The following is a 44,899-nucleotide window of genomic DNA, read 5'->3' as shown; positions in this document are numbered from 1 at the left end:
ATCGTTGTCAAAGACGCAGAATAAAAGCAGATAGAACATTTTCCTCCCATGGAGCACTTTACTATAGTGGTCAACATTGGTGGTCGCTGATAGATGGCTTAAAAGCGCCTCGGGAATGAAATCCAGAACCTGACTAAGGGAAACTTTGTGGTCATTGAATACTGACATAAATGTTTGATTATCAGTATAAATATACAAAATTTAAACGACAAAAACAAGTTAATTATTTGATTATCAGGTAATTGTAAAATTATTTTTTGCGCATATAAAAACAAAAAAGTCGGAAGAAAATCTTCCGACCATGACTAGCTCAAAGGCTGTCTTTTTTATTTTTTGATGAGTAATGAAACAATGTCTTGGATTACTTTCTGAGACACAAAATTCATAAAATCCAATCGTTCCAGATGTGGCATAAATAATTTTGAGGTTACTTCTTCATTCCCTATTCTGATCGTATAAAAAACCGTCCCCACATCTTTCCCGTCCTCTCCTTTTCCCGGACCGGCAACGCCCGTGGTAGAAACAGAAATATCAGTTTTGAATAACTTCTGACAGCCAATTGCCATTTCAGAAGCCACCTGTTCACTTACAACCGTAAAGTCTTCAATGATTTTTGGATTGACATTCAGAAGGTCGATTTTCTTCTGCGTGGCGTATGTCACGACACTTCCCATGAAATAACTGGAGCTCCCGGAAACCGACGTTATCAAATGAGCCAACTCACCTCCCGTACAACTTTCTGCAGTTGAGATTGTCAATTTTTTATCGGTCAATATCTCGCCGAGGATTTTCTCGATCTTATCTTCCTGGGTAGCAATGATATTTTCACCAATCAGAGGAAATAGTTTTGTGATTTCGTTTTCCAGTTCTGCATTCAGTGATTCTTGTGAGCTTCCGGTAGCAGTCAATCTTAATTTGACTCTTGTTCCGACCGGCAAATAGGACAAGCTTATGTGTTTCGGCAAAGCTAATTCCCATTCTTCAATGGTTTCTGACAAAATACTTTCCGGGATATCAACCACAGAAACTATTCTGGTAACGATATGGTCAAGTGATAATTTTTCCTTCAGGAAAGGAATAATCTGGTCTTTCACCAAAGGTTTTACCTCGTAAGGAACGCCCGGCAGACTAAAACAATAAGTTCCATTCTTTTCCAAAATCATGCAAGGAGCAGTTCCGAAATAGTTGAGGAAGATCTTCGCCTTGGACAAAACCATCGCCTGGTCTTTGTTATGTTCCAAAATCCAGAGCCGCTTTCTTTTTTCGAGATATGCTCTTAGATGCTCATAGATATTGTCTGAGAAAATCATTTCATCTTCAAAGAATCCTGCATATGCTTTTTTGGTAATATCATCTTTCGTTGGTCCCAATCCGCCGGTTGTGAAAACCACATCCGCCATTTCAAAAGCTTTTCCTAAAGTTGATATAATTGCACTTTCTTCATCCGGAATTGTAAAAATAGAAAGTACCTTTATCCCGATTTCCTTAAGCTGTGTTGCAATAAAATTGGAGTTGGTGTCGACGGTATTTCCCGAAAGGATCTCGTCACCGATAGTAATTAGAACCGCTGTTTTCATAGAGACAAATTTCGGGAATAATTCTATTACCTAAGCCAAAATAAAGAGTTTTTATTAAACCACAAAAGTCAAAAAGGTTTTGTCAACCTTCACTTCTTTTGTTTCTTTTGTGGTTAAGAATTAATTATCTTTGGTTAAAATTGGGGGAATGAAATCATCTTTCTGGAACAGCTACAGCAACATTATCCTGCTTCTCATCGGTATTTTCATTGGAAGTCTTGTCGGGATTTTCGCTCCTGCTTTTGTAACTTATCTGAAACCCATTGGTGACATTTTTCTTAATCTATTGTTTGTTACAGTAATTCCATTGGTATTTTTTGCAATTGTTTCCGCCATTTCCGGCATCGAACAGCAAAATCAACTAGGCAAGATTATCGGAACAATGGCTTTAACTTTCTTAAGTTTCATTCTGATCTCGGCCACGTTTTGCATCATAATGGTTTACCTTTTCCCTACCGAAACTCCGAACAACGTCAGCGAAACCATATCAGAAAATCTTCAGAATAATTCTAACGTTAATGATCAGATCGTAGGATTCTTCACTGTCAGCGAGTTCTATCATTTGTTCTCGAGACAGAATATGCTGGCACTTTTGGTTTTTTCGTTTTTAGTAGGGATATCCATTAGAAAGTCGGGAGAAAAAGGGAAACCTTTTCAAAACTTCGTCCTGTCCGGCAACGAAGTGATGAAACAGCTTTTGTTATTAATAATGAAAGTTGCTCCAATTGGATTAGGTGCTTATTTCGCTTACCAGGTCGGAACCATTGGGCCTCAACTTTTTGGATTTTACGCCAAACCTTTGGGGTTATATTACATAGCTGGAACTATTTATTTCATCGTATTTTTCAGCCTTTATGCTTTCATCTGGAAATCCGGAAATGGCGTAAAAGCTTTTTGGAAAGAAAGCCTTTTGCCCACTGCAACCGCAATCAGTACTTGCAGCAGTTTGGCGACAATGCCTGTGGCTATCGAATCTGCGAAACGAATGGGCGTTCCTGCATCTATCGCCAACGTCGTGATTCCGATTGGAACTACGATTCATAAGAACGGTTCCTCTATTTCATCGATTATCAAGATCTATGTCGCTTTTCAGTTACTTGGCTGGGATTTCTTTGAACCAATGAATCTCATAATGGCTTTGGGAATCACCATTTTCGTAAGCGCAGTCGCTGGTGGAATCCCAAATGGCGGCTATATTGGCGAGATGCTGATGATCTCGGTTTACAAAATTCCGCCCGATGTGGTTCCGGCAGTAATTATTATCGGAACTTTAGTAGACCCTTTGGCGACAGTCCTCAATTCTGTCGGGAATATTCTTGCAAGTATGATTGTCTCCAAATTTGTCAAAACAGAAGTTGTTTAAGCTTTCAGGAGCTATTTCCCGCTGTCCACTATATCTTTTTTGTTTTCACAACGTTTGTCGTATAATTGAAGCGGGAATCCAAAAAACAAAAAAGTATGCCGTTTCCATCGGGGCTAGTTGGTAATTCGCTGGCTACTCACTTCTCTTGACAGGTTCCAGATTTTCCAATTCCTCCGGCGTAAATAATCGATAGTGAACTTTGAAGGTTTTCCCCAATGGTGTTTCCAGGGAAAACCCTCCAGGTCCCCAACCATCCAAAACATCCAAAGTGAAGTGAGAATATTGCCAATATTCGAACAGGTCGCGGTCTATCCAGAACTCGTGTCCATTAATGGTACCAATCATAGCGTCATTCATTCTCGGAAAATAGCCTCCTTTCTCAAAACATTGCGGCTGTGTCCCTTCGCAGCAGCCACCAGCCTGGTAAAACATGAGCTCGCCGTGTTTCTTTTCCAGCTCCCAGATGACTTCCAAAGCTTTCTCGGTTACGGAAAGTCTTGAGATCTTATCTTTGGTTTCCATATACTATAATTTTTTAATTGATGATCTAAACACAAAGGCACAAAGATTAATTTATTTAAACTTGTTTCAAGGCACTAAAAAAATCAAAGATTTCTTAATATTGACGAAGCTAAAAACTTTGTGCCTTAAAAACTCGGTCATTACAATGAAAGCTTTGTGCCTTTGTGATAATTTTATTGATAGTCACGTTAACAAAAACCCGACAAATAAATCTGCCGGGCTTAAAAACTCAAAATAACAATAATTAATTTTGTCCGGCGATGTCCAGAACGATACGTCCGTCGATTTGTCCTTTCTTCATCTTGTCGAATACATCATTAATATCTTCCAGCTTAGCAGCGGTGACGGTAGCTTTTACCAAACCTTCATTGGCAAAATCAAGTGCTTCCTGCAAATCTTTTCTGGTTCCGACAATAGAACCTCTAACGGTAATTCTCTTAAGAACTGTTTCAAAAATCGGTAGTTCAAAAGAACCTGGCGGGAGACCATTGAGTGCAATTGTACCTTTTCTTCTCAGAACATCTATCCCTTGTTTGAAAGCAATTGGAGAAACAGCGGTGATCAATGCACCGTGCATTCCTCCAACTTCTTTGTGAAGATAAGTTCCCGGATCGGTTTCTTTGGCATTGACAACCAAATCCGCACCAAGTTTTTTTGCCAATTCCAATTTATCATCCGCCACATCTATCGCCGCAACGTGCATTCCCATAGCTTTTGCGTACTGAACTGCAACGTGTCCTAATCCACCGATTCCGGAAATGGCAACCCATTCGCCGGGTTTTGTTTCGGTTTCTTTAAGGCCTTTGTAAACGGTAACGCCCGCGCAAAGAATCGGAGCTATTTCCAGGAAGTTGACATTATCTTTCAAATGCCCAACATATCTGGAATCTGCGATCACATATTCTGCAAATCCGCCATCTACGCTGTAACCTCCGTTCTTCTGAGCTTCACACAAGGTTTCCCATCCCGTGATACAATAATCGCAGCATCCACAAGCCGAATACAACCAAGGAACACCAACTGCATCACCTTCCTTCACCATGGCTTCCGGTCCACAAGCCACTACAATTCCTACACCTTCGTGGCCCGGAATCAGAGGCATTTTTGGTTTTGCCGGCCAGTCGCCATCTACTGCGTGCAAGTCGGTATGACAAACACCACAAGCAATTACTTTTACTAATACTTCATAGCGTCCGGGTTCTCTTACCGGAACTTCTTCGATTTTCAATGGCTGTCCGTAACCTTGTACAACTGCCGCTTTCATTGTTTTTGGGATCATAGTTCAATTTTTTATTAATTTATTAACAGGTCGCTCCTACGGAGCTTAAATCTTTTTTGTCAATGACAAAGTACTTTTCGAAGACGAAACTGCGTGAGGGATTGGAAGGGTTGCGAGGAACGAGCAAGTGCGAAATGAAATGCAGCACCGGATCCGCCATAGGCGGAGCAGCCCTGGAAAGCCCGACCGTAGCCCTGGACCAAACCAAGGCGACGGACACGCTATTAAAACACAATACTTTATTTTTAGAAGAATCCTAGTTTGTTTTTGTTATAGGATATCAGCATATTCTTTGTCTGACGGTAATGGTCGAGCATCATTTTGTGATTTTCTCTACCCACTCCGGACTGTTTGTAACCTCCGAAAGGCGCGCCGGCAGGATAAGCGTGATACTGATTCACCCAAACTCTACCAGCCTGCACGTGGCGAGGAATCTGATACAGCTGATGCGCATCTCTTGTCCATACTCCTGCTCCCAATCCATAAATAGTATCGTTTGCTATTTCTAAAGCTTCTGCCTCATCTTTGAAAGTCGTGAATGCCACCACAGGTCCGAAAATCTCTTCCTGGAAAATTCTCATTCTGTTATTCCCTTTGAAAATGGTTGGCTTGATGTAGTAACCGTCTTCAAAGCCTTCGATGTGATTGGCTTCTCCACCAGTCAACACTTCTGCTCCTTCTTCTTTACCAAGTTTCAGGTAACCTTCGATCTTATCTTTCTGTATTTTAGAAGCCTGTGCTCCCATCATCACCGTTTTGTCTAATGGATTTCCTACTTTAATAGCTTCTGTTCTTTCGATCACTTTGGCAATGAAAGCATCTGCAATATCTTCCTGCACCAATAATCTTGATGGGCAGGTACAGATCTCTCCTTGATTCAGGGCGAAAAGAACTGCGCCTTCAATAGCTTTATCCAGGAACTCATCATCCGCATCCATGACTGAATTGAAGAAAATGTTAGGCGATTTACCTCCCAATTCCAAGGTTACCGGAATGATATTCTCTGTCGCATATTGCATTACCAGACGACCAGTTGCTGTAGAACCAGTGAAAGCGGCTTTGTTTACCTTTGGATTGGTTACTAAAGCTCTTCCTAATTCTGCGCCGAAACCATTAACAATGTTGACAACTCCTGCCGGAAGCAAATCTCCAATCAGTTCCATCAAGATCATAATTGAGATCGGTGTGCTTTCTGCCGGTTTCAAAACCACACAGTTACCTGCCGCCAAAGCCGGAGCGAGTTTCCAAACGGCCATCAGGATTGGAAAGTTCCAAGGTATGATCTGTGCGATGACACCAAGCGGTTCGTGAACGATCAATGAAACGGTGTCTTTATCCAGTTCGTTGTGAGAGCCTTCTTCTGCTCTAATTACTGAAGCAAAATACCTGAAATGGTCAATTGCCAAAGGAATATCCGCTGCCAAAGTTTCCCTTACTGCTTTTCCGTTATCAATTGTTTCTACAGTTGCGATGTATTCCAGGTTTTCCTCGATTCTGTCTGCAATCTTATTTAAAATAATGCTGCGCTCTGTCGGAGAAGTATCTTTCCAGGTTTTGAACGCTTCCGAAGCTGCATTCACAGCATTTTCCAGATCTTCTTTGTTAGAGTGTGCAGCCTGTGTGAATACTTTCCCGTTGATCGGAGAAACCACATCAAAATATTGTCCGCCAACCGATGGTACAAATTTTCCACCGATGTAATTATCATATTTAGCTTTGAATTCTGGCCAAGCTAAAGTAGTCGAGTTTTGTTGTGCTAGTGTTGTGCTCATAATAATATCTGCTTTTATTAATAATCAGTTAACATTTGATTAAAGCTAAGTTAACCAGACATTAAACAAACAGAATAGCACAATTGTCCAAAAAAATAGTAAAATCCTACTTTTAAGATTCTTTATCATTTCATTAAGAAAAAATTATGTTTGGCTATAATTTTAAATTTGTTATATTTGAGAGACAAGATGTTATAAAAATCTTGAGTAATGAATCCGAATCATTTTCAACTTAACAAACCTCATCTGACACAGGAAAATAACCTGAACACATTGGTGGAAAATCAGACCAAGTTCAGTTTAAATAATTGTGAATTCAGCATATATGAGACGCATCAGAGTGCTTATAATGTGAAATTGCACTTTGAACATCTGGCGTTCACCGGAATGTTGAGAGGAAAGAAATGGATGAAACTCCAGGATAAAAGCAATTATTTCGAATATCTCCCCGGAGAAAGTGTTTTGGTCGCGCCCGGGGAAACAATGGTCATTGATTTTCCTGATGCCGATAAAGATGCTTCGCAGTGTATTTCGTTGACTTTGAATCCGGAATTTGTGCAGGAATCACTTGACCTTCTGAACTTCAATGCAAAAAAAGTGGACGATTCTTCGCAATGGAATATTTCTCTGGAAGAATTTTATTTATTGAATAGCAAAGCTCTGGCTTCAGCAACTAACAATATTATGAGAATTGCAATGGATGATAATTCTTATAAGGATGTGATTGCTGATTTTGCATTGAAGGAACTTTTGATAAGATTGATGCAGACGCAGGCAAGAAATCTGGTTGAGAAAAACACCTTGAAAAATAAGTCCAGAATTGGTTTTGTTGCGGATTATATCAAGAAAAATCTTCATCAGAAGTTATCGATTGATTCGATTGCAAAAATGGCTTATGTGAGCAAATCGAATTTCTTTAAGATGTTCAAGGAAGAATTGGGACTTTCCCCGAATGAGTTTATCATTCAGGAGAGAATCAAAAAAGCAAAAGAATTATTGACCCATAATAGTTCGGTAAGTGAGACTGCTTTCAGCACAGGATTTTCGGATACGAATTATTTCATCCGTGTTTTCAAACAAATGGAAGGCGTAACGCCTAAAATCTTTCAGAACAAAAAATTAATTTGAGTTAAATAGTTAGTTATAGATATTTTCAAAAAGAACACGAGCCAATGTTTTATTGGCTCGTGTTCGATTTGTATTCAGAATTATTAGGTCGCTCCTACGGAGCTCTGATTCTATTATAATTATTTTGCTATTAACAGCTTACTCCTACGGAGTTCATAATTTTGTGCAAATTCTTCTAGTAGTAGTTTATTATTTCTGATAACTGTAATATCTTGCACCTTTCAGAACAGGACTTTCTTTTTCAACTCTCGTCAACCCAAATCCTTTATAATCCGAATTTACAGAAGAATTTAATTGTTTGCGGTGCAACTTCTCGTAAGTTTCGAAATCAATTGCCAATCTGTTTTTCAGACTCTCAAAAAGATTCCATTTTTCAACAACAGATTTCCATTCGGGAGAAATTTTCCCTACGAATACTTTAGCTTTAGAACCACTTCCATAAGCCAGGAATCCGATTTCTTTGTCCGCCAGATCTTCATTTTCATTAAACGAAGTTTGTAGTGCAGACAACAACGCCATAAAAATAGAAGCGGTGTACATATTTCCAATTTCGGAAGAGGCTCGTTGGGATCTTTCAATTTTTTCATTAATGAAATTGATATAATCTTCAGATTTTGCAATGGCTTTTTGTTTCTCGGCATCAGAAAAATCAAGATGATTTTCTAAACTATAAATTTCGGTAAAAACTCTTTTCCCATGAAATGCATAAGGCAAATGGAAAATCAAATACCTCCAATCTTCGTAAGGCCTAACGGTAAAAGTCTGTTCTTTGTAATGCTGATAAGCCTCACGGATTCTGTCCTGATAACAAACATTAGAATATTGTCCGTCAAAAACAGGTTCATCTGTAAACACTTCGATTTTATCCGGATAATTTTCCGGCGCAGAATTCAATTCAGATTTGGAATGATGACGTCTCGGTTTGAAGAAATCGAAAACACTTTCTGTTGCCACCCCCCAATTATTATCAATCTCAACCAATTTTGGATTCGCAGAAACCAATAACGCAACAGCTCCTCCACCTTGCGTATATTCTCCGGAAGAAGCCAATTCATATTTTGCATAATCACTGGCAATCACAACTGCTTTTTTAGTAGGATTTGCTCTTACAAAATCCAATGAATTATGAAGTGCATCAACCGCGCCAACACAGGCAAAAGTCATATCGACCACATCACAGTTTTTGAAACTTCTTTCCCCAAATGCTTCACTTAGAAATTCCTCCACCATTTGAACGGCGTAAGTCGCAGTTGGTTTTGCAGCGTCCAAAGCACTCTCTGTTCCGAGATAAACTCTTGATATTTCTTTCGGATTGATATTATAGTCTTGAATTAATTTCAGTAAAGCTTCTGCTGCAAAAGTCGCTGCATCCTCGTGAACATCGGGCAAAGCCATTTTGTGTAAGCCCAGACCTTTTTCCAATTTTGCTGGTTCTATTCCTCTTTTCTCAGCAAGGTCTTTGATCTCTAAATATAAAGAAGGCACATAAAAACTGGCCGCATCCACTCCGAATTTCGTCATTTTAAAAATTTTAAGACACGAATTTAGAGATTTTTTGGCGGATTTTGAGTGTGAATTGGGGAGAAAATTGGAGAATATGTTAAATGTTATATTTAAAATAACCATTCCCTTTTAAAACGTAGAATCTTACGCAGCCCGACTTGAGTGGAGCTCTTTTTCTTTTTTATAAAAAGAAAAAAGCGGGAACGGAAGGCGGATTAGCTGCCCAAACCTAACGAAGCGATTCGACGCGGTCAAATAAAAAAACCTCGCTGTCAAAAAACAAACGAGGTTCTCTTCATATCAAAACAAAATCAAATTTCTTATCAAATGCAGCTTTCATCGTGCTGTGACAAATCCAGACCAATACTTTCCGAATCTTCTGCAACTCTCAGTGGAATTATCATATCCGTTACTTTATATAAAACCAAAGACCCCAAAAATGTAAACGCCGAAACCAAGACCAAAGCCATCATATGATGTGCAAACACTTCAAACCCACCGTGAAGAAGACTTGCATTTTCGCCCTGAGCCAACACTGCCGTCAGAATCATTCCCATAATTCCGCCAACACCGTGACAAGCAAAAACATCCAAGGTATCATCTACTTTTTTCAGTCTTTTCCAATTGCACATCAGATTCGAAACAATCGCTGAAATAAATCCGATGAAAATAGCGTGAGGAATCGTTACAAAACCGGCGGCAGGCGTAATCGCAACCAACCCGACAACAGCACCAATACAAGCGCCTAAAGCAGAAACTTTGCGCCCGTTAACTCTATCAAAGAAGATCCAAGATAACATTGCGGTTGCAGAAGCTACCGTTGTTGTTCCAAAAGCCATTGCAGCGGTTGCATTAGCCGACAAAGCAGAACCGGCATTAAAACCAAACCAACCAAACCAAAGCATTCCTGTTCCTAAAATCACAAACGGAATATTAGAAGGTTCGTGGTGTGGATTTTTACGTTTTCCAATCATCATAGCTCCGGCCAAAGCAGCGAATCCCGCACTCATGTGAACCACAGTTCCTCCGGCAAAATCCTTCACTCCGAAATATTTGTTCAACAAACCATCCGGATGCCAGACCATATGACAAAGCGGTGTGTAAATTATCAAACTGAACAAAACCATGAACAACAAATAAGAAATAAATCTTACTCTTTCCGCAAATGAGCCTGTTATCAAAGCCGGTGTGATCACCGCAAACTTCATTTGAAACAAGGCAAACAAAACAAACGGAATCGTGGAAGCCATCTGACTGTGAGGCAAAACGCCAACATTGTTAAAAAATAAATATGATGTCGGGTTTCCTATGAGTCCATAATGTTCCCCATTAATAGTAATCCCAATAGAATCTCCAAAAGACAAACTGAAGCCTACAACAACCCAGACAATACTAATCACACCCAATGCAATAAAACTTTGCAACATTGTTGAAATCATATTCTTTTTCCCGACCATTCCGCCGTAAAAAAATGAAAGCCCAGGTGTCATCAACAAAACCAAACCGGAAGAAGCCAGAATCCACGCAACATCTGAACCTACGATGCTATCTTCTCCCAGAAAAGTTCCAGGTGTTGGTAAAGAGGTCTGTTCCGGCCAGAAAAGTGCGGCAATTGAAACGATACTAATTATCACGAATGATATAATCCAGCGTTTTTCAATTTTCATATGTAGATATTTATTTTTTTAATGGTCATATGAATCGTTTATTTCACTTGGTCATTTTCAGAAACCAAAAAACAAAACGATTTCACATTTTAAAATTTTAACCATGCAAATATAAAGGGTTAATTTGAATTAATTATAAAAATCAAAACATAAACCCCTAATTTTTCATTATTAAAAATAAATTTTACCAAATTAAATAACTCATAAAGACAAAACCAATAAGGCATCAGTTTTGATATATTATCAATAAAAATAAATTATGAGACAAGATATTCCAAAACCAGACAGCGAAACCAACAAAGGACCAATGATGGCCATTATCATTATTGTCGTTTTATTCCTCTTAGGGTATTTTGCCTATATGATGTTTATTCCGCAACAAGTGGAACAGATGAATCAAACTGATAAAGTACAACCAGTAGAACCAAAAGTAAAAGACTCCATTTAGGAGTCTTTTGCATTTTATAATTGATGTGAAAAATCTTAGTGAATATGTTTCTCTGCATGATAAGAGCTTCTCACCAATGGTGAACTTTCCACATGACGGAAACCTAATTTTTTTGCAAAATCTCCGTATTCATCAAACTCTTCAGGAGAAATAAATCTCTGAACCGGAAGATGTTTTTTGGTTGGCTGAAGATACTGCCCTAAAGTAATCACATCTACATTGGCATTTCTGATATCTTCAATTGTTTGGAAAACCTCATCTTTAGTTTCTCCTAAACCAAGCATCACACCCGTTTTTGTCCGATTTTGTCCAGCTTCTTTCAGATATCTCAGAACATCCAGACTACGTTCGTATTTTGCCTGTATCCTTACTTCCCTTGTCAAACGTTTTACAGTTTCCATATTATGGGAGATCACTTCCGGAGCCACTTCTACCAATCTGTCAAGATGTTTTGTCACACCCTGGAAATCCGGAATCAGAGTTTCCATAGTCGTTCCCGGAGAGATTCTACGAACCGCATTCACCGTTTCAGCCCAAAGAATCGAACCCATATCTTTCAAATCATCTCTGTCGACTGAAGTCAGAACAGCGTGTTTGATTTTCATTAATTTGATAGAACGCGCTACTTTTTCCGGCTCATCCCAATTCACATCCATCGGCTTTCCGGTTTTCACACCACAGAAACCACAACTTCTGGTACAGATATTTCCTAGAATCATAAAGGTTGCCGTCCCTTCTCCCCAACATTCACCCATATTGGGACAGCTTCCGCTTTGGCAAATTGTGTTCAGTTTATATTTATCAACCAAATTTCTCAGTTCCCGGTAATTCTTACCAGTTGGCAATTTTACACGGATCCATTTGGGTTTTTGAGTAACTGTTTCTTCCATTATTCAATTAAAGATTTAGAGATTCAGGAATTTAGAAATTCAAAAATCTTCATTATCATTTTTTAATAATTCGGCCAGGATTTTTTTGGCGCGCATTATTCTCACTTTTGTATTGGCTACGGAGAGATTGAGTTCCTCCGCTATTTCTTTGATGCTTTTTTCTTCAAAAAATCTCAATCTGATGATATCCTGATTTTTAGCATCCATTGTTTCTATGATTTTGATGATCTTTCGCTGGTCCTCCTCGGAGATCAGCAATTCTTCCGGTGACCTGGCAAACTCATTTTTTACATTCTCCAGTCCATCATTTGCATCTTCGTTTTCCCGGCTTTTTCTTCTCCAAAAATCGATGATCGTATTTTGAGCAATGGTCAGGATCCAGGTCTTGAATTGAAAATTGGGATCAAACAGGTCCAGCTTGTTTAGGACTTTTGAAAATACCGAAACTGTGATCTCATCTGCATCATTTTCATCCTTCACTCTATTCATCACAAAAGAAAAAACATCAACCCAAAACAGGTTAATCAATTGCGTCTGAGCTTTTTGATTCTTATCTCTGGCTTTTATGATGAGAGCGAGTAACTGGTCTTCTTTCATTTTTCAATGAACAAAGATAGCTATATATTATTAAAAAATATTAATATCAAGAGATTGAGAATTTCTATTATTGTGAATGGATATTGTTTGAGATTTAGAGTGAATTTAAATAACAAATATCAAGGCTGAATTATTTTAAAAGAAGTATTTTTACTGGCTTGATTTTGGAATAGAGAAATCACAATAAACAATTAAATATCAGACAAATAAATAATGAGATTTTATAAATATCAAGGTACAGGAAATGATTTTGTTATGATTGACAACCGTTTAGGAGAATGGAACGACTTATCAATCGAAAAAATACAAAAGCTTTGTGACCGCAGATTCGGGATTGGCGCAGATGGATTAATTAAGATCAATTCTGCAGAAGGCGTTGATTTTGAGGTGGATTATTACAATTCCGACGGTTCCAAAAGTTTTTGTGGGAACGGCGCTCGTTGTTCAGTCGCTTTTGCTCATTTCTTAGATATTATTGAAGATAAAACCACTTTCACCGCCATCGATGGAATCCACGAAGCCGAAATCAAAAACGGTATCATCAAGCTAAAAATGGGTGATGTAAAATCTATTGATACAGATGGAAATGATTTTGTTTTGAATACAGGTTCCCCACATTATGTCAAGTATGTCGAAATGTTAAATAATTATAATGTTTACAAAAACGGTAACGAAATCCGAAACTCTGAAACTTATAGGAAAGAAGGAATCAATGTGAACTTCGTAGAAAAACTGTCTGATAAGGAGCTTTTTGTAAGAACTTACGAACGTGGTGTTGAGGATGAAACTTATAGTTGCGGGACAGGAGTTACAGCTGCGGCTTTAACTTTTATGAAAAATAATAATCAAACGTTTGTTGGAGTCAAAGTAATGGGAGGACAGCTGAAAGTTTATGCAGAAAAAGATGGAGAAGGATTCAGAAACATTTGGTTAGAAGGCCCTGCTGTTCAGGTTTTCAAAGGAGATATTAACCTAGACAAAGCCTGATATTTTAAAATCATGAAAAAAACAATTCTTATCATATTTGTTATCATTATCGCAATCCTGGGATTTTTCGGGATTCGTTTTTATAGTAAATACCTTGGAAATAATGTAGAAAAAGAAGGCTTTGTTCTGATTCCGCATCATTCGGGTTATAAGCAGATCCTTGACTCTATTTCGCCTTTCATTAAAAACAAAGACAATTTTACAAGTATCGCTGATGAAAAAAATCTGAAAGAAAACTTCAAAGCCGGACGATATGAAATAAAATCGGGAATGAACAACCGCGAAATCGCCAATATGATCATCGCCGGAAATCAAACTCCGAATTCTTTTAGAATCAAAGACTTTGATGATGTATATCAAATGGTTGGAAGGGTTTCTAAAAAAACAGAAACCGACTCTGCGAAATTCATTAAAAAACTTGACGAAATCGCCATCAATAAAGGTTACAAAAGTGCTGAAGATCTAAAAAAATATTTCTTCAACAACACTTATGATTTTTTCTGGACTGTAACGCCGAGAGAATTCTTTGACAAATTCGAAAATGATTATAAAGATTTTTGGACCGCAGAAAGAATCGAAAAAGAAAAAAAATCCGGATTGACAAGAGACCAGATCTATGCATTAGCCTCTATAGTTTACAAAGAATCCGGCGGAAAACCAGATGAACAAAGAACAATTGCAGGACTTTATATCAATCGGTATAAAAAAGGAATGAAACTGCAAAGTGACCCGACAGTTATTTATGCCGTGAACAAAGCCAGCAATTTTACTCAGCAGATCAAGAGAGTTTATTACAAACATCTGAAAGAACCTTCGCCATACAATACTTATGCGAACAAGGGGATTCCTCCAGGGCCAATTTGTATTGTAGATAAGAATTCTCTAGATGCCGTTTTGGAAGCAGAAAACAACAATTACATTTTTATGTGCGCCGACCCAGCGAGATTCGGTTATCATAAATTCACAGATAATGATGCTGAACATGCCAAAAATGCAAAAGCCTATCAGGACTGGTTGAACAGCAAAGAAATAAAATAATAAATGAGCAACGGCTCAAAAAATAAACTAAGAATGGAACGAACGGAAATTGTAAGTGTATTTCAGAAAAAAATCTTTGGTCTTGCTTTGACCATCGGTGCGGCGAGTTTTATAATGGCCCAGCAAAAGGTAAATGTTTCTGGAAATGTAAAAGATGCAAATGGCGGAGTTGGATACGCATCTATCACTTTTAAAAATCAGCAAAACTCACAATTGAGTGATGCCGCCTTAGCGGATGTAGATGGAAATTATAAATTGGAATTGGCGCCTGGTAGTTATGATGTAAGCATAGAAGCTGTCGATTATAAAAAATTCACTCAAACAATCCGGGTTGAAAAAGCGGGAATTCTTGCACCTTTCGTGATCATTTCCAATGGAAAAGCCAATCTAACTAACACAACAGATATCCAAGGTGTAGTGATCACTGCAACTTCTACAAAACCCTATAAAGTGGAACTGGATAAGAAGACCTATGACCCTTCACAGGATATTGTGAGCAAAGGAGGCAATCTTCAGGATGTCCTTTCAAATGTCCCTTCGGTGTCTGTGGATACAGACGGAACTGTTTCTATGAGAGGCAATTCTAACATTCGATTTTTGATCAATGGTAAACCCTCTTCACTATTAGGTATCGATGATGGTGCTGATGCTTTGAAATCAATTCCGGCAGATCAAATTGAAAAAATCGAGGTAATTACCAATCCTTCATCCAAATATGAGGCAAGCGGAACTGCGGGTATTCTAAACATCATTCTTAAAAAATCGTCTAAAATGGGTTTCAACGGAAGCGTTGAGGGCACGCTTGGTTACCTTCCCAACACCCGACTAAACACGAGCCTTAGCTGGAAAAAAGGGTCATGGACCTACTATTTAAACGGTGGAGGAAGCTATAACAGGAACAAATCAACTAACAATTCCACTTACAACTATCTGTTAGACCCAGCCAGACTGAGCAACAATGCCAGTATCTTTACCGACCAAAGAGGGAAGAATAAAAGCGAAAATAAAAACTATAACGTCAATTCCGGATTTGTGGTTGATCTGTCAGAAAAATCTTCTTTGAACGCATCTGTTATGTTCCGCACCTTTGAAAATGAAGGAACTGAAACTATTAACACTTACGACAGGATAGTCCGCAAAGATATAGATGCTGATGATTATCCTGATGTTCCATATACGATATTGGACAAAAACTCACTCAGAGTTAATGAATCTATCAGAAACAATAATTCTTTCCAAGCCGATTTGGGATTTGACCAAAAAATTGGCGACAAAGGACAGCTTCTAAGTCTGGCCGCGAGTTATCAAACCAACAAAAGTGACAGTTCCGGACCTATAGATCAAACAAGTATTGTAAGTGATGGAACAAGCGAATCTGTGGTCAACAATATTCTCAACAATTCGAAAAATACGACATTTCTAGCCAAAGCAGACTATGAATTGCCAATCGGGGAGAATTCTAAATTGGAAGCCGGAGCAAGATTTGATTTGAATAATAATGATTATAGTTATTTTGTTAATCAAAGTACAAATGATAGCCCATTTGAAGTTTTGGAACGATTTACCAGTGACACCCGTTATGATGAAAAAATATCAGCTGTTTATTCCCAGTTCAGAAGCAAGATTGGAAACTTCGGTTACCAGTTAGGTCTAAGAATGGAGAACACCAATATCGACGTAAGTTTCAAAAGTATGGAAAATGCAGAGTTGGTAGAAGTTCCTAAAAATTACACAGGCTTCTTTCCTAGTGCGTTCTTCAGTTATAACCTGGATAAAAGCAATCAGATTTTATTGAACTATTCCAGAAGAATCAACAGGCCACGTTCCTGGTTTTTGATTCCTTTTATGTCTTTTGGTAATGACAGAAGCTTATTTTTAGGAAATCCTGACTTGAACCCAACCTACGAAAATTCATTTGAATTAGGCTACAGTTTGTCTAAAAGCAAAATCGTATTTAATCCTACTTTATATTTCAAAAAATCCCAAGATGAAGTTAATTTCTACCAATACGATGCCTTGGATACCAATGGCAATACTGTTCTATACAGAATGCCGGTTAATGCCGGTTCAGAAGCTAATTACGGTCTAGATCTTAATGCAACTTACGACCCTTTCAAATGGTTAAGAATAATGGGGAATGTTGATTTGTTTGGATATGATAATTCTGGTTCCTACAAAGATTTCAGTTATGAAGGAAACGGCTTCTCATCCAGATTAAGATTGACAACGACCTTCCGACCGGATAAAAAAACATCTTTACAAATACAAGGTTTTTACAGAGGTTCCGAAAAAACGGCCAGTGTTGACAGACATTCTATGTATTCTATCAATTTCGGAGCAACAAGAACTATTCTGGATGGTAATGGTACTCTTGCTTTTAACATTCAGGATATATTCAATACCAGAGCCAGAGAAAATACAACATATGCCCCAAGTTATTCTCAATATCAGTATATGCAATGGAATCCAAGACAGTTTTCAATATCATTTACTTATCGTTTCAAACAAGGAGAAAAGATAGAACAACCGAAAAAGAAGAAAGATATAAATGCCAATAGTAGTGGCGGAGATGATATGCCGCCGATGTAGCATCCTTACAGATTTATTAACCAACTCGAAGCTCCTGTAAATTACTTTGCAGGGCTTTTTCTTTTGAGTTTGGTTTTATTTTCATAGAAAAAAAATGAGAATAGATACACCCAAAGATTATCATCAAAAAATCCGTCTCGCTATAAAAACGAGACGGATTCTTTTAACAATTATAATTTAAAGGTCTATTTTTTCTTTTGTTCCTTCAACTCTTCTTTATCTTTATCAGAAGGATTCCACACTTTTACCTCAGCATTCTTATCGATTCCTGAAAGGATTTGAACATTGATCCCGTCACTAGAACCCAGCTTAACATATACTTTTTTGAAACCACCATTCGGTTGCTTCACTTCCACAAAGGCTTTATTATTACCCTTTTCATACTGAATCAGTGACTCATCCAAAAGTAATGCATTTTTCTGAGAACTCAACAATATCTCTCCATTCGCACTGAAACCAGCTCTGATATATTCTCCTGTTTTGTTGAAAACATCTCCTTCCACAGCAAATTTTATCGTTCCACTTTCTTCGGTTCCCTTTGGTGCAATCAAAGTTAGTTTTCCCGGGAAAGATTTGTTTTGCAAAGCACCGATTACGACGCTCATATCCATTCCTTGCTTCAATTTTCCAGCCTGGGCCTCATCTATATCACCTTTAAAAATCAATGAATTGAGGTCTGCAATAGAACAGATCGTTGTTCCGGCATTGAAAGAATTGGCCTCGATTACCTGGCTCCCCACTTTTACCGGGATTTCCAAAACCGTTCCTGCCGCTTTTGCACGAACTTGGGTGGTTGCCATACTTTGCAATTCCGGTGTTGCACCTGTTCTTACAATCTGTAATTGTTTTTGAGCAGCAGTCAATTGTTGGACCGCTATTTTTTGTTGCTGAATGGTTGTTTCCAATTGTTGTTGCGCCGTGATATATTCCTGCTTAGAAATCACACCTTGTTTGTACAATTTCGCCTGCATTTCGTATTGTTTCTGCTGATTATCAACATTCACTTTTGCATTTGCTAACTGAATTTGTGTGTTATTAACCTGCATTGTTGCGTTGTTAACCTCTGTAATATTTGGAACAATTCTAATCGTTGCAAGCAATTGCCCAGCTTCCACTTTATCTCCTTCATCTACGTTGATACTTTGGATGATCCCGGCAATATTAGGCTTGATCTCGATTTCTTCGCGAGGTTCGATCTTTCCTGTTGCCATTACTTTATCATCCAGATTCTTGATGCTTGGCTTTCTGGTCAGGAAAACTTCGTTCTCAGCCGAATTGGACTTGATAAGATAACCGATACCACCAACCAAAGCTACTACAAACAGTAATCCAAGAAATATGGATATTGCTTTCTTGAATGTAAATTTCTTTTTTTCTTTTTCCATTATATCGAAATATAGTTTAATTATTAATTATTAGTTTACTCCGTTCTCAATGCTTCAATCGGTTTGATCTTCACCGCTCGTTGTGCCGGGATCAATCCGATCACCAATCCAAGGAAAATCATAATTCCCATTGCCGAAAATACGTTGCCGTAATCTACGGTTGGATTGTAAAAAGGAAAAGCATCATTGTTCATTGTCAAAACGTTGAGGATGATGAGCAGGAAAATCCCGGATAGAAACCCCAACACTCCCGATGACAAGGTAATTACAACACTTTCCAGCAAAATCTGATTTCGAACTTCTGCCGGTTTTGCACCTAAAGCCCTTCTGATCCCTATTTCTTTTGTTCTCTCTTTTACTGTGATCAACAGGATATTCGAAATCGCTATAACTCCCGCCAAAATTGTCAAAGTTCCTACAACTATGGTCAGCAACTGCATTCCAGTTAAAAATCCTGTTACTTTTTTAAATTCTTTAGCGAGGTTGAAACTTCCAAAAGCATTGGTATCCTCAGGTGAAACGTGATTGATCCTCTTCAGTTCATCTTTCACCTTGGTTTCCACAAGTGCCGCTTCTGCATTGGGTTTTCCGACTATTGCAAAAAATCCGACCTTGTCACCTTCATTATACATCCCGGAATACGTCGAGAAAGGAATATAGGCCGATTGGTCATTCTCCATCCCACCGCCTCTCGGAACTCGGAAAACGCCTATGACATTGAAGAAAATACCTTTCAGATTGACTGATTTCCCAATTGGGTTTTCATTTTTCTTGGCATCGAAAAGATTTTTGTAAATTTCCTCTCCTATCACGATCACATTCTTCTTTCCTTGAATATCGGCATCATTGATATACCTCCCGAACAACAATTTTTTCTTGGATATCTGATTACCAACAGGAAAATCGCCTGTGATCATATAAGTATTTTTCTTTCCGTTCCTGGAGATCTGCTCGCCTGCCGTTCCAAAATTACCTCTTACGCTTTGAGGAGAGATATAATCTATTTCCGGAATTTTTTTCGTGATGTATTCTATATCCTTCAGATGAAGGTCCATTTTCCTACCTTTCGCGAAACCTTCGTAAGGAATATTGGTATTCTGTGGCCAAAGAAATATAGAGTTGGTTGCAAATCCTGAAAACAACTTATTGAAACCATTTTCCATTCCTTTTGCCGCACCCAACAAACTAACATACAAAAACATCCCCCAACCCACGCCTATCATCGTAAGAAACGTTCTGAGTTTATTATTCCGAAGGGAATAATAGATCTCCTGCCAGGTATCTCTTTTGAAAAGTATATTCACGTTTTTGTTTATAATTGATTAATGATAATGATTTCATTACTCTATTTCCAATTTCTCTCAAATTCTCACACTCTAAAACTCTATTTGCTTAATCTGTCCTAAGTGCCTCAATTGGTTTTATTTTCGAGGCTTTGTAAGCCGGAACAAAACCTGCAATTGCACCTGAAATAACCAAACAGAAAAATGCTGCGGCAATCAATCCCCAACCTACAGAAGGTTCGGTGATAAAATAATCCTCAAGATTATTTCCAATTAATTTCAAAGCCAGAACACCTAGTCCAACACCAACAAATCCGGAAATGACAGTGATCACAATACTTTCCTGTAAAATCAACGCAACAATTCCGGATGGTTTCGCACCAATTGCTTTTCTTACCCCAATCTCCTTGGTTCTTTCTTTGATGATGTAGACCATTATATTACTGATACCAATAATTCCTGCCAAAAGCGTCCCAAGCCCAATGAATCCTACAACTGCAGTAATTACGAACAAGAAAGCAAAAGAATCCTGCGTGTTTTTCGCATTATTATTAACCCGGATTCCCTGCTGGTCGTCTGGGGAGATCTGGTGTCTTGCTCTTATACTTTTCTCCAATTGGTCACCATATTTCACACCTTCGTCCGGTGTCATATTAGGATTATAGGAAAGCATCACTGTACTGATCGTATCGGAACTTTTCTTCATCTGCTGAAGTGTTGCCAATGGAATAGAAATATGTCGTTCATCCCAATCACCACCCGGATCGGAAAAGACACCAACAACTTTGAACATCGTTCCATTGATCTCCAGATCTTTTCCGATTGGATTCCCATCTCTTATCAGATCCCGCCAAACCATTCTTCCGATGGATGCAACGTTTTGTTTCTGCTCGTTATCCCGTTCATTGATGTATCGTCCGTCGATCATTGTTCTGTTTTCAAGAAATTTTTCATCTCCCAAAACACCATTAATTTGATAACTACCACTTTCTTTACCGTATTTTACGGTAAGATTGGTCTGATATCTTGGTGAAGCATATTCTAATTTCCCTTTGCTTTCTTTTACAATCGCATCGAAATCATCATTATTAAAAGTAATCTGTCTATCAGACTGAAGACCTGCGTATGGAATCGTGGTTTTGCCACCCCAAACCATGATCAGATTGGTTGCATCTCTTGTAAATGCCTTTGCAAATGAGTTATTAAGTCCATTTCCAATTCCAAACAAAACAATGAAAATGAAAAGCCCCAGCGCAACAGTAAACCCGGAAAGAACCGTCCGCAATACATTACTGCGAATAGAACTAAATATCTCTTGCCAGCGGTCTAAATCAAACATATTTTGGTTGTTGGTTAGTGGTTAATTTTTGTCAGGCTGAGGCTCTCGAAGCCACTTTATAATATGATTTGTTTGATGAACTCATCACTTTCTATTCTGCCGTCTTTCAGTACGACGTTTCTCTTGGTCTGTGCTGCAACATCGTTCTCATGAGTTACGACAACGATCGTTTTACCTTCGTTATTGATTTCCTGAAGCAGCTTCATAATATCATGTGTCGTTTTGGAATCCAAGGCTCCGGTCGGTTCATCGGCAAGGATCAGTTTCGGCTCAGAGATCAATGCCCTTGCAATGGCAACTCTTTGTTTTTGTCCTCCGGAAAGCTCACTTGGAAGATGTTCCGCCCATTCCTTCAATCCTACTTTTTCCAGGTATTCCAATGCTTTTTTTGTTCTTTCTTTTCTGGAAACATTCTGATAATACAACGGAAGCGCAACATTTTCCAACGCCGTTTTATAATTGATCAAATTAAATGACTGAAAAATGAATCCGATAAAACGACTTCTGTATTCTGCTGCTTTTACCTCTGTAAGATGTTTGATAGGAAATCCATCCAACTCATAAATCCCATTATCGGCCTCGTCCAAAATCCCGATAATATTAAGCAAGGTCGATTTTCCGGAACCGGAACTTCCCATGATAGAAACAAACTCACCCTGGTTGATACTAAGATCAATACCTTTCAGCACATGAAGTTTGCTCTTACCTGTATCGTAAGATTTGTTGACATCTTCTATTTTCAGAATCGGATGAGACATTGTCTGGATTTTACATATAAGTAAATCCGAATAAGGAATTGTTACAGTTTCGGAAAAATTATTTTTATGATTTTTTATTGAATCAGAATTTTAAAAAAAATTTAATTGCAGGCGTAACATTTTTACAATTCCAGAGTCTTATTGGGTATAATTTTTCTTTTATGCTTAAAAAAGTTTTTTGTATTTCGCTTTTGTCTATTGGAGTTTTGGGATTTTCCCAGAAGAAATGGACGATTCAGGAATGTGTGGATTATGCAATTAAAAACAACCTGCAGATCCAGGCACAGGCTTACAACAAAGATGTACAGGCAAAAAATCTGGAAATGGCTAAAAAGGAATATCTGCCTTCGGTTTCCGGAACGATTAATAACAATGTGAATTTTGGACAAACCTTGGTCGGAACAAGCAGTATCCGAAACGACAGTTATTATAACGGGGCTAATGTCGGGGCAAGTGTTTTGGTTTACAATAACGGAAGGCTTGAGAAAACAATCCGGAAAACAGGGTTTGATGTAGAAGCTAGCTTGCAGGACATCGAAACCATCAAAAATAATATTGCATTACAGATCGCACAACAATATCTGAATGTAATGCTGAACAGAGAAATCAAAAAAATCTCTGAAAGTGCGATGGATAATGCTCAGAAATTATATGAACGTGCCAAGATCACAACTGATGTCGGAACAACCGCCCAAACAGTTTTAGCGGAAGCAACAGCTTCCCTTGCAAGAGAAAAGCAGAATGTAAAAACAGCTCAGATCAATGTTGACAAAGCGCTTTTTGCAATGGCCCAACTTCTTCAATTACCCGATTACAGAACGTTTGATGTGGTTGACATTCCTGTTCCGGATGAATTGGTACCTCAAATAGAATCTGTGGAAGATGTGATCAATACTGCTTATCAAAACCAACCTGTTGTAAAAGCCGCAGAAACCAGAATAAAAGCCGCAGAAGCACAAACAGAAGTCGTGAAGACCAATTTCTATCCAACAATATCTGCAACTGCCGGCATCGGAAGTTTTTATAATAATCTTTTGAACAAAAACACCCTTGGCTACAGCGTAGATGCAGCTGGCAACCCTATTGCAATAACGGAAAGAAATTTTGCGCAACAATACAGTGATAATTTTGGGCAACAGTTAAGTTTGTCAGCTAACATTCCGATCTTCAATAAAGGAATTACAAAACTACAGGTTGAGCAGACGAAAATCAATGAAGTGATTGCCAAGAATAATCTGGAACAACAAAAATTCCAATTGAAGCAGGACATCCAACAAGCGCAGTTCAATGCAGATTCTAATTATGAAGTTTATATTGCTGCGGTTGAAGCGGAAAGAAGCACAAAATTAGCTTTGGATTTTGCTGAAAAAAGTTACGAAGCAGGACGTTCTACGATCTACGATATCAATATTGCCAGAAACAATTATGCTAATGCACAAGGGTCTGTTGCACAAGCCAAATATAATTATCTGTTCAGTATCAAAGTTCTCGATTTCTATGCCGGAAGAGGAATCAACCTATAATGACCTTTAATTATAGTCCATATTAGTTTTACATTTAGCAATTAGAATTTTAAAAAAATTTCAAATAAAAGAACGCTACAAGATCTGTAGCGTTTTTTTTACAAACTCTTCAAGTTACCATCCGTCGTATAATTTACGAAAATCTCACTATCCAGATTCACAGATTTGATTTAAGGGTTCGATATTACCTTATCCAGATCCAGCAGCAGATAATTAATGTTTTGATTGATGGTCCTCGTTGCAGACTGCATTTGATTCAGCATCGATGCACGGTTATGCAAATCAGCTGAACGGTAAAGTCCCCCGTTTCCAAAATTCACAGATTGATTTGCAGATTTCTCATCGCTGTCAAACTGATACTGGATCCATCTTTGCTTCATATTCTCTATGATAGAATGCTCACGATTTCCTGTAAACTTTTTCTCTGTGTACATATACCAGATGAAAGGCGGAAAATTCTTGGACAATAATTTTTGTTCCCAAATATCACGCAGGAGATTTCGCTCGTGGATAAACTCCACCTTCTTACCTTTCGGATTAAAAGTTGCCAAACCAAGGCCGGCTCCCAGCAAACCTCCGCCAATATTCACGGCATTTTCTACGCCATTATCTTTGATTACACCACCGGCCACAGAAGTCACTGCGCCCGTAATGATCGAGAAAAGGATCAGTCTGTTGTTCTGGTTGCTGTTCATATTGTCCACATAATTGGCCATCTGTGCCACTCTTTCGCCTTCACAGTCAAATTCCGCCGCCACAGCATCCAATTCTGTCAGCGCAATACTGATTTTACTATTGATTTTAGTTTTGAGCTGAACCACTCTCAATTGAGATTTTAAGGTCGAATCTTTTTTCAGGTCGATAATTTTCTCTGCTTCATCGATACTTTCCAAAGCATTAAGAATCAAAATGCTTTGGTCAGAAAAATAATTCTTGAGTTTCTGATTGGCATTAATGATAGAATCAGAATTGTATGAAGGTATTTTCTGAGAATAATTGTACTGAAGAGGAGCTTTGCAATAACTATCCTTCAGCGTCAGAATATTCTGCTGAATGTTTTTGTTCTTCTGCGTCACACAGGAAGCCAAAATCAGGAAAATCAATAAAAGACCAATATTTTTCATCCAAAATCACTTTTTTAAAACTAAAAAACTAAAGACTTTTGAAATTATCTTCCGGCGTATAATCCATAAAAATCCCACCATCGAGCTTGACAGATCTTACATTTTCTCCAACGTTCAATAAGATAGATGCATTCTTTGGCGTTTCTTTCCAAATTTCGGATGTAAAATGGAAATTCTCTGTTGAAGTATCTTGATATACTACTACCACATCAAAAGGAATTGCAAATCCGCCAACATTTTCAATATTTATGTTCAGACGTTTGTCGGATTGTGATACTGATTTTATTTTCAAATCGATATAATTATTTGTATAAAACCAATTATTGAAAAACCAATTCAGATTTTTACCCGACCCTGCATTCATAGAATTAAAATAATCCCACGGAATCGGGTGCTTTCCGGCCCAGTTATCCATATAATGATGAAGCGCTTTCTTGAACAAGTCATCACCTAAATAATCTTTTAGAGCGAGATAACTCAGCGCCGGTTTCACATAAGCATTATTTCCGTAACCTGCACCCGAAAGTTGGGAACTCATTGTAATGATCGGCTGGTCTTGCTCCGTAGAAGCATCATTGATCCAACGTTTCACACGGAAGTTCTTCATAAATTTGTCCGCCGCTTCTTTTCCGTTTTCGTCAATGCCGATCAAGTATTCCAGCATTGTGGCCCAGCCTTCGTCCATATAAGCATATCTGGTTTCATTGATTCCCATATAAAAAGGAAAATACGTGTGCGCAATCTCATGGTCGGCTGTCAGCCTAGCATCCCGCAAGTCGTCTGGGATACTCGTGTCGTTTATCATCATCGGATATTCCATATCGGCGTAACCCTGGACAGCCGTCATTACAGGAAAAGGATATTCCACACCCGGCCAGTTATCGGTAAACCATTTTAGGTTGTAGCGCATCCATTCTGTATATTGTTCAAAATCTTTTGCACCCGCATTGTAAGCCGATTGCACACTTGCTCTTTTGGTTTTCAACTGGACGCTTGATGCATCCCAGACATAATGATTGCTTAGTGCAAAACAGAAATCAACAATATCATTCGCCTTGAATTTCCATACATTCCAACCATTTTGTTTCGTCACTTTCCCAGATCTCATTTCATCAGCATTCGCAACGTGAATGACCTTATCTGATTTTAAAGATTCTTTGAAACGTTTCAGATATTCTGGTTGAAGAACCTCATCAGGATTCAGGAAATCACCTGTGGACCAAACCACAAAATTCTTAGGTGCAGAAATTGAAAAAGAATAATCATTGAAATCATTATAAAACTCCTGTCTGCCGTTGTGCTGCAACATATCCCAGCCATTGTAATCATCGTAAACAGACACTCTCGGGAAAGAATAAGCCACATAAAAAGTCTCTGGGTCTATTTGTCCTTCTCTTCCACTTTGCTTTGCCAATGGATATTCCCATTCGATCTTGATTTCGGTTTTAGATTTTGAAGCAATCGGTTTAATCAGTTTTACCGCCTCAACGGTTGACCAGCCATCACTATTAATGTTATATTTTTCACCATTTATAAGGAAAGATTTGATTTTAAGACCATCCGTCAAAGCATCTTTAGAAGCATATCCTGCTCTAGCCGACTGTGGCTTGTTGACATTATTCACAAACCGGATGGCCAAAACCTTCAATTCATCCGGACTGTTATTGGAATACCGGATCGTTTCAGAACCGGAAACAATCTTGGTCTTTGCATCCACTTTTACGTTCACATTATAGACACCTTTGTTCTGCCAGTAATTTTTACCTGGCTTTCCGGACATATCACGCGTTCCGTTTTCATAAGCTTTTCTGATGTTCCTCGGCATGTATAGTTCCTGCGCAGAAATCGCTGTTCCAATCAGCATCAATCCCAATAATAGTTTATTCATTTTTTAAATTTTAAACACCAAAAATAAAAATTTTATTATAGAAAGAATTTTTATCAATGGCCAGCTGATATATCCTTTATCTTTCCTCAAAAAATCAATTTAAACAAACGATTAATTAATAATATTCAACACATACTAATAGTTACTAAATATTTTGTTTAACAAAATACGTTTGAATGAAAAAAATATATACATTTGATAAAATTTTAAAAATATAATCCTATGAAGAAAACTTTTCTTTACCTCGCAACAGCATTAGCTCTCACTGCGTGTAATCAAAACTCAGAAACAGAAACTTTGGCTGAAGACAACTCAACGACAAGCGTTCCCGCCAGGCGTACTTGTCCTTCAGAAGAAATCAGGGCAGAATTATTGAAAAATGATGCTGCTGCGAGACAACGTTATAATAACATCGAAGCGGGAATACAGAACTTCATAAGTAGTGATAAAGTTTTATCAGACGGAACTGTGGATATCCCTGTCGTAGTTAATGTTATCTATAAGACCAGCGCAGAAAATATCTCCGATGCCAGAATTGCTGAACAAATAGCTATACTCAACGCTGATTTTGGTGGTACTAATACGGATGCTTCCAAAATACCGACAGAGTTCGCTGGTGTCAAGGCAGGCGATACGAAAGTTAGATTTCACCTTATAAAAACAGTCAGAAAATCTACTACAAAAACGAAATGGGGAACTAATGATGCCATGAAAAAATCTTCTTCAGGCGGAATCGATGCAACAAGCCCTGCAAATTATTTCAACCTATGGATAGTTGGCAACATGGGCGGAATCCTGGGTTATGCTACATTCCCGGAATCTGCCGGACTTTGGAATGACGGCGTTGTGATTGCTGCACCATACTTCGGAAAAACTGGAGCTACATCTCCTTATAACCTTGGAAGAACAGCAACCCACGAGGTTGGACACTATCTCAATCTAAGACATATCTGGGGCGATGCCAATTGTGGAAACGACCTGGTAGCTGATACGCCAACTCAAACCGGTGCCAATTACGGAAAACCAACTTACCCATTATATAACACTTGTAGCGGAACTTCCAGGTCTGTAATGTTCATGAATTATATGGATTATGTGGATGATGCTGCAATGTTTATGTTCTCCGCAGGACAAAAAACCAGAACTCAGGCTGTGCTCGCATCTTCAGGAGCAAGGGCCGGACTAAGAATTTATTAACAAAATATTTAATTTATCTAAGCTGTTTTTGCGAATTGCGAAAACAGCTTTTTTTGCGAATTGCGAAAACAGCTTTTTTTGTTTAGATATCATTATTAATGAAATTAAATATTATTTTTACAGATATTAATTTCTCAAAAAGAGACAAAACGTTTTCTAATGAAAAAACACTTCTTTTCCTTTCTGTTTATGACTTTTGCGATTAGCATTTCTGCCCAGAAAAGCATCGACCAAAAAGTCAATGAATTAATTTCCAAAATGACCTTGGAAGAAAAAGCAGGACAACTCGTCCAATACAGTGGCTTCGAATACGCAACCGGGCCTCAGAACTCTAACTCCAAAAAAGTTTTAGAAGAAATAAAAGAGGGAAAAGTCGGTTCTATGCTCAATGTAACTGGCGCAGAAGAAACCAAGGCTTTTCAGAAATTGGCTTTACAATCAAGATTAAAAATCCCTTTGTTATTTGGGCAAGACGTGATTCACGGTTTCCGAACGACATTCCCCATCAACCTTGGTCAGGCAGCAAGCTGGGATTTGGAAATGATAGAAAAATCCGAAAGGATTGCAGCAACAGAAGCCTCAGCTTATGGGATTCACTGGACATTCGCACCAATGGTGGATATCGCCAGAGACCCAAGATGGGGACGTGTGATGGAAGGTTCCGGTGAAGATACTTATCTCGGAACTAAAATCGGATTGGCAAGAATCAAAGGTTTCCAGGGAAAAGGTCTGGGAAATATTGATGCAATAATGGCTTGCGCAAAACATTTTGCAGCCTATGGCGCCGCTGTTGGCGGAAGAGATTATAATTCTGTGGATATGAGTTTGAGACAATTGAATGAAACGTATTTGCCACCGTTCAAAGCAGCAGCTGAAGCTGGTGTTGCAACGTTTATGAATTCATTCAATGATATCAACGGCATTCCTGCAACGGCTAACAAATATATCCTGAGAGATCTATTAAAAGGAAAATGGAATTTCCAAGGTTTCGTGGTTTCCGATTGGGGAAGCATCGGTGAAATGATAAAGCACGGCTACGCCAAAGACAATGCTGAAGCTGGCGAAAGAGCGATTCTTGCCGGAAGCGATATGGATATGGAAAGCCGAATCTATATGGAACAACTACCAAAACTGGTAAAAGAAGGAAAAGTGGATATCAAATTTGTGGATGATGCTGTTAGAAGAATTTTAATCAAAAAATTTGAAATGGGATTATTTGATGACCCTTATCGATATATCAATAATGACAGACAAAAACAACAGACGAACAATCTTGAGAACAGAAAATTCGGGAGAGAGTTTGGCGCAAAAAGTGTGGTTCTCTTAAAGAACGAGAAGAAAATCCTTCCGCTTTCAAAATCTACAAAGACAGTAGCTTTGATTGGTCCTTTTGGGAAAGAAGCCGTTGCGATGCACGGATTCTGGTCGGTTCCTTTCAAAGATGATGCGCAAAGAATCGTTACTCAATTTGACGGCATCAAAAACCAATTAGACAAAAACTCAACTTTGCTTTATGCCAAAGGTTGTAATGAAAATGACCAAGACAAATCGATGTTTGCAGAAGCTGTTGAAACAGCAAAAAAAGCAGATGTTGTGATAATGACTCTTGGAGAAGGACATGCTATGAGCGGTGAAGCGAAAAGCCGTAGTAATATTCATTTCTCGGGCGTTCAGGAAGATTTATTGAAAGAAATTGCTAAAACAGGAAAACCAATCGTTCTTTTGATTAATGCCGGAAGACCTTTGGTTTTTGACTGGGCTGCGGATAATATCTCGGCAATCGTTTACAGCTGGTGGCTGGGAACAGAAGCGGGAAATTCTATTGCGGATATTCTATTCGGAAATGTAAATCCTGGTGGAAAATTACCTATGACATTTCCAAGAACAGAAGGACAAATCCCAATCTATTACAACCATTACAACACGGGAAGACCTGCTGAAAAATCAACAGACAGAAACTATGTTTCCGCTTATATTGATTTGGACAATGACCCGAAATTTCCTTTTGGATTTGGATTGAGCTATACGGATTTCAAATATTCAAACTTTAATCTGAGTTCTGAAAATCTTAAAGGAAATCAAGCCTTAGCGATTAATGTCAATGTTGCCAATACAGGAAATTTTGACGGCGAAGAAGTGGTTCAGTTATACATCAGAGATTTGTTCGGAAAAGTCGTAAGACCTGTAAAAGAACTGAAAGGTTTTCAAAAAATAGCTTTGAAAAAAGGCGAAAACAAAACGGTTACTTTCAAATTGACTCCAGAAGATTTAAAATTCTACGATGACGAGCTGAATTACGATTGGGAAGCGGGAGAATTTGAGATAATGGTCGGGACTAATTCCAGCGATGTGATGACGAAGAAGATCGTTTGGGAGAAATAAGCTTTCTTATTAAAAAACCTTGCAGATTTTTCAGATAACGCAGATTTTTTCTAAAATGAATCTGCAAAATCTGCTTGATTTGCGAGAGACAAAAAATAAAATCCTCTTTTCATAAGAGGATTTTTGCTTTGTTTATTTCTTAAAACTAAACTCCGCCAAAATCGGAAAATGGTCGGAGGGATAAAGCAGATTTTCGCGTCGGTCATTAATTGTCCTATTGGACAACACATCAAAACCTTTTACAAAAATGTAATCAATTCTCTCTTTTGGAACCGTGTTGACATCAAATGCCGTGAATGTTCCTTTTGGTCCATAATGTAGTGTTCTGGAATGATAATAAGCATTATCCAAAGACTTTGAAATAATTTTTATTGGTTCAGAATCATCCGTTAAATTAAAATCCCCAGTTAAAGTTAATGGCAGATTTTTCGGATTGAGTTCTTTGATTTTTTCAAGAATCAGTTTTGCAGAATTCACTCTGGCAATATCACCAACGTGATCGAAGTGCAGATTCATCGCCAGGAATCGTTTTCCTGTTTTCTTGATTTTGAAAAACGCATAAGTGCAAACTCTATTGTACGCCGCATCCCAGCCTTTTGAAGGTTTTTCCGGTGTTTCGCTCAACCAGAAAGTTCCTGATTTAATAACTTCCAGTTTATTTTTGTCATAAAAAATCGCTGAAAATTCGCCTTGGTTTTTACCGTCATCCCTTCCAACGCCAACGTAATCATAATCTTTAAGTGTTGTTTTGATATCCGTCATTTGTTGTGGAACCGCTTCCTGAACCCCGAAATAATCCGGATGATAATAGGACATCAACGCCAAAGCATCGACTTTTCTATTATCCCAAGAATTTTCCTTGTCACTTTCCAAAGACAGCCGGATGTTGTACGTCATCACTTTCAAATCCTGGGAAAAGAAAAGATTAGACGACAATAATAATCCGAAAAATAATTTTTTCATTTTAAATTTTTATAATTGAATTGATTTTTAATCTATAAAATATTTTTGAGTCTCACATGCTGAAGTAACATAATCGTTTTAGCATCTTTGATTTCGCCCGAGTCAATCATCTCAAGCGCTTTGTCGATGTCGAGTTCCAAAACTTCAATCTCTTCCTGCTCATCTTCCAGCCCGCCTCCATCATTGATTTTCATAGATTTGGAATATTCTGCGATGAAAAAGTAAAGAATTTCCGTTACCGAACCCGGCGACATATAAACCTCGAACACCTTCTTGATGTCCGAAATTTCATAGCCCAATTCCTCTTCCGTTTCTCTTTTGATGCAATCTTCGGGATTATCTTTGTCCAAAAGCCCGGCACAGGCTTCAATCATCATTCCGTCTTCGTTGCCGTTGATGTAAGTTGGTAAACGAAATTGTCTTGTAAGAATAACGGTTTTTGATTCTTTATTATAAAGTAAAATCGTTGCGCCATTTCCACGGTCATAAGCTTCCCTGCTTTGGATTTCCATCGTTCCGTTTTTCTTTAAATATTCGAAAGTCACTTTGTTCAAAGTGTACCAATTATCAGAGAGGATTTCTGTTTTTAAAATTTTGACTCTATTATTTTGCATTTGGATCTATTATCTATTCGTCTATTTTCCTATTGGTCTAAGATTTTTTTATAATCCTCAAAATTCTGAATTCCGTTAAGGAAATCTTTCACCGCCATCCTTTTCTTTCCCTGAATCTGAACATCTTCCGGATAATAGATGCCGTCTTTTGTATAGAATTTGAACTCAATTTTAGAAATATCAAAATCTCCGGCTTCCCTCGAATGGGAAATTAATTCAAAATGTCCTTTGAAGATTTTCAGTGATTTTTCCTCATCTCCGATTTTCAAAATAGTAAACGCTGTTGGATAAGGCGACATTCCTCTCACGAAATTATGAATCGTTTCAGAACTTTGACTCCAATCGATTCTTAGATTTTCCTTGAATATTTTGTAAGCTGTTTTTGGATTTTCTTTTTCCGGCTGGGGTTTTTCCGTGATGGAATTGTCTGCTAATCCGTCCAAAGTTTTAATCACCAAATCTGCACCGATTATCATCAATTTATCGTGAAGTGTTCCCGCATTATCTTCAGGTAAAACTTCGGTTTCTGCCTGGAGAAGAATATGTCCTTCATCTATTTTTTCATTGATGAAAAATGTAGTTACACCCGATTTTTTTTCACCATTAATCACCGCATAATTAATTGGTGCTGCGCCACGATAATCGGGCAATAAGGAACCGTGTAGATTGAATGTACCCAATTTTGGAATCGAAAACAAAACCTGAGGCATCATCCTAAAAGCTACAACCACAAAAACATCCGCATCCAGATTTCTGATTGATTCTAAAAATTCCGGATTTCTAAGTTTTTCCGGCTGGAAAAGGTTGAGGTTATTTTCTTCTGCGAAAACTTTCACTGGCGAAGGCGTGAGTTTCATTCCTCTTCCGCTGGCTTTGTCTGCCGCTGTTACCACGCCGACAACTTTGTGACGGGAATTGAATATGGCTTCCAGAGAAGCTTTTGCAAAATCGGGAGTTCCGAAGAAAATGACATTAAGGGATTTCGTATGCATTGATAATTGATGATTTATTAAAACTGATAATTCGTATGTTTTCAATTACAAAAGTCACATAAGATTTTCATTCACTTCTCTTTAAAGAGTAAAAAACAATGATTGTTTATTTTTTGCTCTTCATAGGGTTTTATTTTTATAATTTCCTTTGTGACTTTTGTCGGTATTTTTTAAGGTTTTAACTATTTAACATATAAGTTTTGTAGTTCAACATTTTGACTTTCCCGATATCCAAAAGGAAAATCAGTGTTTCCGAAATAGATTCTTTGGAGTAGAAATTAAGATTTGCCGCGATCTCGTCCAATGACATTGGTCGATTGGAAAGCTGCTGGGCAATATCAGAAGACAAGTTTCTTTTGGAATTGGTTCTCTTTCTACAAATGGAACATTTTCCACAATTCTCCGCATCTCTTTCCCCGAAATAGTTTAGAATCAACTTCATTTTACAGAAATCGGGATCCTGGATAAAGAATTTGTTTTCTTCCCACTTCCTCAGTCTATTTTTCTGGATATTATTAAAAAGTATCCAATATTCTCCAAACAGATGTTGATCATTTCTAGGTTTCAAAAACCTGATAGAATGCTGGCTTCCGTCGAGATATTCCAGATGTCCGGATTTCTGCATTTGTTTCAGTCTTTCCTTGAAATTTGAAATATCAAACCCATTCTTTTTGCAAAAAGCCAAGTCGCTGAAATGTACTTTCTGAATGGCCAAACCTGGCAGGTTCCTGAACAACAGTTCCATAAAATAGGCATCGGAAGGGGCCAATTGTTCCAACTCATCAGACTGTATAAAACTCTGAATGGTAGAAGCCGAGATATTATTTTTGTAATAAATGAGTTCCTGATTGTTCAGAAACGTCAGGATATTTTTGATTTTTGCGGTTGATAATTTGGTCAGATTTTTAATTCTGTTGATGTCCAGCTGAAATGTTCTTTCCGGCAAATCGGAATCAGCAACCTGGAAAATAGAATACAGATAAGTCAATATTTTTTGATATTCTGACTTGTCGGGAATTTGGTTTTGGAATGTATCATCGATGTTTGTGAGTTCCTGCTCGTTCCAAAGCATTAGCACCAAGGCTTCTTCGCCATTTCTGCCAGCTCTTCCGATTTCCTGATAATAATTTTCAATCGTGGAAGAAGGTGAAAGATGGATAATAAAACCAACATTGTCTTTATCGATTCCCATCCCAAATGCATTGGTGGAAACCAAAACGTGAAACTGACTGGCAATCCATTTTTTCTGAAGCTTTTCTTTTTCATTAGGAGTCAAACCTGCATGAAAAAAATCGACATTTTGGAATCTGTTATTTTTAAGAAACAATGTTAGCTCTTCTGCTTCTCTTCTGGTCCTTGTATAAATAATTCCTGAAACCGGATTCTGTCTTAGAAATTCTAAAATCCGGTTGTACTTGTTAGAGGTATTTTCTAGAATGATATTCAGGCTGTCTCTTTTGAAACTTTGCTTATAAATCTGAGGATCATGAAGTCCTAGCCTGATTGAAATTTCTTCAACTACTTTGTTTGTAGCCGTTGCCGTCAACGCAAGGCAAGGCACATTTTTGAATTCCTGCCGAAACTTTTTGATGTTCTGATAACTCGGACGAAAATCCGAACCCCATTCAGAAATACAGTGAGCTTCATCTACTGCAATAAATGAGATATTGATTTCCTGAATATTTCTTAAAAACAATTGATTTTGCAATCTTTCTGGAGAAATATAAAGAATCTTAATCAATCCATCTTTACAGCGGTTATAGACAGACTCTTCCTCGAACTCGTCTAATTCTGAACTTAATAATTCAGCTTCAATTCCCAGACCTTGCAAAGAATCAATCTGATCTCGCATCAATGCCAAAAGTGGAGAAATAACAATGCAAGTTCCTTCCAAAACAATCGCTGGCAACTGATAGCAAAGAGATTTGCCGCCACCAGTCGGCAATAAAGCTAAAGTATCTTTACCATTAATAACGGAAAGAATAATATTTTTTTGTGAAGACCGGAAATCATCAAAGCCCCAAAATTGTTTGAGTGTTTGATGAATTAATCTGTCCTGTGATTCTGTGAAAGAAAGCATTTGTAAATTTAACCATTTCTATAAAATAAAAAAACCGCATTACTGCGGTTTTTATAATATTGAATTTATTTTTTTATTTAGCTTCAAAATAAACTCTTCTGTTAGCTCTGTTTTTCCATTCCGGGCATTTAGAAGCTGGTTCACATTCTGGATAAAGAAGATCAGTTTCTCCTTTTCCTAAAGCTTCGATTTTATTTTTATCAGCTCCGTTTTGAATAAGGAAATCTTTAACGTTATTAGCTCTTCTTTCAGAAAGACCTTGATTGTACTCTTCTGTTCCCCTTGTGTCTGTACCACCAATTACTCGGAAGCTACTGTTAGAAGAATTAATATAATTAATTGCATTATTTAGGATTGGCGTATTAGAAGGTAAAATCCTATCTGAATTTAGATCAAACTCAATGCCTTTAAGTAGTGTCGTTTCTTCTGAAACAAGTCCTGTTCCACCATTGTTATTTGTTGTAAGTGGGCAACCGTTATTTTCTACCGGCCCAGGAACTGTTACACATTTGTCATAAAGATCGATAACACCATCCAAATCTGTATCTAAAGCTACACCAGCGCCATCAACTCTTGCACCAGCAGGTGTATCCAACTGTCTGTCCCAATCATCACATACTCCATCATTATCTACATCTCCTTTTTTACAAACCTCTAGATCTTGTGTCTTGTCTGCTAGCACATCTAACTTGTAATAGATTTCTTGTAACGGATCATGCCACATCAAGTGTGATTCATGTTTCCCTAATTTGAAAGTAACTCCCAAAGTTGTGTTGAAGAAATTATCTGAAATCTGATCTTCTGTAAGGTTATAACCTGTTTGTCCAACACCAGCTCCATCAAACTCATCATCACCAGTCACAACATACATTACCCTTCCTTCTATATCAAATCTGTTATTGATTTTAAATTTAAGACCAGCTCCCGCTTGTCCGAAAAGAGATCCTAATTTGAAAGGTTTTTTCTCAATATTTAAAACTTGGTTGTACGGACCTGGATCTTGTCTATAAGACTTATATGCGATTGTTCCAATACCTGCATATCCGTGTAATGCCCATCTGAACGGAGATTTATTATCCACCCTTCTGAGAAGGTTAGAAAAGTTAAGATCCCCCAAAATAGAAATCGCATCATATTGTGTTCTACCAGCTATTTCTCTTCCTGTTAACTCAACATGATCTTTTGTATTAGCATAACCTTGTCTTGTCTCCCCTCTATCATATTGCAAATTAAGTCCAAATGCATGGGTAATAGCTTTATCAACACTTACATAAGCAGAATATCCAAAAAGATTTTTCCCGTTACCATTCTTGATGGACGTCATATCCGCTGATTGGATCAATGGAACACCAGCCCCTATAGATATGGACCAATCATTGAATCTTTTGGAAGATTGTGTGAATGGAGAAATATTTTGTGATCCAGAATTAGCTCCTCCTGTCGAAGCTTCTTGTCCAGCTAAACCCATAGGCAACAATAAACCTATTGCTACTAATGATAATAAATTTTGTTTCATATTTGAATGTTTTTTTTTCTAATTATTTATTTTGCAATAAAATATACTCTTCTATTTGCTTCATTTTTCCATTCCGGGCATTTTGTAGCCGGATCGCACTCAGTATATTTAAGATCATCTTTACCTCTACCTTCAGCAGTTAAAACATCTGCTGGTACACCTTTACTAACAAGATATTTCACAACAGCATTAGCTCTGGACTGAGAAAGTTTCTTATTATAAACAGCAGAACCTCTTGTATCTGTAGCTCCGATTACGAGGAAGCCTTTATCCGCGCCTAATGTTTTGATAATATCTGCAGCCTTATTAAGGTCAGAATATGACTTTTCTCTAATAACATCCTTATTAAGTTCAAACTCTATTCCATTAAAATATTTGTTGATCTCATCTATGGCAAGTTCTCTAGATGGCAAAGGCTCTTTAATTTTTTGCTCTATTGGACAGCCATTATTATTGACAGGGCCTGGAACCGTAACACACTTATCGTTAAGGTCAATAACGCCATCCAAATCTACATCCAAAGCAACTCCAGCTCCATCTACTCTAGCTCCGGCAGGCGTATCCAATTGTCTATCCCAATCGTCACAAACGCCATCGTTATCCATGTCTCCTTTTTCGCAAACTTTGAAATCCTTGAATTGTTCCTCAAGGTCCGCAGTTTTCGCATAAGCTCTTTGAAGAGGATCTACCCAGCGAAGGTGATCATCGTGCTTTCCAAGTTTAAACGAAATCCCTAAATTTACAAGCCATGCATTATCCGTATAAGAATCATTAATCAAGTTGTATCCCGGAGTTGCATTTCTTGTCCATCCACCTCCATCAAATTCCTCATCTCCACTTATCAGATATAATGTTCTTAATTCTACGTCAAGCAGACGAGAAATATTATACTTCAGCCCAATACCTCCGATATAGCTAATGCTTGAAATATCTATTTTCTGTTTTATGTATAAAGGCCATTTGCTAAGGACAGCATTATCTTGTAAGAAGGTCCTATATCCCATTACACCAATACCTCCGTATCCATGCAATGCCCATCTAAAATTAGATCTATTATCCACTCTTCTCATGATATTAGAAAAGTTGACATCTCCTAGCAATGCAATTTGGTCGAATTTGGTATAACCATGCCCCACTCCGGCGGCATCATTCAGATAAGCTTTTTGTTTTGTTTCACCCCTCGTATACATTAAGGAAATCCCAAATGTATGACTGATCTGCTTATCCAAACTTACATAGCCATTCCATCCCCAATTGATATCTCCATCATAAAAGGAGGTAAGATCGGCATTGGCCATGAAAGCACCACCCCCGCCAACAGAAACTGACCAATCTTTGAAAAGTCGGCTTTTGTTGTTGAACGCTTGCTTCGGTTGTGTATTTTCCTTAGTCTGTGAAAAACCAAGAGCTGGTAATAGAAAAAGTAATAATAATTTTTTTTTCATAATCATCTGTGTTAAATGAGTTTATTTTACAAACCTGATTATCTCTTTTGCAAATTCCCTTTCATAAAGATTTTTATGATGAGGAACAATCAATCCCTTTGAGATAAACTTTATATTATTGTATAATATTATATCAATGTCTATAATCCTGTCCTGATATGTATCAAAATAACTCGAGTCTTTTAAACGACCCATTTCTATTTCGATGTTTTTTAATTCAGAGAGTAGTCTTATAGGTGAAAAATGTGTTTTTAATTTAATTGCAATATTACAAAAATTATTGATACTATCAAATTCTACAGGTTTTGTTAATATTAAATCTGATTTAATTAAAATAAGACCTATATTGTTTTCTATTTTTTCTAAGGCAATTTCAATATTTTTGCCGGGATTATTTATATTACTTCCCAGTAACAAAACCACATCATTGTACGACATATATATCAAATAATATAATTAGATGAAAAGTTTTTTCAAATTAGTTTTAGCAAATTTAACTGCAATTTTCATTATAATAGCAGGTTTTTTCCTGTTTTTTATCGGATTTATCATTTTATCATCGATATCGGGAGGCACAGATGTCAAATCGAATTCTGTTTTGACTCTCGATTTAAAAACAAAAATAATTGATAGTCCGTCAGAAGACCAGGAAGATATTTTTGCATTTAATAACAAGGAAAAAGAAACTTCTGTCTTGCTTTATGATATTTTGCAGGCTATTGAAAATGCAAAAACTGATGACAAAATAAAGGGCATTAGCCTGGAAATGGACAATATCAATGCCGGCATGACCCAATTAGATGATATCCGAAATGCGTTAATAGATTTCAAGAAAAGTGGAAAATTTGTTTATGCTTATGGTAATGCCGTCTCTCAGGGTGCCTATTACCTAGGCTCCGTTGCTGACAAATATTATCTGAATCCAGCGGGATTAATAGAATTGAAAGGTCTTTCTACAGAAGTAACTTTCTTCAAAAACTTCGCTGAAAAATATGGTGTAGGCATACAGGTGATCCGCCATGGGAAATTCAAGGCTGCGGTTGAACCTTTTTTAAGAGACGAGATATCTCCTGAAAACAAAGAGCAGCTTTCGACTTTACTGAATGATATCTGGTTAAACACCTCCAATAAAATTGCAAGTTCCAGAAAAATACCTCTGGCAGAACTAAATACAATTACGGATAGCCTTTATAGCTACCTTCCCAACTTAAGTCTTAAATATAAACTTGCGGACCAACTGATCCAAAAATCGGAATATGATAATATCATCAAGAAAAAACTGAATATCGATACAGATAAAAAACTGAATAAAATATCATTTGCAAAATATTCAGAATCTTTGAATTCTGATAGTGATGGTAAACAGATTGCAGTTCTGTATGCATCCGGGGCAATCTATAACGGGAAAGGCTATGATGGTATCTATTCTGAAAACTTTATCAAGGAAATCAAAAAACTTCAAAAAGATGATGATGTGAAAGCTGTCGTTTTCAGAATCAATTCTCCTGGTGGAAGTGCCAATGCCTCTGATGAGATCCTTTTTGAATTACAACAACTTAAAAGAAAAAAACCTGTCGTGGTTTCTTTCGGAGACTATGCTGCTTCCGGAGGTTATTATATCGCCATGGGCGCTGACAAGATCTTCTCGGAACCTAATACTTTGACAGGCTCCATTGGGGTTTTCGGAGTTATCCCTTATTTCAAAGAGCTGGCTGAGAAAAATGGCATCAGAAGCGATGTCGTCTCTACGAATGCCAATTCTAATATGTTCTCTGCAATCAACGGTCTAAGTCCCGGCACACTTAATATAATGACAAGGAGTGTAGAATCTACCTATCAGCGTTTTGTACATTTCGTAACGTTGAACAGAAAAAAATCTTTTGAAGAGATAGACGCTATAGGCGGCGGAAGGATCTGGTCTGGCGTGAGGGCTAAACAAATTGGTCTTGTAGATGAATTGGGAACCTTGCAAGATGCGATCAATTATGCGGCCAAGTCTGCCAATCTAAAGGATTATGGGGTTTCTTCCTATCCTGCAAAAGTTTCAAAATTTGAACAAATATTTTCAGCGGAAACAGAAGAAGATTTCTCGACGAGGCTTATCAAAAATAAAATCGGGAAAGAGAATTTCAAGATCTTCCAGCATATTACGAATCCTGATACGAGATCTGCGGTAATGATGGAAAGCCCCTTCAGTATAAAAATCAACTGATCTACTTTATAAAATAAAGTTTTAAAAGCACAAAGCTGTTTATTGGGCTTTGTGCTTTTATTTTTACAATTGTCTTTATATTATTGATGATCATGGACTTGGGAAAAGCTGCGCAGGTTTTGGTTAATGAGAAGCTTCTCACCAAGTACTAACAAGCTTGTCGTTGAAGAACTTCTAGTTTTTATTGAAAAATCTATAACCAGCAGCTGATCAACCTAAATGCTGTTAAATAAAAAAGCCTACTTACCGCAGGCTTTCTATGTTTTTTTAATGTCTAAAATTTGTAAGCTATATTCCAGCTAAATCCCATTGTGAATTTACCCGAGCTCCTCCCAAATCCGGGCACGATCATCGGTTCTATTTCATCCTGCTTGGTGGTGTATGCAAGATATCTTGGTTGCACATTGACATCTATAAAGAAATTACTATCAAAGACCTGAACTCTTGCTCCTAACATAGCCTCTATCCAATAACTGCTTTGTGTAGAAGGATCAAATGCCAAAGTAACGCCTTCACTATACATTCCTTTTACTGGAACTGCCATGTATTCTTGTGTATAAAAACTTCCAGCTAATTTTCCTCCGGCATAGAAACCATTCAAGGCATTTTCTGGATCCATCGAGAGCATATAAAATGCACCAAGCTTGGCAAACATTCCATCCGCCTTTGCATCGTATCCGTTCTTTTGATAAATATTTTTATCGTAGCCCAAATCAATTACTGCGTGTGTCCTTTTATTGATCCTACTAGAAATAAACCCTTGAAACAGCTTTCTATCTCCAAATAATCCAATGCTAAGATTAAGTACATCTGCACCTATTGTAAAGTTGGGTGTGTATTTCCACTTTATAGAGTCTGATTTTTTCTCAACTGCTTTATCCTGGGAAAAAACAGAGATACAAAATAGACTAAAAACGCAGATAAAAATTGATCGTGTTCTCATCTGTAAGTGATGTATGATTTTGTTCCACAAGTGAAACCGGGTTACTCTTTAAAAGTTCTGCTTTCAGGTTCTCATAGTTCTTTTTAAAACCGCAAGCTGGTGAAACATACACTGCTTTGCTATCATAGTTGATTCGGACTTTTGAGCTATCTCCATTGATTGTTGTCTTAAAATAAACATCTGTATAGGGACTATCATCTACCTTCAAAGGAATGAAAACAGAATCTACTTTCCCAGCAGACATAATATTGGTAAGTTTTGTATTTCCATAATCTACATATACATACAGAGAATCTACCTGCATTAATTTTCCACCGCTATCATGAAACTTCAGCTTCAACCTTGGTGTAGAATCTCCGCCCAGACAGATGTCATCATCTCCTCCGCAACTTGTCAAGATCAAGATAAAACTTAGAAAGAAAAATATTTTTTTCATTGAATAAAGATAATAGAAATTGTCCTATTTTTTTATAAGCAAAGCAATATTCTCCACATGATGGGTTTGCGGGAACATATCCACAGGTAGGATTTTGACCAATTCATAATCATCTTTCATGAGTGCTATATCTCTGGCTTGTGTAGCAGAGTTGCAGCTTACATAGACAATTCTTTCCGGTGCTAATTTCAATATCTGTTCCACTACTTTCTGATGCATCCCATCTCTTGGTGGATCGGTGATCAGCACATCAGCTTTCGGATGATTGGCCAGAAACTCATCATTGAAAACATTTTTCATATCACCGGCATAGAATGTTGTATTATCAAGGCCATTCAGCTCAGCATGTTCAATTGCTGCATCAATAGCTTCTTGTACAGCTTCGATCCCTATCACGTGTTTTGCATTTCTAGCGACATATTGCGCAATAGTACCTGTTCCTGTATAAAGGTCATACACCACTTGATCGCCTGTCAGTTCTGCAAATTCAAGTGTCTTTCTGTAAAGCTCTAGGGCTTGGCGATAATTGGTCTGGAAAAAAGATTTTGGTCCGATCTTGAATTTCAAGCCATCCATTTCCTCATATAGAAACCCTTCTCCGAAATAAGCCTGGATATCCAGATCATAGATACTATCATTTCCTTTTGGATTAATCGCAAAGACAAGTGTTTTGATCTGTGGAAATCGGCTTAAAAGAAAATCAAACAATTTAATTCTCTCTGCTTTCATTTCTTTGAACAATTGGAAAAGAACCATCCACTCGCCTTTAGAATTCTGACGCATCATCAATGTTCTTAGAAAACCTTCCTGTGCTTTTACATCATAGAATGCCAAACCGTTTTCGACAGCATATTTTTTTACGGCCAAACGAATTTGATTGGATGGATCTTCTTGTAGAAAACATTCCTTAAGGTCAAGAATCTTACTCCACATTCCCGGAATATGGAAACCTAAAGCATCCTTGTTACCAAAATTCTCTTCCGAGCTGATCTCATATTGTGTTAACCAGCGTGCATTGGAAAAGGAAAATTCCATTTTGTTTCGGTAGAAATACTGTTCTTCTGAACCAAGAATTGGAATAATATCAAATCCAGAAACACCTCCAATTCTCGTGATGTTATTCACAACCTCGCTATGCTTGAATTCCAATTGTTTCTCGTAAACGATATTTTGCCATTTGCAGCCACCACAGGTTCCAAAGTGTATGCATTTTGGTTCAACCCTGTCTTCAGAATACTCCAAAACATCTACGGCTTCACCTTCGTAATAATTGCTTTTAGCTTTTTTGACCCTTACATTCACAAGATCTCCTGGCACTGCCCCGGAAACCAAAACTGTTTTTCCTTCTGTAGTCTTACCAACAGAAACTCCTTTCGCACCTGCAGAAAGGAGTTTGATATTTTCAAGAATCAGATTCTTTTTTCTCTTCATCTATTATTTATTTTGTTGCTGTAGAATCAGTTGTTGCTGGCTTCTGTTGCAACAGATCATTTTGTAATTGAGCTGGCTGATTAACAGACGGTGCTTGTAAACCGGAAATTTTGTTCATCTCTTCTACAAATTTGGCATCTCCCAAATTATAAAAAGTTTGACTTGCAACTTTACCATCTTTATCTAGCAAGAAAAAGCCTGGAATTTTAAATCCATAGATGAAAAATTTCTTAGCATATTCTGATGATAATCCACCTTCAGCATAATAATTGGTTCCAGGAATCCCTTTCAACATTGCATTTGCTGTTTTAGTAAATTGCTCTTTTGTATCATCTAGATTTACAAATGCAAAGTTAACCTTAGCTTTATAGAAATTAACAACTTCCTTAAGAACAGGAATCGTAGACTGTCCGATATAAGGATTCCAGGAAGCATAGCTCATGACCAAAGTTGGCTTGCCATTCGATTCGATATTTCCAGATTTACCATCCAATTTCAACAAATTGACTTTCGGAGCAACTTCACCTTTCTTCAATCCAAAAACTGCATTGATAGCAGAATTCAGATCTTTCTTAACTTCAGAATCTTTAATATATTCTTCGCTAATCTTTTGCACCTTCTCTACTTCACTTGTATAAGGATTAAGGTCAAACTTTGCAATTACGAAAGCCAATAGATAATCTTTTGTTTTTTGAGACAAGTCTTTATTTGCAGCCAAAAATCTAGCGAAGATAGTTGACATGCTGACATTGTCTTTATCTTTTTGCTTAACTGCAAAATTCTGAAAATCCTGTCCTACTTTATTTAAAAGATAATTTCTATAAACAGGAAGATTTTCTACCATCCTGTCATTGTTCTTCGTCAAAGATTTTTCATAATCAAGAAAGTTTTTTGAAACTTTGAAAGACGGATCACCCGCAACTTGTCCATGTGAAGATTCATATTGAACCAGGAATGTAAGAACATTGGTTGTTAATTCATCTTTCTTCAGTTTTATTACATCACTATCAGGACCGATCTTATCAGCATTTTCATCGATATTCTTTTCAAGGTCAGCATAGACTTTTTTGATCTCAGTTAAAAAATCAGACTCTTTCTTCTGAAGTAATTGCATATTGAGTTTAGAACTATAAGTCTCCATATATTTCTGAGTCGCAGTGATGAAATCATTATTTTTCTTAGCATCGCCTTCAATTTTATAAATTTCTGGGAAAGTAGCCGCATCTCCATAAATCTTAAGGTCTTGACCTTTTTTAAGATAAATGAAATTCATTTTTCCAGCGTAAGTCATTGCATACATTCCATTTTTAGGGGCTTTAAATTCTCCTTTGAAATTTCCCTTCTCGTCAACACCTATATTGACCAATGGCAAAGTAGCTACACCTGAGGCTTCTATAAATTCTATTCTTTCTAAAGGAGAACCTCCCTTGATATTTCCTTCAACTTTAACTTTAGAGCAAGAAACTGCCATGAAAGCAATTAAAAGAAGAAATAAGTATTTTTTCATTTTAAAAATTAATTTGTGCAAAAATAACTTAATTAGGATTTGAAAAAAAATGAAATTTGAATTTTTATCAAAACATTAACAGATAGTGTCTATAATAGGAGAAAATGTAATGAAGTTTTCAAACTTCAAAATAAATTATTCAAAAAAGTGGGTATCATAATATAGCTCTCACTGTGTGGATTTGGGGTCTCCGGTGTCCCACGGGCCTTCGCGGGCGGTGCCGTCCGGGCAGATGGATGGGTGGGTGGATGGATGGGGCAGGTAGCAAAAAAAACGCCCATCAAATGAATGATGAGCGTCTGAAAAACTGGCGGCGACCTACTCTCCCGCTTGTCGCAGTACCATCGGCGCTAGAGGGCTTAACTTCTGTGTTCGGAATGGGAACAGGTGAGCCCCTCTGCTAGAACCACCCTAAAGGCTGTTCGTACAAAAGGATGTACAGTATATTTATTAGACTTGAGATACCATGATTCAAGATTTCAGACATTGGTCTGTATTCTTTTATCTTGGTTCTTTTATCT

At 37.6% G+C, this 44,899-nt stretch carries 35 protein-coding genes and 1 rRNA gene; 10 read left to right on the top strand and 26 right to left on the bottom strand.

What is annotated here, in order from left to right; genetic code table 11:
- Window positions 1–326: 326 nt before the first annotated feature.
- A complete protein-coding gene (locus tag K319_RS0101100) occupies window positions 327–1,577 on the bottom strand; it encodes a CinA family nicotinamide mononucleotide deamidase-related protein (RefSeq protein WP_027381945.1) in 1,251 nt (416 codons plus the stop codon).
- A gap of 148 nt (window positions 1,578–1,725) precedes the next feature.
- On the opposite strand from K319_RS0101100, the gene K319_RS0101095 reads away from it, so the two are divergent.
- Complete coding sequence (locus K319_RS0101095) at window positions 1,726–2,940, top strand: dicarboxylate/amino acid:cation symporter (RefSeq protein WP_027381944.1); 1,215 nt, start codon at window positions 1,726–1,728, stop codon at window positions 2,938–2,940.
- Between the two features lie 132 nt (window positions 2,941–3,072).
- On the opposite strand, the gene K319_RS0101090 is transcribed toward K319_RS0101095, so the two are convergent.
- The 3 genes from K319_RS0101090 to K319_RS0101075 all read right to left on the bottom strand — a co-directional run bounded on the left by K319_RS0101090 (window position 3,073) and on the right by K319_RS0101075 (window position 6,513).
- Entirely contained in the window at window positions 3,073–3,462 is a 390-nt protein-coding gene (locus tag K319_RS0101090; RefSeq protein ID WP_027381943.1) for a DUF779 domain-containing protein, read from the bottom strand.
- A 244-nt stretch (window positions 3,463–3,706) separates the two neighbouring features.
- Complete coding sequence (gene adhP / locus K319_RS0101085; protein ID WP_027381942.1) at window positions 3,707–4,741, bottom strand: alcohol dehydrogenase AdhP; 1,035 nt, start codon at window positions 4,739–4,741, stop codon at window positions 3,707–3,709.
- Window positions 4,742–4,986: 245 nt separating this feature from the next.
- Window positions 4,987–6,513, bottom strand: coding sequence for an aldehyde dehydrogenase family protein (locus tag K319_RS0101075; protein ID WP_027381940.1), 1,527 nt, complete (start codon window positions 6,511–6,513; stop codon window positions 4,987–4,989).
- Between the two features lie 210 nt (window positions 6,514–6,723).
- Between K319_RS0101075 and K319_RS0101070 the strand changes: the two genes are divergently transcribed.
- A complete protein-coding gene (locus K319_RS0101070; RefSeq protein WP_027381939.1) occupies window positions 6,724–7,641 on the top strand; it encodes a helix-turn-helix domain-containing protein in 918 nt (305 codons plus the stop codon).
- A gap of 189 nt (window positions 7,642–7,830) precedes the next feature.
- Here K319_RS0101070 and K319_RS0101065 read toward each other — a convergent pair whose 3' ends face one another.
- On the bottom strand, window positions 7,831–9,162 hold the full coding sequence (locus K319_RS0101065) for a hydroxymethylglutaryl-CoA synthase family protein (RefSeq protein ID WP_027381938.1): 1,332 nt from the start codon (window positions 9,160–9,162) through the stop codon (window positions 7,831–7,833).
- 305 nt (window positions 9,163–9,467) lie between these two features.
- Entirely contained in the window at window positions 9,468–10,811 is a 1,344-nt protein-coding gene (locus K319_RS0101060) for an ammonium transporter (RefSeq protein ID WP_027381937.1), read from the bottom strand.
- A 259-nt stretch (window positions 10,812–11,070) separates the two neighbouring features.
- On the opposite strand from K319_RS0101060, the gene K319_RS0101055 reads away from it, so the two are divergent.
- Window positions 11,071–11,259, top strand: coding sequence for a hypothetical protein (locus tag K319_RS0101055; RefSeq protein WP_027381936.1), 189 nt, complete (start codon window positions 11,071–11,073; stop codon window positions 11,257–11,259).
- Between the two features lie 35 nt (window positions 11,260–11,294).
- Here the strand turns inward: K319_RS0101055 and lipA are convergent, their stop codons facing one another.
- Both lipA and K319_RS0101045 read right to left on the bottom strand, forming a co-directional pair.
- Complete coding sequence (lipA, locus tag K319_RS0101050) at window positions 11,295–12,149, bottom strand: lipoyl synthase (protein ID WP_027381935.1); 855 nt, start codon at window positions 12,147–12,149, stop codon at window positions 11,295–11,297.
- A gap of 39 nt (window positions 12,150–12,188) precedes the next feature.
- Entirely contained in the window at window positions 12,189–12,746 is a 558-nt protein-coding gene (locus tag K319_RS0101045) for an RNA polymerase sigma factor (protein ID WP_027381934.1), read from the bottom strand.
- Window positions 12,747–12,959: 213 nt separating this feature from the next.
- Here K319_RS0101045 and dapF point away from each other — a divergent pair, with 213 nt between their 5' ends.
- Genes dapF through K319_RS0101030 form a run of 3 tightly spaced genes read left to right on the top strand, consistent with a single transcriptional unit; the run spans window position 12,960 to window position 17,360 of the window.
- On the top strand, window positions 12,960–13,733 hold the full coding sequence (gene dapF, locus K319_RS0101040) for a diaminopimelate epimerase (protein WP_027381933.1): 774 nt from the start codon (window positions 12,960–12,962) through the stop codon (window positions 13,731–13,733).
- 12 nt (window positions 13,734–13,745) lie between these two features.
- Complete coding sequence (mltG, locus tag K319_RS0101035; RefSeq protein ID WP_027381932.1) at window positions 13,746–14,771, top strand: endolytic transglycosylase MltG; 1,026 nt, start codon at window positions 13,746–13,748, stop codon at window positions 14,769–14,771.
- 33 nt (window positions 14,772–14,804) lie between these two features.
- Window positions 14,805–17,360, top strand: a complete 2,556-nt coding sequence (locus tag K319_RS0101030; protein ID WP_027381931.1) for a TonB-dependent receptor domain-containing protein — start codon at window positions 14,805–14,807, stop codon at window positions 17,358–17,360.
- A 185-nt stretch (window positions 17,361–17,545) separates the two neighbouring features.
- Here the strand turns inward: K319_RS0101030 and K319_RS0101025 are convergent, their stop codons facing one another.
- The 4 genes from K319_RS0101025 to K319_RS0101010 all read right to left on the bottom strand — a co-directional run bounded on the left by K319_RS0101025 (window position 17,546) and on the right by K319_RS0101010 (window position 22,113).
- A complete protein-coding gene (locus K319_RS0101025) occupies window positions 17,546–18,745 on the bottom strand; it encodes an efflux RND transporter periplasmic adaptor subunit (protein WP_034671188.1) in 1,200 nt (399 codons plus the stop codon).
- Window positions 18,746–18,780: 35 nt separating this feature from the next.
- Entirely contained in the window at window positions 18,781–20,049 is a 1,269-nt protein-coding gene (locus K319_RS0101020; protein WP_027381929.1) for an ABC transporter permease, read from the bottom strand.
- An 88-nt stretch (window positions 20,050–20,137) separates the two neighbouring features.
- Window positions 20,138–21,367, bottom strand: a complete 1,230-nt coding sequence (locus K319_RS0101015) for an ABC transporter permease (protein ID WP_027381928.1) — start codon at window positions 21,365–21,367, stop codon at window positions 20,138–20,140.
- Window positions 21,368–21,423: 56 nt separating this feature from the next.
- Window positions 21,424–22,113, bottom strand: coding sequence for an ABC transporter ATP-binding protein (locus tag K319_RS0101010; protein ID WP_027381927.1), 690 nt, complete (start codon window positions 22,111–22,113; stop codon window positions 21,424–21,426).
- A 173-nt stretch (window positions 22,114–22,286) separates the two neighbouring features.
- Here K319_RS0101010 and K319_RS0101005 point away from each other — a divergent pair, with 173 nt between their 5' ends.
- Window positions 22,287–23,648 carry a TolC family protein gene (locus K319_RS0101005; protein ID WP_027381926.1) on the top strand — a complete coding sequence of 454 codons (1,362 nt, stop codon included), beginning with the start codon at window positions 22,287–22,289 and terminating at the stop codon, window positions 23,646–23,648.
- A gap of 170 nt (window positions 23,649–23,818) precedes the next feature.
- Here the strand turns inward: K319_RS0101005 and K319_RS19555 are convergent, their stop codons facing one another.
- Window positions 23,819–24,772 carry a hypothetical protein gene (locus K319_RS19555; protein WP_084403367.1) on the bottom strand — a complete coding sequence of 318 codons (954 nt, stop codon included), beginning with the start codon at window positions 24,770–24,772 and terminating at the stop codon, window positions 23,819–23,821.
- 28 nt (window positions 24,773–24,800) lie between these two features.
- Window positions 24,801–26,660 carry a M1 family metallopeptidase gene (locus K319_RS0100995; RefSeq protein WP_027381925.1) on the bottom strand — a complete coding sequence of 620 codons (1,860 nt, stop codon included), beginning with the start codon at window positions 26,658–26,660 and terminating at the stop codon, window positions 24,801–24,803.
- 222 nt (window positions 26,661–26,882) lie between these two features.
- On the opposite strand from K319_RS0100995, the gene K319_RS0100990 reads away from it, so the two are divergent.
- Both K319_RS0100990 and bglX read left to right on the top strand, forming a co-directional pair.
- On the top strand, window positions 26,883–27,857 hold the full coding sequence (locus tag K319_RS0100990; RefSeq protein WP_027381924.1) for a zinc metalloprotease: 975 nt from the start codon (window positions 26,883–26,885) through the stop codon (window positions 27,855–27,857).
- Between the two features lie 159 nt (window positions 27,858–28,016).
- On the top strand, window positions 28,017–30,239 hold the full coding sequence (gene bglX / locus K319_RS0100980; protein ID WP_027381923.1) for a beta-glucosidase BglX: 2,223 nt from the start codon (window positions 28,017–28,019) through the stop codon (window positions 30,237–30,239).
- 132 nt (window positions 30,240–30,371) lie between these two features.
- On the opposite strand, the gene K319_RS0100975 is transcribed toward bglX, so the two are convergent.
- From K319_RS0100975 to folK, 7 genes are all read right to left on the bottom strand, one after another.
- Entirely contained in the window at window positions 30,372–31,202 is an 831-nt protein-coding gene (locus tag K319_RS0100975) for an endonuclease/exonuclease/phosphatase family protein (protein ID WP_027381922.1), read from the bottom strand.
- A 32-nt stretch (window positions 31,203–31,234) separates the two neighbouring features.
- Window positions 31,235–31,816, bottom strand: coding sequence for a GDP-mannose pyrophosphatase NudK (gene nudK, locus K319_RS0100970; RefSeq protein WP_027381921.1), 582 nt, complete (start codon window positions 31,814–31,816; stop codon window positions 31,235–31,237).
- Window positions 31,817–31,845: 29 nt separating this feature from the next.
- Window positions 31,846–32,808 (bottom strand): methionyl-tRNA formyltransferase, encoded by a 963-nt coding sequence (gene fmt / locus K319_RS0100965; RefSeq protein ID WP_034671185.1) that lies wholly within the window; start codon window positions 32,806–32,808, stop codon window positions 31,846–31,848.
- A 178-nt stretch (window positions 32,809–32,986) separates the two neighbouring features.
- Window positions 32,987–34,888, bottom strand: coding sequence for a RecQ family ATP-dependent DNA helicase (locus K319_RS0100960; RefSeq protein ID WP_027381919.1), 1,902 nt, complete (start codon window positions 34,886–34,888; stop codon window positions 32,987–32,989).
- Between the two features lie 73 nt (window positions 34,889–34,961).
- A complete protein-coding gene (locus tag K319_RS0100955; RefSeq protein WP_027381918.1) occupies window positions 34,962–36,404 on the bottom strand; it encodes an OmpA family protein in 1,443 nt (480 codons plus the stop codon).
- A 26-nt stretch (window positions 36,405–36,430) separates the two neighbouring features.
- Window positions 36,431–37,849: an OmpA family protein gene (locus K319_RS0100950; protein ID WP_027381917.1), complete on the bottom strand. Its 1,419-nt coding sequence runs from the start codon at window positions 37,847–37,849 to the stop codon at window positions 36,431–36,433.
- 21 nt (window positions 37,850–37,870) lie between these two features.
- The gene (gene folK / locus K319_RS0100945) at window positions 37,871–38,287 is read right to left on the bottom strand and encodes a 2-amino-4-hydroxy-6-hydroxymethyldihydropteridine diphosphokinase (protein ID WP_027381916.1); all 417 of its coding nucleotides are present in this window, start codon (window positions 38,285–38,287) and stop codon (window positions 37,871–37,873) included.
- 22 nt (window positions 38,288–38,309) lie between these two features.
- Between folK and sppA the strand changes: the two genes are divergently transcribed.
- The gene (gene sppA, locus K319_RS0100940) at window positions 38,310–40,061 is read left to right on the top strand and encodes a signal peptide peptidase SppA (RefSeq protein ID WP_027381915.1); all 1,752 of its coding nucleotides are present in this window, start codon (window positions 38,310–38,312) and stop codon (window positions 40,059–40,061) included.
- Between the two features lie 274 nt (window positions 40,062–40,335).
- Here the strand turns inward: sppA and K319_RS0100935 are convergent, their stop codons facing one another.
- From K319_RS0100935 to rrf, 5 genes are all read right to left on the bottom strand, one after another.
- Window positions 40,336–41,004 (bottom strand): DUF6048 family protein, encoded by a 669-nt coding sequence (locus K319_RS0100935; protein WP_027381914.1) that lies wholly within the window; start codon window positions 41,002–41,004, stop codon window positions 40,336–40,338.
- On the bottom strand, window positions 40,970–41,440 hold the full coding sequence (locus tag K319_RS0100930; protein WP_027381913.1) for a DUF6452 family protein: 471 nt from the start codon (window positions 41,438–41,440) through the stop codon (window positions 40,970–40,972). Before K319_RS0100930 ends, K319_RS0100935 begins: the two co-directional genes overlap by 35 nt.
- Window positions 41,441–41,464: 24 nt before the next feature.
- Window positions 41,465–42,871: a 23S rRNA (uracil(1939)-C(5))-methyltransferase RlmD gene (gene rlmD, locus K319_RS0100925; RefSeq protein WP_027381912.1), complete on the bottom strand. Its 1,407-nt coding sequence runs from the start codon at window positions 42,869–42,871 to the stop codon at window positions 41,465–41,467.
- A gap of 7 nt (window positions 42,872–42,878) precedes the next feature.
- The gene (locus K319_RS0100920) at window positions 42,879–44,378 is read right to left on the bottom strand and encodes a TlpA family protein disulfide reductase (RefSeq protein WP_027381911.1); all 1,500 of its coding nucleotides are present in this window, start codon (window positions 44,376–44,378) and stop codon (window positions 42,879–42,881) included.
- A 305-nt stretch (window positions 44,379–44,683) separates the two neighbouring features.
- Window positions 44,684–44,792 (bottom strand): 5S ribosomal RNA (rrf, locus tag K319_RS0100915).
- Between the last annotated feature and the right edge of the window lie 107 nt (window positions 44,793–44,899).

It is taken from the genome of Epilithonimonas caeni DSM 17710 (assembly GCF_000426465.1).
In the GTDB taxonomy this organism is placed as follows: Bacteria; Bacteroidota; Bacteroidia; order Flavobacteriales; family Weeksellaceae; genus Epilithonimonas; species Epilithonimonas caeni.
Note: the sequence above shows the minus strand (reverse complement) of the source record. Positions and strands in the feature narration are given on the sequence as shown.

Coding starts and splice junctions, on each gene's coding strand:
- K319_RS0101100 (WP_027381945.1), bottom strand. CDS start 1,577: ATGAAAACAGCGGTTCTAATTACTATCGGTGACGAGATCCTTTCGGGA.
- K319_RS0101095 (WP_027381944.1), top strand. CDS start 1,726: ATGAAATCATCTTTCTGGAACAGCTACAGCAACATTATCCTGCTTCTC.
- K319_RS0101090 (WP_027381943.1), bottom strand. CDS start 3,462: ATGGAAACCAAAGATAAGATCTCAAGACTTTCCGTAACCGAGAAAGCT.
- adhP (WP_027381942.1), bottom strand. CDS start 4,741: ATGATCCCAAAAACAATGAAAGCGGCAGTTGTACAAGGTTACGGACAG.
- K319_RS0101075 (WP_027381940.1), bottom strand. CDS start 6,513: ATGAGCACAACACTAGCACAACAAAACTCGACTACTTTAGCTTGGCCA.
- K319_RS0101070 (WP_027381939.1), top strand. CDS start 6,724: ATGAATCCGAATCATTTTCAACTTAACAAACCTCATCTGACACAGGAA.
- K319_RS0101065 (WP_027381938.1), bottom strand. CDS start 9,162: ATGACGAAATTCGGAGTGGATGCGGCCAGTTTTTATGTGCCTTCTTTA.
- K319_RS0101060 (WP_027381937.1), bottom strand. CDS start 10,811: ATGAAAATTGAAAAACGCTGGATTATATCATTCGTGATAATTAGTATC.
- K319_RS0101055 (WP_027381936.1), top strand. CDS start 11,071: ATGAGACAAGATATTCCAAAACCAGACAGCGAAACCAACAAAGGACCA.
- lipA (WP_027381935.1), bottom strand. CDS start 12,149: ATGGAAGAAACAGTTACTCAAAAACCCAAATGGATCCGTGTAAAATTG.
- K319_RS0101045 (WP_027381934.1), bottom strand. CDS start 12,746: ATGAAAGAAGACCAGTTACTCGCTCTCATCATAAAAGCCAGAGATAAG.
- dapF (WP_027381933.1), top strand. CDS start 12,960: ATGAGATTTTATAAATATCAAGGTACAGGAAATGATTTTGTTATGATT.
- mltG (WP_027381932.1), top strand. CDS start 13,746: ATGAAAAAAACAATTCTTATCATATTTGTTATCATTATCGCAATCCTG.
- K319_RS0101030 (WP_027381931.1), top strand. CDS start 14,805: ATGGAACGAACGGAAATTGTAAGTGTATTTCAGAAAAAAATCTTTGGT.
- K319_RS0101025 (WP_034671188.1), bottom strand. CDS start 18,745: ATGGAAAAAGAAAAAAAGAAATTTACATTCAAGAAAGCAATATCCATA.
- K319_RS0101015 (WP_027381928.1), bottom strand. CDS start 21,367: ATGTTTGATTTAGACCGCTGGCAAGAGATATTTAGTTCTATTCGCAGT.
- K319_RS0101005 (WP_027381926.1), top strand. CDS start 22,287: ATGCTTAAAAAAGTTTTTTGTATTTCGCTTTTGTCTATTGGAGTTTTG.
- K319_RS19555 (WP_084403367.1), bottom strand. CDS start 24,772: ATGAAAAATATTGGTCTTTTATTGATTTTCCTGATTTTGGCTTCCTGT.
- K319_RS0100995 (WP_027381925.1), bottom strand. CDS start 26,660: ATGAATAAACTATTATTGGGATTGATGCTGATTGGAACAGCGATTTCT.
- K319_RS0100990 (WP_027381924.1), top strand. CDS start 26,883: ATGAAGAAAACTTTTCTTTACCTCGCAACAGCATTAGCTCTCACTGCG.
- bglX (WP_027381923.1), top strand. CDS start 28,017: ATGAAAAAACACTTCTTTTCCTTTCTGTTTATGACTTTTGCGATTAGC.
- K319_RS0100975 (WP_027381922.1), bottom strand. CDS start 31,202: ATGAAAAAATTATTTTTCGGATTATTATTGTCGTCTAATCTTTTCTTT.
- nudK (WP_027381921.1), bottom strand. CDS start 31,816: ATGCAAAATAATAGAGTCAAAATTTTAAAAACAGAAATCCTCTCTGAT.
- fmt (WP_034671185.1), bottom strand. CDS start 32,808: ATGCATACGAAATCCCTTAATGTCATTTTCTTCGGAACTCCCGATTTT.
- K319_RS0100960 (WP_027381919.1), bottom strand. CDS start 34,888: ATGCTTTCTTTCACAGAATCACAGGACAGATTAATTCATCAAACACTC.
- K319_RS0100955 (WP_027381918.1), bottom strand. CDS start 36,404: ATGAAACAAAATTTATTATCATTAGTAGCAATAGGTTTATTGTTGCCT.
- K319_RS0100950 (WP_027381917.1), bottom strand. CDS start 37,849: ATGAAAAAAAAATTATTATTACTTTTTCTATTACCAGCTCTTGGTTTT.
- folK (WP_027381916.1), bottom strand. CDS start 38,287: ATGTCGTACAATGATGTGGTTTTGTTACTGGGAAGTAATATAAATAAT.
- sppA (WP_027381915.1), top strand. CDS start 38,310: ATGAAAAGTTTTTTCAAATTAGTTTTAGCAAATTTAACTGCAATTTTC.
- K319_RS0100935 (WP_027381914.1), bottom strand. CDS start 41,004: ATGAGAACACGATCAATTTTTATCTGCGTTTTTAGTCTATTTTGTATC.
- K319_RS0100930 (WP_027381913.1), bottom strand. CDS start 41,440: ATGAAAAAAATATTTTTCTTTCTAAGTTTTATCTTGATCTTGACAAGT.
- rlmD (WP_027381912.1), bottom strand. CDS start 42,871: ATGAAGAGAAAAAAGAATCTGATTCTTGAAAATATCAAACTCCTTTCT.
- K319_RS0100920 (WP_027381911.1), bottom strand. CDS start 44,378: ATGAAAAAATACTTATTTCTTCTTTTAATTGCTTTCATGGCAGTTTCT.